Below are 57,671 nucleotides of genomic sequence, written 5' to 3'. Positions count from 1 at the left end.
AGGCTGACGGCCGCTGGGGCATCGTCAACCGCGAAGGCCAATGGATCGTGCGTCCCACGCACGAAAGCGCCTACAGGATGGATTACCTGGGCAACGGCATCACGCTGGTGGACGACCCCGAGGCCAAGGCCAGCGCCAACCGTTACTCGGACAGCCCATACCGAATGGTCAACCTGCGCACGGGCAAGGCCAGCGACACCATCTACGGCAAACCCGCCAAGATCAAGGACGGACGCTATATCGGCGAAGTGGCCGACGGCAGCGCCGTGCTGTTCGACGCGCAAGGCCACGCCACCCGCCTGTCGGACGGCAAGCCCGAGAGCAAAGAGCAATACGGCGACTGGATCATCGTGCGCCATGACGAACGGGAGGGCGCGATCGATGCCCGCGGCAACATGGCGATTCCCGCCTTGTATGGCGAATTCAATCCGTTCTTCGTGCAGCCCGAAGGCCTGGCGCGCGTCAACCTGGCAACGGGCTACCGCGTGATCGACCAAAGCGGCAAGACGGTGCTGGAAAAGCGCGGCGACGGCATCCCGTTGGCATCGATGCAACGCCTGCTGTTCTCGGACGATTCGGAATCCAGCGCCATCATGACCGACCTGCAGGGCCGCGAAATCACGCGCTTTGCGGGCCGTTATTCCGTGGAGTACAGCCGCGCCAACGAAGGCGTGGTGCCCTACAGCGACGGCGGCGGCAAGCAGGGCTTCGTGAACGCGGACGGCAAGCGCGTCGTGGGCACGCATTTCAGCGAACTGGGCCCGATGAAAGACGGCCTGGCGCGCGCACGGCGGCTGGAACGCACCGGCAAGCTGTACGGCTATATCGACCTTACCGGGCGCTATGCGATCCCGCCCGCGTTCACGTGGGCCGGTGATTTCCAGGACGGGCGCGCCATGGTCCGCCGCGACGGGCTGGTGGAATTCATCGATACGCGCGGCAAGGCGGCCGCCACGTTCGGCGTGCTGTGCGACAAGGTGGTGATCTTCGACGCGGAGGAAAAGCAGACCTGGCCCCCCGAAGCGCTGACCTGCCTTGAAGCCACGGACCCGCCGCCCCCCGCCCTCGACAACGCCAAAGCAGAATAACCATGACGTCACGCGTGATCCGCACCACCCGACTCGCCTGCGCCATTGCCGCGCTGGGCGCCTCCCTGTCCGCGCATGCGCAGACCGGCCACATGTATTGCCTGGACGAAGACAGCTACCGCTCCGACGCCTACGCCGACGACATCGCCGGCGTCAGTCCCTACGCCAACGGCTGCATCCGCGCCCTGTCTGACGGGCGCGCCGCCGTACTGCTGCCCTCGGCCCTGGAGAACATCAACCGCGTTCCCATGGACCAGTCGCTGCGTCGTCATGCCTGGGGCTTTCTGGACCAGAACGGCCGACTGGCCATTCGCCCGCTCTTTGAAGATGTGCGCGATTTCCGCCACGGCCTGGCCGCCGTGCAGTGGAAAGGCAAATGGGGGTTTATCGATACGCGAGGCCGCATGGCGGTGCCGCCGCGGTATGACAGCGTCCAGGACTACGCCGAGATCGGCCTGGCGGTCGCCACGCTGGACGGACGCCAGCAACTGATCGACCGCCAGGGCGAACCCGTGGGCGAGCCGCTGGACGCCGGCATCCAGGACCTGTTCCTGGCCGACGGCGTGCCGGCGCGGGCCGCCGTGCAGTACAAACAGGAATTCCGCGGCATCAACGGCGAACGCCGCTTCGCCAAGCCCGGCGTCACCATCACGCAAGCCTACGGCCAGGGGCTGTACATCGCGATCAACGACGAACGCCGTTACGGCGTGGTGGACGGCGATTGGAACTGGGTAGTCGAACCCACCTACGAAGACATCCTGACGCAACGCGACGGCAGACCCGCCGTGGCCTTCGGCCGCGATGGCGCCGTGCTGATCGGCGCCGACGGCAAGGTAAGCGGACTGGACCAGGGCTACGGCAGCATGCAGCCTGTGGGCCGTGCGTTCTGGAGCGCCGAACTGGACCGCCGCAAAGGCTATGCCGTGCTGGACGCGACGGGCACGCTAGTCACGACCATGAAGCCCGACGAAGCGCAAGCCTCCCAGCGCTTCCAAGACACCATCGTCTACCCCTCCGGCGAGACGCTCATGGCCCTGGTTCCGGGTCAGCCCGCCCCCATCAAGCTGGGCCCCGCGTTGTCACCCGCCAGGGACGAAGACGGCTTCGTGCTGTTCTCCGATCAAACCGGCACGCCCGCCGGCCTCTTGACGCCCAAGGGCGTCTGGCTCAATGGCGCCACGGCGCCCGCCTGGCTGCGCGAGGCCGGGTCGATGGAAGTGCGCGAGGGCAGGCTGTGGGTCAAGAAGCGAGAAGGCAGATTGCTCAATGTGGTGGATGCCGACGGCCACGTACTGCTCAATCCCGAGGCGGTTGAAGCGGCGCAGTACGGGGAACTGAGGGCCGTGCCGTTGAACATGCCGGGCGGGCCGCTGGCCATGCTGGGCCAGTCACATTGCCAATGCGGCCCGTCGGGCGCCGGCCTGTTGCTGGCCGACGGCACGCTGGTAAGCGACCCATCGTGGACGGACCTGATTGCACTGGACGACGCCGACGACCGCGAGAGCGACCCCGAACCCGAGGCCGGCGACGATGTCCTGAAACCTGATCAGTTGCGCTTTGCCGCCGAGACCGACCGCGGCCTGCAGCTGCTGGACGCCCAAGGCCGGCCGATGAGCCTGCCGGTGCAGCAGCATATCGGCAATTTCCGCCACGGCTATGCACTGGTTTACGCCGATGGCGTCAACCGGATGATCGACCGCGACGGCAAGACCTACGACCTGCCCGACGTTTTCCAGACGGAAATCGTGGCACCGGGCGTGGTCCGATACCTGAAGACCGCCGGCGCCGATGCCCTGTGGGGCCTGTACGACTTTGTGGCCAAGAAGGAACTGGCCGCGCCCGCCTTCCGCAAGATCGGCCATTTCCAGAACGGCCAGGCGGTGGCGTCACTGGGCGCGGATCGCGTGGGCGTGATCGACCAGCAGGGGCAATGGGTCTTGCCGGCAAGCCATTACGGCATCGCGCGCGTCAATGACAAGCTGTGGCGGGTGATGCAGGCCGGCGGGCAGGGTGAAGACTACGAACGCCCCGCCGCCGTCTTCAATGCCCAGGGCCGCGCGCTGACGTCGTTCCAACGCCTTCTGCAGGTATCCGCCGAGGAGGGAGGCTCCATTACCGCCGCGGGCGAAAACCACCGCTGGATCGTAGCGGCCGACGGCTCCGGCGTGCAGGACCTGCAAGACGCCACCTATTCCCGCATTGGCGACTGGCTGGAGATCCGCCGGGCCGTGCGCTATGGCTATCTGGATGCCCAGGGCGCGTGGCAGATCGGCCCCATGGCGGCGGTCGGCTCGGTCTTCCAAGGCTCGCCCGGCCGCGCGCTGGCCGCGGACGACGCAAGCACGCGTCTGATCGACACTACGGGCAAGACCGTCGCCACCCTGCCCGCCGGCGACTGGCGCTGGCCGCAGGGCTCGGCCTTGCTGCTTCGCCACTATGTTGCCAACGGCAAGGCCATGACGGATTACGTGGGCCTGGACGGCAAGGCGCGCATCAAGGTGGAAGGCACGGGATCCGCCTATTCGGAAGGCCGCGCGGTGACGCAACTGTCCACCAGCGCAGTGCGTGCCGTCGACGGCAAGGGCGCGTTGAACGGCCCCGCGTTCGACGCGCTGGGCGCCTTGCATGACGGCCTGGCGCCCGCCCGCACGGAGCGCAACTTCGGCTACGTGGACGGCGCGGGCAAGTTCGTCATCCCGACCGACTACAACGCAGTCACGCCGTTTGCGGACCAGCGTGCGGTGGTCTCCACGATGGAGCTGTCGAAGATCATCGACACCGCCGGCAACGCGCTGGCGCGCGTCGAAATGGTGTGCGGCATGCGCACGCTGTACGGTAGCGCCGGCCAGCGCCTGTGGCCGCTGTCCTTGCCGGCGCGCTGCCGCCGCTAAGCCGTCTTGCCGCTGGACGCCTATTGCGCGTCCAGCGCCAGGTAGCGCTGGGTCTGCACGATGGCTTCGCGTTCCTTGAAGCTCGTCAGGCGATCGGCCAGCGCGCTGCTGTCGCCGGTCTGCTTGATGGCGGCCAGCGTGGCCTGCATGGCATGGATGGCGGCGCGCTGCAGGTCCGACGGAATGATGGCCAGGCGATAGCCCATCGCGGCCAGGTCGGGCAGCGGCACCAGCGGCGTCTTGCCGCCATAGAACATGTTGATGAGCTTCAGGCCCGGCAGGCGCTCGGCGATGGCGCGGATCTGCTCCAGCGTTTCGGGCGCTTCCACGAACACCATGTCCGCGCCCGCTTTCACGTAGCGTTCGGCACGCGCAATCGCCGCATCAAACCCTTCCACCGCAATCGCATCCGTGCGCGCGATGACCAGTGCGTCGGCGTCCGACAGCGTCTGGCGCGCGATGTGCACCTTGCGGCACATCTCGTCCGTGTCCACCAGGCTCTTGTCGTCCAGATGGCCGCAGCGCTTGGGAAAAGACTGGTCTTCGATATGGAAGGCGGCGACACCCGCGCGCTCCATGATGCGCACGGTGCGTTCCACGTTGGCCGATCCGCCGAAACCGGTGTCCGCGTCCGCCACCACCGGCAGGCCGCTGGCGTCGACGATCTTCTCGACCCGGTCCATCACTTCGGTGAAGCTCAAGAGGCCGATATCCGGATAGCCTGCCGCACGCGCGATGGCGCCGCCGCTGGCGTAGACGGCGTTGAAACCCGCGGCGGCCACCAGCCGGGCCGACATGCCGTCATAGGCGCCTGGCGCCACGACGATGTCGCGGGCCAGGTGCTGGCGCAACAGGGTGCTGGGTTTGACGGGAGCATTCATGGCGGTTCCTTGATGAAGATGCGTCGATGTATGCATCATCGGCTGGCCGCAATAGAATGTCCAATATATGGAAAATTGATAATCAGTATTTTTAAGGTATCAATATGGAACTGCGCCATTTGCGCTATTTCGTCGTGACCGCCGAGGCGCAGCATTTCACGCGTGCGGCCGAACTGCTGGGCATGGCGCAGCCCCCGCTCAGCCAGCAGATCCGCCAGCTGGAGCAAGAGGTCGGCACGCCGCTGTTTGACCGCACGGGCCGCGGCGTCGCGCTGAACGACGCCGGCCGCGCATTCCTGGTGTGCGCGCAAGACATCCTGCAACGCGCGCAGGCCGCCGTGCAGACGGCGCAACGCGCCGCGCGTGGCGAGGTCGGGGAACTGACCTTGGGTTTCACCGAATCCGCGTCATTCAACGGTGTCGTGACGGAGCTGATCCGCCAATACCGGCAACAGTATCCCGATGTGGAAATGACGCTGTCGCAAGGCGATAGCGAGACGCTGGTGGCGCAGCTGCGCGAAGGCGCGATCGACGCCGCCTTCGTGCGCCCGCCCTTTGCGCTGGACGGCGGGTTGACGTTCACGCAGTTGGTGGAAGAACCGCTGGTGGTGGCCCTGCCGCTGGGCCATGCGCTGGCGCGAAAGAAGCGGCTGGCGCCCGCGGACCTGACGCAGGAACGCTTCATCCTGTATTCGCGCAAGTCGGGGTACGGGCTCAGCGCGGACATCATGGCGGCGTGCCGGCAGCACGGCCTGAATCCGTTGATCGGCCAACGCGCGCCGCAACTGTCGTCGGCGGTGAACCTGGTGGCGGCAGGCATGGGCGTGGCGGTGGTGCCGGCGTCATTGCGCCACCTGCGCCCCGACGGCGTGGTCTACCGCCCTTTCGCGCTTGACTGGCCGCGCGCGGTGTTGGGGCTGGCGGTGCGTCAGGACAGGCCGGGCGGCAAGGTGGAAAACCTGCTTCGGCTGGCTGGCGGCCGGGCCTAGAACCGGCGCCCCGCGGCGCTTAGTCTTCGTGAGACTCGTGCACGGCCACGGCGCCGCGCTTCCAATAGCTGGCTGCGCGGATGCGGGCCTTGTCGGTGCCGTGCTGCGACACCATGATTTCACGCACGGCCTTGGCCACGGCGGATTCGGCCGCCACCCACACATAGCCTTCGCCGGGCGGCAAGGTCAGTTCCCGCGCCGCTTCCAGCAACAAGGTGCTGTAGCCCGGCGCCGTGCCATCGCGATGCAGCCGGCGCACGGACGTCTGCGCAGCCGAGGGCAGCGGGATCTGGTTGGCGGCGGACGGCACCTCGATCAGGACGAACGCCTGCGCGGCGGCGGGCAGTTCCTCAAGGCGGCGGGCAATGGCCGGCAGCGCGGTTTCGTCGCCGATCAGCACATGCCAATCAAACCCCGTGGGCACCACGAAAGAACCGCGCGGGCCGCCGATGCCCAGCGTCTGGCCGGGCGCGGCCTGCTCGGCCCAGGTGGACGCAGGGCCATCGCCGTGCAGCACGAATTCAATGACAAGCTCACGGCGTGCCGCATCGAAACTGCGGGGGGTGTAGTCGCGCGCGGCGGGCTTGGGCGCGCCTTCAGGGAACTTGACGCCATCCGGGCCGACGGTGGGCAATGCCAGCGGCTGCGTCGGGTCGGCGGAAAAAAAGAGCTTCACATGGTCGTCAAACGACGCGGACACGAAGTCCGCGAGGTCGTCGCCGGTGAAGGTGATGCGGGCCAGCAGGCCGGCAACGCGCTCGATGCGCGCAACGGTCAGCACGCGCATCTTCAGGTTGTGGCGCACGCGCTCCACGTTCAAATCGCTACGGGTCATTAAAACTCCAGTGTCAGGGGAACGGATCAAGCACAGGGCTTGCCGTTGATCTCGTCGGTGGCACGCGCCAGGATGCCGGCAATGCGCCGTTGCTCGGCGGGCGACGCATCGGTGCGGTCCAGCAGCGCCTGCCGGATGGCCTGGCGCGCCTCGACGAACTCCGGCAGCCAGCCGGTACGCACGTCTTCGCCTTCGGGGCCCAGGCTGCGGGGCTCGCCGCTCCAGGCCTGGCGCATCCAGTCCATCTTGCGGGCGATGTGCTTGAAGCGGTTGAACATCAGGGTCAGGCGGCTGCGGTTCGCGTCCAGATGCACCTTGCCCGGCTCCGCCAGGTGGTAGCGCTTCTTGGTGCCCTCTTGTTCCACCGTGGCGTAGCCCAGCTCTTCCAGATAGGTCAACGCGGGGTAGACCATGCCCGGGCTGGGGGTATAGAAGCCGTTGCTGAGCGTGCCCAGCGCCTTGATGAGTTCATAGCCGTGGCTCGGACTTTGCTCAAGCAGGCCCAGCAGCATCAGCTGCAGGTCGTCGGCCGACACGCGGCGTCCCCGCGTGAACCCGCGCCCGTCGCCGCCGAAACCGTCAGCGTCGCCCCGGCCGTCGGGCGGACCCGAGAACCAGTCGCCGCTAGAGGCGGCATGGCGCGGGTGATGGGGATGGTGGGCGTGATGCCCATGGTGGCCGTGGTGGCCGTGATGCTCTTGGTGGAAATGGGAATGGCGCATGATTTCGCTCTTACGATGTATCTTTAGATATATATCTTACGATACACCCGCAAAAAACCAGACGTCAAGCACGGCGTTCCACCCGCCCCGCATCGGGCGTCATCCCAACCCGATCCGTCTGGCGCCCTCTCTGAACAAGGCCTGCACCTCGGGCGTCAGGCGGAACGCAGCCAAGAAGTCATCCACGCGGTAGGCGGGATGCGACTTGCGGATCAAAGGCAGGAAGCCCAGCGCTTCATCCACCCGGTCAGCGATGGCCAGGCAATGGGCGGCGATCGCCAGGATGTGCACGTGAGCATTGGGACGCATCGCGGCCTTGAGCGCCCAGTCGGCAGCCTCCTCGATCCGTCCCAACCGGACCAGCGCCAGCGCGCGGACGGCCAGCATGCCGAACATCAGGGGGTCGAAGGGACTCAGATGGCGCGAATGGTCCGCCGAACCAATGGCCGCCAGGGCGTCCCCCGATTGGCAATGGACAAACCCCAACGAGTAATGCCCCAGGGCGAAATTGGGGCTCAGATCGACGGCGCGCTGCAATTCCGCCAGCGACGGGTCCTGACTGCCGCGCAGCCATAACGCCCGGCCCATGGCCCAATGTGCCGCGGGGTCGCGGTCGTCGGCGATCAGGCCCTGGCCTGCGGTCTTGAACGCCAGGTCCATCGCGGGCTGCGGCTCACCCCAACGCTGGAACGCGTCCTGCCAGTGGGTAAACGACAGCCCCGCGTAGGCCCGGGAATACGTGGGGTCCAGCCGCACCGCCATCTGGAAAAAATGCCGCGCCAGCGCGTTGTCCGCCTGGTTGAACCGATACATGTGCCACAGGCCGCGGTGATGGGCCGACCACGCGTCCAACGAATTCGGCGGCGTGAGAATGGCCCGGTTGCGTTCGGCGGATTCGACTTCGATTTCGATCGACGCGACGATCCGGTTGCCGATCTCGTCCAGTGCGACGAATGCGTCGTCCAGCGCATGGTCGAAGGTCTCTGCCCACACGATGCGCGCCGTCCGCGATTCAACGAGCGTCACGTCCACGATGATCCGCTTGGCGTGCCGGCGCAGCGAGCCGCTCACCACGAAGTCCACATTCAGCGTCCGACCAGCCTCTTCCGGCCCCACGCTGCGCTGGTCCAGGGCGAATACCGTCCCCTGCGCGATGACGAACAGGCTGCGCAGCTTGGCCAACCGGGTGATGATGTCGTAGGCCAACCCGTCCCCCAACCCGCCCCGCACGCCGCTGCGCGCCGCGGCGTTCGTAAATGGCATGACCGCGATCGAGGCCCGTCCGGTTCTTTCCCTGCCCCCGTCGGACGAGTCGGCAATCGGCGCCTTCGCGGCGTCAGCCGCCGGTTCCGGCGGGCCGCCGGGCGATAGCCGAAGCTGACGCCAGGCATCGCGCAGGGGCCGCCAATCCAGCCCCTCGTCCTCGAAGGCGCGTATCGCGGCAGCCAGGTGTTCTTCTCCCTCGCGAAGCCGCCCCCGGTCGCTTAGCGACTGCAGCATCAACGCGTGTGCGCGCCGGTCGTACGGGGCCAACCGCAACCAATTGTCCAGGCAGCCGTAGCGCTCGTCGGACTCGGTTGGCAGGCACGCGGCCAGGTGCTCCAGCACTACCGCCTGGCAGGCTCTCAATCGCCGCCGTTGCGCCACCATCCAGCTGTCAAAGACCGGGCACGCCCTGAGCTGCAGGCCATCCAGGAACTCGCCCGCGAATAGCGCCGCCAGCCGGCGCAGCCTATCCACGCCCACGCTGCTGATGCCCTGCCGCGTCGCCTGCTCGATATCCAGGACGTCGACAAGGCAGTCGTGCAAATCGAGCGTCACCGTCTCTGGCGTTGCCTGAATTCGTCGGCGGTCGGGCTCGTCAAGCAAGCTTCTTGCCTTGCTGAGACACCAGCGCAGTTCGGCGCGGGGATCGTTCGGAACGTCCCAAAGCAGCTCGCACAGATGCGTGCGCGTCACGGCATGCGGGGCAAGCGCAAGATAGGCGATCAACGCGCGGAGCTTGCGCGAGGGTGGCAACGCCAAGGCGGCGTCCCCCCGCAAGATCGCCATCGACCCAAGCATGTGGATACGAATGGCGGCGGCATCCTGGGGAAAATCCGGATGCCTTGCCGCCGCAGATTCCACGCCGGCTACCACGGTCCGCTCCACGCACGGGAACTACGGTTGACTCCGGATCGCACGACACGCACCTGCCTTTGCGCACTTGTCTGCGATGCCGCTCGGCGCCGGCGATGTCCGCCGACGCTTCCCCCCCGTACTAATGGAGACAGACCATGTCCATATCCGCCACCGCCGTTGCGCAACCTCAAGCCGCCGCGCAGCCCGATCTGGCCGCCCTGAAGACCCGCCAGCAAGCCACCTGGTCTTCCGGAGACTATGCCGTCGTCGGCACCACGCTGCAGATCGTCGGCGAGCAGCTGTGCGAATCCCTCGACGTCCGCGCCGGACAGAAAGTGCTTGATGTCGCAGCCGGCAACGGCAATGCCTCGCTGGCCGCGGCCCGCCGCTGGTGCGAGGTGGTCGCCACCGACTACGTGCCCGCGCTGCTGGGACGCGCCCGTGAACGCGCCGCGGCCGAACGACTGAAGATCGAATTCCAGGAAGCCGATGCCGAGGCCCTGCCCTTTGCACCCGCCAGCTTCGACGCCGTCGTTTCCACCTTCGGCGTAATGTTCACGGCCGATCACAACAAGGCCGCCGCCGAACTGGTCCGCGTCTGCCGCCCCGGTGGCAAGATCGGCATGGCCAACTGGACGCCCGAGGGCTTCATCGGCCAAATCTTCAAGACCATCGGCAAGCACCTGCCCCCGCCGGCCGGCGTCAAATCGCCCGCGCTGTGGGGCACCCGGGCGCGCATCGACGAGATGTTCGGAAGCCACGCCTCCGCCATCCAGGCCGAACCCCGCCACTTCGTGTTCCGCTATCGTTCGCCCGAACATTGGCTGCAGGTCTTCAAGACCTATTACGGGCCGCTTCTTAAAGCGTTTGCTGCGTTGGAACCTGCGGCGCAAGCCGCCCTGGAAAGCGATCTGATAGCGCAAATAGACCGGTTCAATCGCTCTGGCGACGCCGGGATGGTGGTGCCCAGTGAATACCTTGAGATCGTGATCACGCGGCAATAACCGGGCAGCGATCCCCGCCCCCTTACCGCCGGGGTCATTCGGGCAGGCAGCAAGCAGTAGATGGTCCATGGCGCGACGCCTTTACGCCCTTCCGCGCGCGGAGCGGGACGAACGACGCGAAGCAGTGACATGCAAAGCTGGCACGCGGGCTGCGGCCCGGGCCAGGCCGGGACTGATCCTCTGCCTGAAATCATACGCCTGACGGCGGCGGCTGGCACAAGCCTGCTGCCGTCAGGCGCCGCGTTCGAATCCCCCTGCCGTGATCCGGCGCAATGTCTCATTATTCAGGCCGATTTGTCTCGCCTCGCCCGGTAATGCGGCTTCTGCCATGAGGCCCAGTGTAAATTCGCCAACGATTTCACTCGAGGCGACTCGGGCGGCTCGAGCGTTCGCAGGTTGCCGCGCCGGGCCATCTCCTGAAGGCAAAGATCGTAGGTGCATCCCGGAATGCGTAGCGGCTTCGGAAAGGGCGGAGCCTACGTGAAGCCGGGGTATGAAGTCACCTTCAATCGATCAAGAGGCCTACATGTCATTTTCATCCGTGTCCCGCATCGTCGCCCTGACGCTCGCAACGTTTGGCACTGCGCATGCGCAATCCCCCGATGCGACGACACCGGTTGGCGTCGACAACTTTGTCCGTGCCGAGTCCGATCTCTACATGGGAAAAATGGTGGCGGATGGAGGTGTCGGACGCTTTATCCACAGCCGCGCACCGGTTGCCATCGACGCACAGAACGTCATCCGCATGAATCGCGACACGCTCTACTCCGAAGCCGTGTTCGATCTGGATGCAGGCCCCGTCACGATCACGCTACCCGAAGCCGGTGCACGATTCATGTCGATGCAGATCGTCGATGAAGACCATTACGTACCCGCCGTTTTCTACGGTGCCGGCGCCCATACCCTGAGCAAGGCGGACATCGGCACGCGCTATGTCTTTGTCGCGATCCGCACGCTGGTCGACCCCGCAGACAAGAAGGATCTTGAGCAGGTGCACGCCCTGCAGGATGCCATCAAGGTCAGCCAGGCCAAGGCGGGAGAATTCGTCGTGCCTAAGTGGGATCAGGCCAGCCAGAAAAAGATACGCGACGCCCTGCTGGTGCTGGGCGAGACGGTCCCCAACTACAACCAGGCCTTTGGCCCGAAGGGCACGGTCGACCCCATCCAGCACTTGATTGGCACCGCCACGGGTTGGGGCGGAAATCCCGCCAAGGACGCCATCTACCTTACCGGCGTGGCGCCCAAGAACGATGGAAAAACCGTTTATCGGTTGAACGTAAAGGAAGTCCCGGTGAAGAGCTTCTGGTCGGTCAGCGTGTACAACGCGGACGGCTACTTCCAGAAGAACCCGTACGACGCCTATTCGTTGAACAACCTCACCGCGCAAAAAAAGGCTGACGGATCGATCGACATCCAGTTCGGCGGATGCGACGGGAAGATCGCCAATTGCCTGCCCACCACGCCGGGTTGGAACTATACGGTCAGGCTGTATCAGCCCAGCGATGAAATCCTGAACGGCAAGTGGCACTTTCCGGACCCCAAGCCGCAGCCCTAACCCTCAGTTCGGTCGCGCAGCCCATGCCGGCACCCGAGTTTGTGCAACATGGACGCGGGTACACTGGCCCTTGGGCCGGCCACGGGCTTGCGACTTAAGGCGAGACGTCAACATGACATGCTCAGAAACGTTCATCTCCACCGACGCAATAGAGCATTCTCTTCGTGACGAATACTGGCGTGAAGTCACGCGCCCGTTCTGCGATACGACGCTCGATCCGACAACCGGCGCGGCAACGTTGGAAGGCACCATGCGGATTCGCCACCTGGGCGGGTTGACGCTGGGCTCAACGACCTTCAATGCGCAGCGCTACAAGCGGGACAAGGCCACGATTGCCCGCACCGGACTTGATCATTACCTTGTTCATGTCGTGGCGGCGGGTTCCATCCACGGCGACTTTGACGGCCGCGACGTCGTGGCGCCCCCCGGGGGGATCTGCATCATCGACCTGGCCCGCCCTTATGCCTGCAGCGTGGACGCCGGCGAACGGTTGGCGACGACCATCCCCCGCGCCGGCATCGATAAGCTGCTGGGGCCCCGCGACGTGCACGGATTCGTCCTTGACCCCGGGCTTCCGATGACGCGCCTGCTTGCGGACTACCTTCGCGGTTTCCACGCGGTGGCAGGCCAGTTGTCCACCAGTGAGGACGGCGCGGCACAAGAAGCCCTTACCACGCTGCTCTCGGCAGGCCTGTCGAACACGGCGCCCCTCGACGATGGCCCGCAATCCGTGCTGGGTCAGGCAATGCGGGCGCGAGCCCTTGCCTATATTGATCGCCACCTTGCGGATCCCGAGCTGGGCCCGGACCTGCTCGTGCAACGATTCAGAGTCTCGCGCGCCCATCTGTATCGCGTATTTTCCGACCTGGGCGGCATCGCCCAGGTGATCAAGACACGGCGCCTGGACGCGGCCTACGCCTTCCTCGTCGATCCACGGCGCCCCGCGCGACCGATGAGCCAGATCGCCGCTGACTTCGGCTTTCGCAATACCGGGCGCTTTCGCCAGGCATTTCTTGCGCGCTTTGGCTTGGCCCCTGAAGACGCCAGCGGCCAAGGCCCCCACGCGGCGTCGCCGCTCGACAGCGACAATTTTCTATCGACCCATTTCGCGGCGCACAGCCATCGGCCCGACGTCGCGTAAGGCGCCTGCGCTTCAGAACTGGTAAGCCAGGCCCACGATGGGCCCCTGCTGAACGACGTTGTAGACGAAGCCGTTCCGATTGAAATTGACGCCCAGCGCGCGGTAGCCCAGCACTGCCGACCAATTGGACTTGAACTGATAGCCAATCGCGGCCGTGGCGTCCCAGTCCAGCCGGGCTTGTCCCGCGCCGATGACGCCCCAGCCGGTCAGATACCAGTGATCGTTCAAGGCGTATTGGCCGCGCACGCCGGCAACCGCATCAATCCACGTCGCGCTGTCGCTTCGACGGTTGCCGCCAAGCACCCCACCCTTCAGGGAAATCGTGGTGCTAGCGTGCCAGAGCCGCCCGCCGCCAATCACGTCAAGGTGCCCTCGGTCGCTTTCAAGCACGCTGTAACCCGCGCCCAAGAACCCGCTGAACGTCTTCGAGGAAATGTCGACCTTTCGACTCAGCACGCCGTACTGGGTGTTGCCGCCGCCGGAGAGCTGCCCGTACATGACGTCTGCCACCAGGCTGAATCGCTGGTAACGCGCCTCAGCAGCGCCCATGAAGGCCAGATCCGTCTCGCTCACAATGTCGCTGAAACTGGAATTCAGCTTTGCCGGCGGCTGCCCGAACTGGCCGACCTTGCCCTTGATGCCAGACGCCCAGACATAGGGGCTCACGCTGACCCGCCACGTATCCGCGGCATTGCCAGAATCCTTCTGCAGAAGCGGGCTGATCGGCAGCGTGCTGTCAGCAAAGGATACGTTGCAGGTCCCGACCAGTGCGCTCAACAGGATAAGCGGCGTAAAACACAGTTTCATGGTGACTCTATGATGCGGCGTCTTTGGAATTCGTAAGCAGATCGAAGGCGGCGTCACTGCTCGGACAGCGCGGCTTCCTCTGCCTTGCATTCGACGCTGGGCGCCGGGTGCTTGGCCTTGGCGGCTTCCACTTCCTTGCGAGCCGCAGCCAGATCGGCACGAAACTCGTCATCGTTATGCAACAGGGCAACCGTGGCCGCGCCCATCGTGCGGCCGGCGTCCACATCGCTTTGCCAATGCGCATTGCAGACGACCCGGTTTTGCCCGAACGCCAGGCCGCGCTTGAATATTGTGTTGGCGCGACCAGGATTGATTTCGGCCAGGACCAAGGCCCAAGCCCAGCCCGCCGCCGTATGGCCAGACGGGTATGAGCCATCCGTGCGCAGCAGCGTTTCCTGCTCGGGGAAACACGTTCCTTCGTTGTGGACGACAAACGGGCGAACCCGGTTATAGGTATTCTTGACGCCATAGGTAGACAGGCCTGCATCGGTCAGCACCTTCTGCATCAAGCGATACAGGTGCGGCGTTTGCGCCTCGGTGATGTCCACGCCCATCGCGCACGAGAAATTCTTGGCCGGCTGCGGAAACTGCAGGTCTGCGTCCAGGCGGGCTTGCGCGGCGCGCGCGCCACCGCGCAGCGGGATGGTTGCTTTCCGTGCCTCTTCGTCACGCGCGAACGCGGCGCTGTCCGCAGCAGGTGGCGGTCCAAGCAAATCAAGGCTGTTGGGCAGGTTCTCTTTGGGGATATAGCCCGGCGCCAACTCGAAGTGGGGGTCCGTAACCGCCGGGTCTGCTGCGCCCTCTGCCGCGTACGACATCGCGTGGGTCATGCCCAAGAGAGCAAGAGAAACGCGGGCTGCCTTACTGCGTATTGTGCGAAGCATATACATCGATACCGTCAGTGAAATTGCTGGACATTCCCTCGCAGGGCGCTTGGTTTACCCAGGCGTCGTACGAAGGAAATCGTGGGCGAATTTACACTGCGGGGATGGACGAGAAACGTCAAATGCGCCGAGGTGAGACGGATGGGCGTGAATAATGAGACATTGCGCCGCGTGGGGAATTTTCCTGCCGGCCGGGGCAGCGCTCTACGCACCCGTCGACTGCCCGGTATCTTCTTTCCAGCCCCCTCCCAGGGCCTTGTACAGATCGATAAGATTGTTCAGCCGCGTCAGGCGCGTCCGCACCAGGGCCTGCTCCGTGCGATATAGGGAGCGGTGGGCTTCGAGCAGCGTCAGGTAGTCATCCACCCCTTCTTCGAAGCGCTGCGCCGCCAGTTGGTAGGCGTCGCGGCTGGCGGCCACCGAGAGTTGTTCGGAGTGAATCTGCGCCTCGAGCGTGCGCTTGCCCGCCAGCCCGTCGGCCACCTCGCGAAAGGCGGTCTGCACCGCCTTTTCGTAGTTGGCGATCTCGATGCGTTTTTGCACATGCGCCACGTCCAGGTTCGCCTTCAAGGCACCGCCGCGGAAGATGGGCACCGTAATCTGCGGCAAAAAACTCCAGGTATCCGAGCCCGATCCAAAGAGTCCGTCCAGTGAAGCGCTTGCCGTCCCCGCCGACCCCGTCAGGCTGATCGTGGGGAAGAAGGCAGCGCGCGCGGCGCCGATATTGGCGTTTGCGCCGCGCAGCCTCTGCTCCGCCGCGCGAATGTCGGGACGACGCGCGAGTAGTTCCGATGGCAACCCGCCAGGCAGGTCGGTCGGCACGATGCCATCGGGTAGCGTGGTGGCCTCGTCAAGTTGTCGCGATAGCTCGGGCGTCAGCGGTTGCCCCATCAACAGCACGAGCGCATTGCGGTCCCTGGCTGCCTGCCGCGTGTAGGCGGCATGATTGGTCTCGGCATTGCGCAGCGTAATCTCCGCAAGGCGCAGGTCCAGTTGCGTGGAGTGGCCGGCCTGGACCAGCCGGGCCGTCAGTTCGTAAGAACGCTTCTGCGTGGCCAGCGTGTCGTTCGTCAGGCGCAGCAACTCCTGATCGGCACGTAGCGTGAGGTAGGCATTGGCCACTTCGGACACCAGGCTCATTTGCGTGGCGATGCGGATGTCGGCCAGGGCCAGATAGGAGGCCAGGGCCTGGTCGCTGAGGCTGCGGATGCGGCCCCAGAGGTCCAGCTCCCAGGCGGCACTTACGCCCGCCACTTCGTAGCGCCGGCTGACGCGGGCAGCACCCATGGCATCAAGGTCGGCCGGCACGCGTTCGGATGCGGCGCTGGCGGACGCGTCCAGGTCAGGCAGCATCTCGGCGCGCTGGATGCGGTACATCGCCTGCGCCGCTTCGACGTTGAGCGCGGCTTTGCGCAGATCCTGGTTGTTGCTCAACGAGATACCGATCAATTGCTGCAATAGCGGATCGAGGAAAAAATCCCGCCACCCGATGTCAGCGACGACCACATCGCCAGGCTTTGCGGAGGCGGCAGCGTCGTAAGCGGCTCCCGATGGATAGGCCGCTTCGATCGGCGCCGCCGGGCGCTCATGCGTGGGCGCCAGCGAACATCCGGCGAGAGCGGCTGCAAAGGCGAGCGGTGCCAGCGGCCGGGCCTGGCGGGAGCGTGTGAAAAATGTCTTCATGTCAGTATTTCCTAGCCATCAGGCGCGCTGGTCGCTTGCCCCGGTGCGGGTTTCAGGGGCGGCGCGGCGCAGGGCGAGCTTGCGCACGACGACATAGAACACAGGCGTGAGCAGCAGGCCGAACAGCGTCACGCCCAGCATGCCGGCGAACACCGCGATGCCCATGGCGTGGCGCATCTCGGCGCCAGCGCCGGTGGCCAGCACCAGCGGCACCACGCCGGCGATGAAGGCGAACGAGGTCATCAGGATGGGACGCAGCCGCAACCGCGCCGCTTCGAGAACCGCCGCCAGCGGGTCAGCGCCTTCGATTTCCTTGGCGCGGGCGAACTCGACGATCAAGATCGCGTTCTTGGCAGCCAGCCCGACCAGCACCACGAATCCGATTTGCGTGAAGATGTTGTTGTCGCCACCGGAAACCCAGACGCCGGCAATCGCCGAAAGCAGCGCCATGGGTGCAATCAACAGCACCGAGAACGGCAGTGACCAACTGTTGTATTGGGCCGCCAGGATCAGGAAGGCCAGCAGCACTGCAAGCGGGAAGATGTACAGCGCCGAATTGCCAGCCTGCTTTTCCTGGAAGACCAGATCCGTCCACTCGTGCGCCATCCCTTCCGGCAGGGTCTCGCTTACGATCTTCTCGATCGCGTCCGTGGCCTGGCCCGATGAATAGCCCGGCGCCGGCCCCCCGCTGATGTCCGCAGAGGGAAAGCCGTTGTAGTGGACGATTCGATCGGGGCCTGACCCGCGCGTTATCGTCACGAAGGCACTCAGCGGAATCATGTCGCCAGCCGCGTTGCGCACCTTGAGCAGGCCGATATCCTCGGCCTGCATGCGAAACGGCGCGTCAGCCTGGGCCATGACCCGATAGGTGCGCCCGAAGCGATTGAAGTCGTTGACGTAGAGCGACCCCAAATTGATCTGCAGCGTCTCGAATACGTCGGTCAGCGACACGCCCAAGGACTTGGCCTTCACGCGGTCGACTTCCACCCCCAGCTGCGGGGCATTGGTCTGGAAGCTGGCAAGCATGTTCGCCAGTTCGGGCGCCTGCATGGCCTTGCCCATGATCTCGCCCTGCGCCTGCGCCAGCGCTTCGAAGCCCAATCCCGCCCGATCCTCTATCTGCAGCTTGAAGCCGCCCATGGCGCCCAGGCCCGGCACCGGCGGCGGCGGGAAGATGCCGACGAAGCCGTCAGGGATCTGGCTGAACTTGCCCATCAGTTTTCCTGCGATGGCGTTGGCCGTCAGCGAGGCGTCTCGGCGCTCGTCGAACGGCTTGAGCATGGCGAACATCAGCGCCGAGTTCGGCACATTCACCGGGCCATTCACCGACAGGCCCGGGAAGGCCACTACGCTTTCCACCCCGGGCTCGGCCAGCGCGATCCGGGACATCTCTTTCACGACGGCCTCCGTGCGGTCCAGCGATGCGCCGCTTGGCAACTGGGCGATGCCGACCAGGAAGTACTTGTCCTGGGCCGGCACGAAGCCATTGGGCACTTGATTGAAGCCCAGCCAGGTCAGGCCCACGAAGCCGGCATACAGCAGCAGGACGATGGCGCTGCCGCGCACCGCGCGCCGCACGGCCCCGACGTAGGAGTTCGACGCCTTGTCGAAGAAGCGGTTGAAACGCCGGAAGAATCCGCCAAACACGCTTCCCATCAGGCGCGTGAGCCAATCGGATTTGGCGGCCTCGTGATGCGGCTTGAGCAGAATGGCGGCCAGCGCCGGCGACAGCGTGAGCGAATTGATGGCCGACAGCACGGTCGAGATGGCGATCGTCAGGGCGAACTGGCGATAGAACTCGCCTTGCAGGCCAGAGAGGAACGCCGAGGGGATGAACACGGCCGCCAGCACGGAAGTAATGGCCAGAATCGGCCCGGTCACCTCATCCATGGCTTTGCGCGCGGCTTCCTTTGGCGGCTCGCCCAGCGCCATATGGCGTTCCACGTTCTCGACCACCACGATGGCGTCGTCCACCACGATGCCTATCGATAGCACAAGGCCGAAGAGAGACAGCGTGTTCAGCGAGAAGCCAAACATGTGCATCACGGCGAAGGTGCCCACCAGCGACACCGGCACGGCCACCAGCGGAATGATCGAGGCGCGCCAGGTCTGCAGGAACAGCACGACGACGATGACGACCAGGGCGATGGCCTCCAGCAGCGTGACGGCCACGGACTGCAGCGAAGCGCGCACGAAGACCGTGGGGTCATAGGCGATCCGGTACGCGATGTCCTGCGGGAAGCCCTGCTGAAGCGTTTCCATCTTGGCGCGGACGGCATTGGAAACATCGATGGCGTTGGCGCCAGGGCTCTGGATGATCTGCAACGCAGGGGCCGATTCGCCATCGATCAGGCTGCGCAGGGTATAGGCGTCGGCGCCCAGGGACACGCGGGCGACGTCGCGAAGGCGGGTGACTTGGCCATCCGCGCCGGTTTTCACGACGATTTCACCGAACTGTTCCACGCTGGCCAGGCGGCCAAGCGTATTGACGGTCACCTGGAAAGCGGCCGACGTATCGGGTTGCTGCCCCACGGATCCGGCGGCGACCTGCACATTCTGCTCGCGCAGGGCTGCGACCACGTCGCTGGCAGTCAACCCCCGCGTGGCGACCTTGGACGGATCCAGCCACACCCGCATGGAGTATTCTCCGGCGCCCCAGACCAGGACATCGCCGACGCCAGGCAGGCGCGCGAGTTCGTCGCGCACCTGCCGGATGGCGAAGTTGGACAGATAAAGCGGGTCGTACCGCTTGTCTGGCGAGACGATGTGCACGACCATCAACACGTCCGGAGACGTCTTCTGCGTGACGACCCCGATGCGCTGCACTTCCTCGGGCAGGCGCGGCAAAGCGCGCGAGACCCGGTTCTGCACCTGGATCTGCGCCATGTCGGGATCCGTGCCCTGCTTGAACGCGATGGTGAGCACCATCCGGCCATCGGTTGCCATCTGGGAATTCATGTAGAGCATTCCCTCGACGCCGTTGATCACTTGTTCAAGCGGAGCGGCAACGGTGTCGGCGATCACCTCAGGGTTGGCGCCGGGGTAGCTTGCCGTCACCTGCACCGTGGGCGGCGTGACGGCGGGGTATTCGCTCAGCGGCAATTGCCAGAAGGCGATGGCGCCGGCCAGCAGCATGAGCAGGGACAGGACGATGGCGAAGATCGGCCGCGCGATGAAGAAGTGAGGGAACTTCATTGGCGCGCCTCCGAGGCGGCAGCCTGCTGCATGGGAACCACGCGGGGCGTGACCGCCATGCCGGGGCGCACCAGGCCCTTGATGACGATCCGGTCGCCGCCTTGCAAGCCGGTATTGATGACACGCAGCCCTTCCTCCATCTGGCCCAGCTCTACCGCGCGGTATTGGGCCAAATTGTCCTTGCCGACGACCAGCACATAATTCTTCCCTTGGTCCGTGCCAACGGCCTGGTCGTCCACCAGGATGGCTGGGCGCTCGCCGCCGGTCGCCAGCCTGGCTCGGGCGAACAGGCCCGGCGCCAATTGGCCATCGGGGTTCGGGATCACGGCGCGGGCGCGGATGGTGCCGGTGCTGCGATCGATCTGGTTGGCGACGAAGTCGAGCGTGCCCGAATACGGAAAGCCCCGATCCGTGGTCAGCCCCACGGCGACTGGCAGCGCCGGCTTGCCGCCGCCGGCGTCGGGCCGGGCGTGCCTGACCGCGTTGAGGTAGGTTGCCTCGTCGATGTCGAAGTAGACGTGCACGGGGTCGATCGACACGATCGTGGTCAGCAGCGTGGCAGCCCCCGCCGCGCCGCCGCTGACCAGATTGCCTTCGGTCACTAGCACCCGGTCGACGCGCCCGGATATCGGCGCGGTGATGCGCGCGTACGAGAGATCAAGCCGCGCCGCGGCGATGGCCGCCTTGGCCACCTGCACCTGGGCTTGGCTGGCGTTGCGCGCCGACACGGCATCGTCGTAGCTTTTGCGCGAGACCGCGCCGGTGGACACCAGCCGATGGGCCCGGTCGAAGTCGGCTTGGGCTTGCCCGGCCAGCGCCTCCGCCTGGCGCAATTGTGCCGTGGCGGTATCCAGCGCGACCTGAAAGGGACGCGGGTCGATCTGGAACAGCTGCTGTCCCTTTCGTACCAGGCTGCCTTCAGGAACGCTGACCGCATCGACGGCCCCGCCAACACGTGAGCGCAGCTCGACAGACTTGGGAGCCGCCAGGAATCCCGTGAAATCAGTCGACGGCGCGATCGTGCGCACGATGACCTCCGCGACAGGCACCTGCGGCGCCGCGGGCGCCGACGCCTTACCTTCGTTACCTGAGACCTCCCTGGGAACAAACGCGATGGTGCCGGCCGCCGCGATGACACCCGCCAATACGGCAATCTTGAATTTTCGACGCATGAAAAAACCCCTTCAGCGCAGCAGGGCGTCGGCCTTTCCGAAGCGTCTCTGCAGCATTTTTCGGAAGGTTAGAGATTGCAGCGACTGGAAGGTCAAGGCTTTCGTATGCGTTTCTGCAGGGTATTGACATTACAACTGTTGGAGAGAATAGATTGATCCCGTCGATCCAAAGCGGCACATATCGCGCCGTCCTAATCGACTAAAGCACTCGGAGCCATCATGCAGAAAACACCCAGCGCAGATCCCCATTCCCACGAGTCGACTACCCCGTCTTCCCTTGGCAGTAGCGAGGCCTCTGAGGCCTACCGCAGCGTCAATGAACGTATGCACAAGGACATGATGATCGACGCCACAGGCGACGCCGACGTGGACTTCATGCGTGGCATGATCCCCCACCACCAAGGCGCCATAGACATGGCGAAAGTGGCGCTTCGGTATGGCAAGGACCCGATCGTTCGCGCACTTGCCGAAGACGTAATCCGCGCCCAGGAGGGCGAGATCACGATGATGCAGGAATGGCTCGCCACGCGAGGCCTGCGATGAAAATGTTCTAGAGCACGTTCCAAAGCCAGCAGCCTGAATGGATCACGGAGCTCGGCAACTCGCACGCGGCACTTGACCTGGATCGAGTTTCCCCAGTTAATGTCGCTGCCTACGTCCTAGCATTACCAATGTAGGAGTCTCTCCCTCCCTCTCCTCGTTTCCATTTATGGTTGCCTCCACGCTCGTCGCCATGCTGTGTGCACACCTGTTGTGCTTTTCGGTCATGTTTTTGCTTATCAGTCGTCGCTTGCCCGGCAACCGGATGGGGATGGATTTTTTTGCGGTAGGCAATCTTCTGCTGGCGTTGGCCTACATCCTGCAACTGCTTGAGGGGGGACCGGCCTGGAGCGTGATGAGCGTCATCAACCACGCCCTCACGCTGGCTGCCCCCATCGCCTACTGGCTTGGCGCCATGCGCTTTTTTGGGCGTCAAGTTCCATTGTGGCGTCCATTGATCATTTTTTCCGTGGCCTATGGCATTGCGCAATTATTGGTGCAATGGAACGCAGGGCCTACAGCGCGTTACGCAATGCTTGCGGCGACGGCGAGCCTGCTTTTCTTTGCAATGACCATCACCGTGATCTACGGTGTGCGCACTTTCGCAAAAGACTTGTACGGAGAGATGGTTTTCTTTGCGCTTCTGATTGGCGGGATCTGTGTTCTCAATGCGCTGAAGTTCTTGAAAATCGTAGATGACGGTTTGGATGCGCTGCACATGGACAGCCGCTTTCAAATGATCTTCTACATCTACATGTCGACTCTGGCTACCATCGTGCCGCCCTCCATTGTCTGGCTGGTACTGCGGCGACTGACGGATAGCCTGCGCAACATAGCGGCGCGCGATCCCATGACGGACCTGCTCAATCGCAGAGGGCTTCTGGATGCGCTTAAACGGTATTTCGATTCTCGGCATTCCGCGCCCGTTCGCTTGCTGCTGTTGGATGTCGACCATTTCAAGCGGATCAATGACACCTACGGCCACCAGGCCGGGGATGAAGTCATATGCCAAGTGGCGGAACTACTTCGCTCCACCGTTCGTCGTGGCGACTTGACGGGTCGTATCGGGGGAGAGGAATTCGTGGCAATCTTCCTGGAGGCGGACGGTGACACGGTAATCACCTTGGCAGAGCGCCTACGTACCCGCATTGAAAGCCAAGGCATCAACGTGACGGGTTCTAGTAGTTCCCTGCGCTGTACGATCACCATTGGAATTTCGCCCCCCTTCCATGGCGCCCATGGCCTGGAGGATGCGCTTCGACACGCCGACGCGGCGCTCTACAGAGGAAAGGCGGCGGGACGCAATCGGGTCGAATTCTCCGACCTGACGTTGTCAGACTGCAATTCATGACGCTGTACGCAGTCTGATACCTTAACGAAGCACGCCTTCTCAGGAGACTCCCCATGCCAAAGTTCGTGACGATCGGATATGGAGACCAAGCGGGTTACGACCGTACGGCAGCCCCCCTCCGCGATGCTGCGCATGCGCACGACGCGCGGTTGAAACAAGACGGCGTGTTGATGGGCATCGCAGGCGCCCCGGTGCAGGTACGCAATCATGACGCTGCCGGCGTCGAAACGACGAACGCGCCTTATATGCGCGCGCCCTTGCCAGTGGCTGGCTTTTCCATCATCGAGGCGGCTGACCTGGCCGAGGCGATTGACATGGTGTCACGCACCCCCTGCGCGGTTGCGCATGGTGTCGTTGAGGTATGGCCATTGGAACAGCCTTAAAGGAGGACAGCCGATGAACCGACCGAATTTCATCAAGCATTGGACTGAACTTGAAGAACCCGATGCGCATTCCTATCAGGGCGATACCGAGCCGATGGCGCTGGATGCGCCGCTTGCGGTAGCACTTGGGATTACCCGTATCGGCATTCATCACGTCAGGCTGTTGCCTGGCCGGCGGACGTCTTATCCGCACGCGGAAAGTACCGAACAGGAGTTTGTGTACGTGCTTGAGGGCAAGCCCGACGTGTGGATCGATGGTGTGCTGCATCCCCTTGCGGAAGGGGACTCCGTCGCGTTTCCTGCGGGAACCGGCATCTGCCACACCTTCATCAACAATACGCAGGACGCTGTGCGGCTGATGGTCATCGGCGAACCTACCCGCGATGACAATCGCGTGCGTTTCCCGCTTAATGACGCGTACGAGCGTACGCGCGCTAATCGCTGGGTGGATTGGCCGGCCCGGCCGCTAGGAGACCATGACGGGAAGCCTGACTGACTGCGGCACGGATCCCGGCAATGCATGGCACTGCCTGTTCCGGCGTCAGTTGCTGTTGATCCACTCCTGCGTATCCCGGACGAACCACGGAAGATTCAGTTTTTCGCCTTCGCCGGACTGTATGGTCAAGCGCTGATCCGAAGACCCGGGCGGGGTGTTTGCGCGCTGCGTCGTGGAAGATGGCCGGCTGCGATAGTCCATATCGGTTTGCCGGGGCGGATTGTTCGCGCAGGCGGCAATCGACGCGCACGCGACCGCGGCAAGGACGGGTCTTACGGTTGAGCGAAGGATCTTCATGATGGACGGGTTCCCGCTGGTGGCACAGGCCGACGTGCCGGCAATCAAAGGCCTCTACTGCGTACCTTACTCGCAATGCGCGGTCTCTGTTGGCGTCGTACGCCTCTGCACCCACCGCGCAAAATCCTCTGCCCGCGGTTCGTCAGGCGCCGGCGCGTACACCACCAGCCGCAAATGGCGGCTTTCGTCCACGGACAAGGTCGCGTGCTCGAAGGCCACCTCTCCCAGCGGTTCGATATGCAGCTTGCGCACACCCATGCACGCGCCGTGCACGTCGTGTTCGCGCCACCAAGCCTTGAAATCCGGCGACACACGTTCCAGTTCGTCGACCAGTTCGGCGATGTCGGGCACGCCCGCCGCGCTGGCGAAATCGCGCCGGAAGGTGGACAGCATGGCGGGCGCTTGCGCTTGCCAGTCGACGAACACCTGCCGCATCGCGGGCGCCACAAACAGCATCCACAGTAGGTTACGGCGGCCGGGCGCTTGCGCCGAGAAGCCGAAGACGTGGTCGGCGGCGGCGTTCCACACCACCACGTCCCAACGCAGGTTCAGGATGTAGGCCGGCCGGGCGGGCAAGTCGTCCATCAGTCGGCGCACCTGTGGCGGCACGGTGCACACGGTGCGGCCCGGCTCGGCAGGCGGGCGTTGATGGGCCAGCAGATACAGGTGGCGGCGTTCGGCGGGATCCAGTCTCAGTACGCGCGCCAGGTTTTCCAGGAAGGTGGCCGACACGCTGATGTTGCGGCCCTGTTCGAACCACGTGTACCAGGCCAGGCCCACGCCCGCCAACGCGGCAACTTCCTCGCGGCGCAGTCCGGGCGTTCGGCGGCGGCCGCCGGCGGGCAGGCCCAGCGCCGTCGGGCTGAGGCGTTCACGACGCAGGCGCAGGAATTCGGACAGGTCCGCCCGCGTGCGGTCCAGGCGCTGGGGGATGGGAGCGTCAGTCATCACGAGAATAGGCATCCTGGCGGGCAGGCTATTGCAAGCAGTAATAGCATAAACAGCTAAATTGTATAAGGCTGAAGGTCCACCCAGAATACCGCCAATCCTGTTTCCGATGGCGTATTCATGACCTCGACCACCCTGCCTTCCCCTTGCGCCCCCCGCGCCCCCGACGCCCCTGCGCTCAGCGCGCTGGGCCTGGCCGTGCTGCTGTCGGGCGGCTTCATCACGATCTTCGACCTGTTCGTGGTGAACGTCGCCATCCCAAGCATGCAGACCACGTTGTCGGCCAGCTTTGCGCAGATCAACTTCATCATCGTCGCCTACGAATTGGCGTATGGCGTGCTGCTGATCGCCGGCAGCCGCTTGGGCGACCGCCACGGGCGCCGCCGCTTGTTCATGCTGGGCATGGCCGGCTTTGCGTTGGCGTCCGCGCTTTGCGGGCTGGCTCCCACGGCCGATACGCTGATCGGCGCGCGCATCTTGCAAGGGATCGCGGCCGCCATGTTGTTCCCGCAGGTGTATGCGCTGATCCGCGTCAGCTACGAAGGCCATGCGCGGCGGCGCGCGTTCGGTTTGATGGGCATGACGCTGGGGCTGGCGGCCATCGCCGGGCAGGTGCTGGGCGGCTGGATCGTGCATGCGGACGTGTTCGGCCTGGCGTGGCGCACCATTTTCCTGATCAACGTGCCGCTGGGCCTGTTGGCGTGGCGCTTGGCTCGCCACATTCCCGAGTCCCGCGAGGCGTCGGCCGCGGCAATGGACTGGCCCGGCGCGGCAATGGTGGGCACGGGGTTGGCCTTGCTGTTGCTGGCATTGATCGAAGGACCGGCGCAGCAGTGGCCGATCTGGACAATCGCTTGCGGTGGCGCATCGGCCGTATTGCTGGCGCTGTTCGTGCGCATGCAGCGCCGCGTGCGGGCCAACGGCGGCGCGCCGCTGGTCGACATGGCTTTGCTGGCGCAACCGCGCTTTGCGGCCGGCTGCCTGCTGGTGATGTTCGTCTTCTCGACCGCCAGTGCGATGTTCCTGTGCTATGCCCTGCTGGTGCAGACCGGCTTCGGCCTGGATGCGCTGACCGCTGGCCTGATTTTCGCGCCGGCCAGCGTGGGCTTCGTGGCGGGGTCGATGGTCGCGCCACGTTTGGTGGCACGCTTTGGCACGGGTGCCATCGCGCTGGCGGCGTTGTTGTATGGCGGGGCCACGGCCGCGCTGATGGTGCACGTGGGCACGGCAGGCGCGGCCTTGGCGCCGTGGTCGCTGGTGCCGGCGCTGGTCTGGCTGGGCGCGGCGCAAGGCGCGGTCAATACGCCGCTGGTGAATCTGGTGCTGGGCCTGGTTGAAGACCGCCAGGCCGGCATGGCGGCAGGCGTGGTGTCGACCTTGCAGCAGGTGGGCGCCGCGTTAGGCGTGTCAGCGGCGGGCATGCTGTTCGGCGGCGCGCTGCACGCGCATGCCGACGCCAGTGCTCCCGAGCGTTATGCGCAGGCATTCGCGTCGGCCATGCAGTTCAACGTGGCGGCGATTGCGGCGTCGGTCATGCTGCTGGGGTGGCTGGGCCGCCGGCACTGAATCGACGCACAGCAGCGAAGCGCCGGCGCGCGGCCTGGACTATCCCGCCGACAGTTCGCGTGCGCGCTGTTCGGCCTTGTGCGCCGCCTGCGTGATCGCGTCTGCGACACCGGCCTCGCGCATATGCGACAACGCGGCGTAGGTAGTGCCGCCCTTGGAAGTGACACGGTCCTGCAGTTCCGTCAGCGGTACGTCCTCGCTGGCGGCCAACCCTGCCGCGCCGCGAAACGCGGACACGGCCAGCCGGCGCGCATCTGTCGCGGAAAAGCCAAGCTCCACCGCGCCTTTTTCCAAGGCGGCCATGAAGTAGAAGACGTAGCCGGGTCCGCTTCCCGTCACGGCGGTCACCGCGTCGATCATGGCTTCGCTGTCTACCCAGATACGTTCGCCCACCGCGGCGAACAAGGCATCCACCTGGCCGCGTTCGGCGTCGCTGCAGGCCGGCGTGGCGTAAAGCCCCGTCATGCCCAGCCCCACCTTGGCGGGTGTGTTCGGCATGGCGCGCACGATGCGCGCATGGCCGCCCAGCCATTCCGACAGCGATGCCAGTTCAACCCCTGCGGCGATGCTGACCACGGTGGCCGCTGCCGACAGATGCTGATGCACCTGGCCGCAAGCCTCGCGCAAAGCCTGCGGCTTGGTGGCCAGCACGCACAACGCCGCATCGGCGATTTCCGGACCGACGCTTTCGCGGCAGTTCAGGCCGCGCGCGAACAGCGCGTCGCGCGTCGGCGCATAGGGCTCGATCACGAGGAAGTCGGACAGTTCGCGGCCCTGGCGCAGCAGGCCGTCGATGATGGCGGAGGCCATGTTGCCGCCGCCGATGAAAACGATCTTTTCTCGCATGTTGCTGTGCTTCCAAAAAAAGGGTGGCAAGACGGGTTCAGCGCTTTCGCACCGCTGCGGCGTCCAGCGCGCCGACGCGGTTACGGCCCAGCAGCCTGAGGGTATTGTCGAGCTCGGTGCGCAGGATGGCCAGGACTTCGTTCGCCCCGGCCGGTCCGCGCCCCGCCAGGCCATACAGCGGCGCTCGGCCCAGCAGCACGGCGCGCGCACCCAGCGCCACCGCCTTGGCGATATCGCTGCCGCGGCGCACGCCGCCGTCCACCAGGATCTCTAGCGACTGCCCGAGTTCCGCGGCGACCTCGGGCAGCACTTCCAGCGGGCACGGCGCGCTTTCCAGCTGACGGCCGCCGTGGTTGGACAGCACGATGCCGTCCACGCCGTGCGCCTGGGCGCGCCGCGCGTCGGCCAGGCCCTGGATGCCTTTGATCACGATACGGCCGCGCCAGTGGCGGCGCAGCCAGGCCACGTCGTTCCAACTCAGCGCCAGGTCCATCTGCCGGCTTAGCGCAGAGGCCTGTTCAGTGATGTTCTCGCGCGCGTTGGAACTGACGGCCAGGTTCTTCAACTGCGGCCCGCCGTGGCGCAACATTTGCCAGCACCAGCCCGGATGCGCCGCCAGATCCAGCAGCAGTTGGCGCGACGGCCGCAGCGGCAGCTTGAATCCATTGCGCTTGTCGTGGTCGCGGTTGCCATGCACCGGCACGTCCACGGTCAAGAACAGCACGGTGTAGCCGTTCTGCCAGGCGCGGTCCATCAGGTGTTCAGCGATGCGGCGGTCGCGCTGCACATACAGCTGCAGCCACAATTCACCGGGCGTGGCGGCGCGTACGTCTTCCAGCAACGAGGTCGACGCGGTGGACAGCACGAACGGCAAACCCGCCTGATGCGCGGCGCGCGCCAGATGCACGTCGGCTTGCGGCCAGAAGAGCCCATTCAAGCCCGTCGGCCCCACGATGGCGGGCATGGCGGCTGACGCCCCCAGCACCGTGGCGTCCAGGCGGCAATCCGTCACGTCCACCAGCACGTCGGGGCGGAATTCCAGGTCGGCGTAGGCCGCCCGGTTGCGGGCAAGGGTCAGGCCGTCTTCCGCTCCGCCCTCCAGGTAATCAAACGCCAGCCGGGGCAGCCGCCTTTGCGCCTGCCGCCGGTAATCCATCACGCTGGGAAGCATGTCCTTCCTTGATTTGCGGGGGCCGAATAGAATTGCATTTCACACGATATGATTGTATTTCGATCATTTTAAAAACCGCAATCCGGGACAGCCACTAGGGGCGAATTCAGCGTGGCAAGGGGTGGACGCGCGACAAGCCTCGGCCAGCAAAGCTTGGCAGAATGCGGGTTTGCGGGGATCACAACAATCCGTCCGCCGCAAGGGACGCCCGTTATCGGACGGATTCACTCTTAGTACATACCCTAGAATCAATTGAAATACGATTATTCAAATCGAAAAGCGATTTAAGTAATCGTATGCTGTGCCTCAATGCGCTCGGACTTCCGTCGAACTCCGAGCCCCATTCGGGACCACAGACATGACCAACGGCATCACCCTGCTAGACGCGTTGACCCAGGCCCTGGGCGCGGACGCCATCCTTCATTCCGACGCCGACACCGCCGGCTACACCGAAGACTGGCGCGGCCGGTACAAGGGCCCGGCGCTGTGCGTCGCCCTGCCGGGCAACACGCAGCAGGTCGCCGACATTGTCCGGCTGTGCAACGCGCACGCCACACCGGTGCTGCCGCAGGGCGGCAATACCAGCCTGTGCGGCGGAGCCGTGCCCGACACCGCCGGCAAGCCGCCCGTCATCGTGAACCTGGCGCGCATGCGGCGGGTCCGCCGGGTCGATGCCGCCAACAACTCCATGGAAGTCGAAGCAGGCTGCGTGCTGGCCACGGTGCACGACGCGGCAGCCGCCGAAGGCCGCCTGTACCCCATCAGCCTGGGCGCCGAAGGCTCGTGCCAGATCGGCGGCACCATCGCCACCAACGCCGGCGGAACGGGCGTGCTGCGCTACGGCAACACGCGCGACAACATCCTGGGCCTGGAAGTGGTGCTGCCCGACGGCACCATCTGGAATGGCCTGACGGCGCTGCGCAAGAACAACACCGGTTTCGACCTTAAACACCTGTTCATCGGCGCCGAAGGCACGATGGGCATCGTCACCGCCGCCGTGCTGAAGCTGCACCCGCTGCCCACGGCGCACGCCGTGGCCTGGATGGCACCGGACAGCCCGCAGGCCGCACTCGAGATCCTGGGCCTGTTCCAACGCGCGTGCGGCTCGCGCCTGTCGGCCTTTGAAATGATCGACAGCAACCAGTTGGACATCGTGATGGCGCACGTGCCGGGCCGCAAGAATCCGCTGGCGGGCGCGCATCCCTGGCATGTGCTGGTGGAACTGTCCGACACCGGCAACGGCGCCGAACTGCAAGACCTGCTGCAGCAGATCCTGGAACAAGCGTCTGAGCTCGGCCTGCTGCACGATGCCGTCGTGGCCAGCAACGACACGCAGCGCGCCGCGCTCTGGGAAGTGCGCCACAGCGTGTCCGAAGGCAACAAGAAGGCGGGCGTGGGCCTGACCACCGACAGCGCGGTGCCAGTCTCCAGCGTGCCGCGTTTCATCGATGAGGCCACGGCGGCCGTGCGCCGCCTGGTGCCCGGCCTGCCCGTGCTGATCGTGGCCCACCTGGGCGACGGCAACGTGCACTTCATTCCGTTCTTCACGTTCGACGCCTGGAACGCCCTGCCCGACCGCGACACGATGGCGGCCGACATCCGGCGCGCCGTCAACGACGTGGCGGACGCGCTGGGCGGCACCTTCAGCGCCGAACATGGCGTGGGCCGCACGTCGCTGGCCGAAATGGCGCACTACAAGTCGCCCGTCGAACTGGCGATGATGCGCGCCCTGAAATCCACCTTCGATCCCGCCAACCTTTTCAACCCCGGCCGCTTGCTGCCTTGAGCCGTCGTTCTTGATCCGTAGTCCCTGACCCGACCCGCAGGAGTCTTCCATGAAATCGACCTCCCACAACGCTTCGCGCCGCAGCGCGCTGAAAACCGTTGCCGCCGGCGCCGCCGCGCTGGCCATGCCCATGATCTGGACGCCGTCGCGTGCGGCGTCCAAGCGCATCGTCGTGCGCGACGACGGCGGCATCTACAGCAAGGCGTATGGCGCCGTGTTCTACAAGCCGTTCACGGAAGCCACCGGCATCCAGGTCGTGGGCGTGCAGGCCAACGCCGAGCCCACCGCGCAGATCCGCAGCATGGTGGACACCGGCAACTACACCTGGGACATGGCCAAGATCAGCCAGCCCGCCATCCTGATGCTGACCGAAGGCGGCAAGGTGTACCTGGAAAAGCACGGCCTGGAATCCGATCCCGTCGTGGCCACCATTCCCAAGCAATACATGTCGCCGTACGGGGTGGGCAACAACGTCTACACCACCGTGCTGGCCTACCGCACCGACGCGTTCAAGGGCCGCCGCGCCCCGGCGTCGTGGGCCGACTTCTGGAACGTGAAAGACATCCCCGGCCGCCGCGGCCTGCGCAAGCACCCCTTCGACACCATCGAAGAAGCGCTGATGGCCGACGGCGTGCCGACGGATAAGGTCTACCCGTGCGACATCGACCGCGCGCTGGCCAGCCTGGACAAGGTCAAGCCGTCGGTGGACGTGTGGTGGAACACGGGCGCCCAGGTCGAACAGATGCTGGGCTCGGGCGAAGTCGACATGATCGCCACCTGGGTGTCGCGTGCGCAATCGGCGATTGCCAACGGCGCGCCGGTGCAGATCGTCTGGGACCAAAACATCTGGGGCTGCGACAACTGGTCCATCCTGAAAGGCACGCCCAACGCCGACGCCTGCCGCGAATTCATCAAGTTCGCGTCCGACCCCAAGCGGCAGGCTGCATTGGTTGAATTCTTTGCCGCCGGCGTGACGCAACCCGCTGCCTTCGACTACATCAAGGCCGACGTGGCGCGCAATTGCCCGACCCACCCCGACAACATCAAGACCGGCCTGCACATCAACGCGGCGTACTGGCTGGACAAGCAGCGCGACGTGCTCGAGCGCTTCAACGGCTGGGTCCTGAAGTAATTCTTTTCTGAATGAACACCATGTCTTCTTCCAATCTGCAAATCTCGGGCCTGGGCAAACGCTACGGCGACTTCGTCGCCCTGGCGCCCACGCACCTGGACGTCGCCCGCGGCGAATTCCTGACCCTGCTGGGTCCGTCCGGCTCCGGCAAGACCACCCTGCTGAGCCTGATCGCCGGCCTGGCGCAGCCCGACGAGGGCCGCGTGCTGATCGACGGCGCCGATGTCACCTACGGCGCGCCGTATGAACGGGATATCGGCATGGTGTTCCAGAACTATGCGCTGTTCCCGCACATGAGCATCGAGGAGAACATCGCGTTCCCCTTGAAGATGCGCAAGGTGCCGGCGGCCGAAGCGCGCCGCCGCGCGCACGAAGCGCTGGAGATGGTGCGCCTGCCGCATGTGGCGACGCGCCTGCCGCGCGAACTCTCCGGCGGCCAGCAGCAGCGCATTGCGCTCGCGCGCTGCATGGTCTACCGCCCGGCCATCATCCTGATGGATGAACCGCTTGGCGCGCTGGACAAGAAGCTGCGCGACCAGATGCAGCTTGAGATCAAACGTATCCACCGCGAACTGGGCACCACCATCGTGTACGTGACGCACGACCAGGAAGAAGCCATGACCATGTCCGACCGCATCTGCCTGATGAATGGCGGCGCGATCGAACAGCTGGGCACGCCGGCTGATCTGTACTTCCGCCCCCGCACGCTGTTCGTCGCCGATTTCCTGGGCGAGTCGAACCTGCTGCAGGGCGAAGTCGCGTCGGTGGACGGCGAGACGCTGACGGTCAAGCTGGCCCATCAGGGCGTGACCGGGCAGGCGCTGTCCAACGGCGCCCCCATCAAGGCCGGCCAAAAAGTCACGGTGATGCTGCGCCCGCAGAACTTGCGCGTGGGCACCACCGGCCCGGGCCTGACCGGCAAGCTGCTGGACGTGATGGTGACGGGCAGCCTGACCAAGCTGTACCTGGATTCCGGCGTGGCGGATGCCGCGCCGATCGTCGTGGCTTACCCCACGCAGCGCGAGGCCGAGCAGTACGCGATCGGCCAGCCGCTGACGGTCAGTTGGCAAGCCGCAGACGCGGTGGCCATTGCGGAGTGAACGCATGACAACCCTTGCCAATCCCCGCAAGCGCATGAGCCCGGGCCGCCGCCATTTTCTGATGGCGGCCCCGCTGGTCGTGCTGCTGCTGGTGCTGCTGATCTACCCGGTCGGCCAGTTGCTGCTGTTGAGCTTCGTCGGCGACCAGGGTTTTACCCTGACGCAATACCACCGGCTGTTCGAATCGTCGGTCTACGTGAACGTGCTGCTGATCACGTTGAAGATTTCGTTGTGGACGACGTTCTTCTCGGTAGTGGCGGGCTACCCCGTGGCCTACCTGATCTCCAGCCTGTCGGCCAAGCGCAAGACCTCGCTGCTGTTCTGGGTGCTGCTGTCGTTCTGGACCAGCTTCCTGGTGCGCACCTTCGCCTGGGTCGTGCTGCTGGGCCGCAACGGCGTGGTCAACCAGCTGCTGCAGGCGCTTGGCATCCTGGATGCGCCGGCCAATCTGCTCTACAACTTCGGCAGCGTGCTGGTGGGCATGGTGCATGCGCTGATGCCGCTGGCGGTGCTGACGATGCTGTCCGTCATGGAGAACATCGACCGCAACCTGCCGCGCGCCGCGTCCACGCTGGGCGCGCGCCCCGGCACGGCCTTCTGGAAGATCTATTTCCCGCTGTCGATGCCCGGCGTGGCGGCCGCCGCCATCATGGTGTTCGTGACGGCCATCGGCTTCTTCATCACGCCCGCGCTGCTGGGCGGACGCAAGGAAACGATGATCACGCAGATCATCATCGACCAGGTCCAGCAAACCATGAACTGGGAGTTCGCCGGCGCGGTGTCGGTGCTGCTGCTGGTGGTGGTGCTGGTGGTCTTCGCCATCTACGACAAGGTGCTGGGCCTGTCGACCATGACGGGCGGCGCGTCCACCCGCGTACGCACTTCCGGCCGCGAAAGCCTGTCGCGCCGCGCGGGCGATGCGGTACTGACCGTGCTGGCCAACGTGTCCGACGCGCTGTTCGCGCTGCTGCCCAAGCGTCTGCGCCGTTCGGTGTCGGGTACCGGCCAGTCGCGCACCTTGTGGTGGATCGTGCTGGGCATACTGGCCTTTCTGAGCGCCCCCGCGTTCCTGATGATCCCGTTGTCGTTCGATTCGGGCTCCGGCCTGACGTGGCCGCCCAAGGGCTTTTCGCTGCAGTGGTACGAACAGATGTTCACCTCGCCCGTGTGGATGCAGGCGATCACCCGTTCGTTGATCGTGGGCGTGGGCACCGGCCTGCTGGCCATGCTGATCGGCACGCCCGCCGCCTTCCTGCTGGTGCGCGCCAACATGCGCGGCAAGTCGGCGATGCTGGCTTTCGTGCTGTCGCCGATTGTCGTGCCACGCATGATCATCGCGGTGGGCATGTTCTATTTCTTCGCCCGCGTGGGCCTGGTGGGTTCCACCATCGGCCTGATCCTCGCGCATACGGTCGTTGCCGTGCCGTACGTGGTGATCACCATGATGGCGGTGCTGCGCAACTACGACACGCGCCTGGACCTGGCCGCGCAAAGCCTGGGCGCGGGCCCCTGGGCCACGCTGCGCTTCGTGACCTTCCCCATCCTGGGGGCCGGCCTGATGTCGTCGTTCCTGTTCGCATTCGCGACCTCGTTCGATGAACTGACGATTGCGCTGTTCGCCTCGGGCGGCCTGAACGCCACCTTGCCCAAGCAGTTCTGGGACGAAGTGACGCTGCAGATTTCCCCGGTGATCGCCGCCGTCTCCACTTGCCTCTTCATCTTCATTGCCGCGCTGATCTGGCTGGCCGACCGGCTGCGCCGCCGCAGCCTGGCCAACTGATCCATGCGCGCTTGTTTTACCTCTTAGGATTCGCAACATGCTGAACGCAACCCATCTTCGCGGTGTCTTCCCCGCCATCCCGACCCCGGTCAACGCGGACGACACCATCAACGTCCCGGCGGCCCGCGCGCTGATCGCCTACCTGCTCAAGCAAGGTATCGACGGCATCGTGCCGTTGGGCGGCACGGGCGAATACGGCGCACTGCCCCGCGCCGAACGCATCCGCATGTGCAAGCTGACGGTGGAAGCCATCGAAGGCCGCGTGCCGGTGATCCCCGGCGTACTGGACCCCGGCTTTCACGACGCCCTGCAGGCCGGCCAGGAATTCGCCGACGCCGGCGCCGACGCGCTGATGGTGTTGACCCCCTACTACACGACCCCGACGCAAGCCGGCATCCGCGACTACTTCCTGCGCTACGCAGACGCCTCGCCGCTGCCCGTGATGATCTACGAGATCCCGTACCGCACGCGCATCGCGATCGCCCCGGAAGTGCTGCACGAACTGTCGCGCCACGAGAACATCATCGGGATGAAGGCATGCAACACCGACATGTACCATTTCTTGCGTACGGTGGCGGGCGTGGACGAATCGTTTGCGGTGTTCAGCGGCGAAGACACGCTGCTGCCGGTACATCTGGCTGCCGGCGCGCGCGGCGGCATCGTGGTGACGGCAAGCCTGTTGCCGACGGCGTGGCGGAAGGTTTACGCGTTGGCGGCCGAAGGACGCACGCGGGAGTCGATGGCGTTGCATCGCCGTTTGATTCCGCTGATGAATCTGGCGTTTGCGGAAACGAATCCGGGTCCGATGAAGTCGGTCATGGATTTGATCGGCGTGAATGCGCCTGAAGTCCTGGATCCCTTGGTGGCGCCGGCAGACAACTTACAGGCGGCTTTGCGGGCGGAGTTGGCGCCGTTGCTGGCGGAGTTTGAGGGGGTGGTTTAGGGCTAGGTTTTTGGTTTTTGGTTTTTGGTTTTTGGTTTTTGGTTTTTGGGGAAGGATCGCTGTTTTGCGGTCCTTTTTCTTTTTTGGTTGGTGGTTCTTTAGACGCCCGTCGTGGTGGTCCCCTGGGGGGTGCGGGTCAACGATTGCGGTCCGGAGCCTTCGCTCCGGACTCGCCTCGGCGGCCCCCCCCATCGTCATCTTCGTCACTGCCTGCGGCAGTTCCTTCAGATTCCCTCGGGCTTATCGACTCCCCGCACCCCCCAGGGGACCATCACGACGGGCTCTGGCAATGGCAATCTCACGTCGGCTGGGTAGGACGGTGTGCTTAGGGTTCTCTCCACCCGTGTTGGGTGGTGGAGAATCTTGCGGTGCCCGCTCCCGGCCGGCCGCGCGGGCGGCCTTTGGGAGCTTACGCAGTGTCTTGCGTCGTGTTGGGTGTCGCTTCGCGTGTGGGTGGTGTTGTTTGTCTTCGTACGATGCGTCGCGTTGATTGTCTTCGTACGATGCGTCGCGTTGTTATCTACGTAGGATGGGTGGAGTGCGTTCCGGTGGGCCAAAGCACACGAACGTTTGTCGCACGTAACCCATCGTCTTCGCATGCCACCAGATGGGTTGCGCGCGATGAACATGTGCGTTCTAACATCGGCTTTGCCGCGCTCCACCCATCCTACGAACGCGAGTCCAGGTAGGCACAAGCGAGTCCAGGTAGACACAAACATAAGGCCCCAAACGTAGCCGATCGTCGTCACGTGCCGCCAGATGAGTTGCGCGCGGCGGACGTCGCCGTCCTAGCGTCAAGTTTGCCGCGCCCCCATCGAATACGAAAAAACAAATACCACTCGGCTCGTCAGACAAGCGACAGTGTGAAGCGCACGGCGGTCGTCCTGTTAGACGGGTGGCGCGCGTACGGGTCTCGATCAGCACGCCGCTGTTTGCCGCGCGCCACCCGTCGCTCCACCCCTCCCCCAGTGACTGCGAGACCCTTAGCAAGCCCCTCCCCACCCGCGCGCAAGCGACCACCGCCACGACGCACCAGTGACGCGTAAGCCGATTGCGCGCCGCCCGCGCGGCCGCAATCGGCGGGCCACGCACATCTCGTCAGTAAGTAGCAATCTAGCAGCGCGGAAACCAAGACAGCGCCAGCCCGTCGGCGGGGTCGGGCTGATGGCGCGCAACCTTGATGCGCCCGAGGGAATCCGAAGGGAGCCGCAGGCGGACGAGGATGACAACGGGGAAGTCCGGAGCGAAGGCTCCGGACCGCAATCGTGGGCGCGCGCCATCCGCCCGACCCCGCCGACGGGCGACCCACGAAGCCCCATCAAGACGCACCAACGAAGCTCCATCCAGACGTACCGACGAAACTCCATCGAGACACACTGACGAACCTTCGACCAGCCCCCCCGCCCCTACCTCGAATAAGCAGAAAACTTGGACTTAGAAATCGAAGTTGCCGCCACCTGCACATGCGGCGCCAGTTCTGCTTCTACCCTCGCCACGGTCCACCGCGTTGTCGGCACGGAAATATTGATTGCCGCCACGGCCAATCCACGATGATCGATAACCGGCGCAGCCACCGAAATATCCCCCAACACGGTCTCGTTCACGATGATCGCGTAGCCTTTCTCGGCCACGCGTTGCACGCGGTCCAGCAGCTTCTCGGGGTTCACTTCGGTATACGGCGTAATCGCTTCCAGCCGCGTCTGCGCCAGGATCTCGCGCCGGTGTTCGTCTGACAGCCGGGACAGAATCGCCGTCCCCGACGCCGTGAAGAATGCCGGCAGGCGGCTGCCCACGGCGATGTCCACATTCACCAGATGGTGGCCTGGAAAGCGTGCCACGAAAACGATCTCGTGGCCGTCCAGTTCCTGCAGGTTCGTCGTCTCGCCCAGCGTCCGGCTGATGTCCAGCAGATACGGCGACGCCTTGTCGATCAGCTCGTTCGCGCGCACGTAGTTGTACGAGAACTGCAGCACCTTCGGCGTCAGGCCGTAGTTGCGCGTTTCGGGGATGCGGCGCAGATAACCCAGCGTCTCCAGCGTGTAGACCAGGCGCTGCGTCGCGCTGCGGTCCAGGCCGGAAGCGCGTGCGATATCGGCCAGCGTCATGTGGCGTTTCGAACCGTCGAACGCGTGCAGCACCTGAAAGGCTTTTTCAGTGGAACCGACAAACAGCGAAGACCGGGTCTCGGTCGGCGCCTGCGGGTTTTCCGTGTCGTCGGGGGTGGATTTGCGCACAGGGAACAGCCTATTGAGTTCTAGGGATGCTGCGCAAGAATCATCGCGACGTAGGAATTTGCCGGCCCATCGTCGCGTAGTGCGCTTACTTTAATTGTAATTCAATTATTAATAGCAAATATCAATTACTTTAAGCGCTTTCGGCAACCGGTTTTCCCAAAGGCACGCCCGGCTGCGAGGCCGATCGCGTGCCCGGCAGCGGATGGCACGATTGCGGGTGATAGGTGTGCACCACCGACAGCTTCACGCGGTCGCTGCGATTGCCCTGCGCCGCGTGCAGCGTGCGGCAATGGAAGAACACCACGTCGCCGGCCTCGAGTTCCGGGCAGACCGCCTGTGCGATCCATTCGGCGTTTTGCGGCGCGTCGTCGCGGAAGAATTTCTTGTCGTCGAACTGATCGGGCGTGAATACCGCCGCATGCGAACCCGGGATGAAAGACAGCCCGCCGTTCTCGCGCTTTTCCGGCCCCAGGGCAAGCCAACAGGACACCAGGTCGGTATCGGAAAACGACCAATACCGGATGTCCTGATGCCAGCCCGTCAAGCTGCCGTAGGCCGGATGCTTGGTCATCACGCAGTTGTGGTGCACCGTGGACAGCACGGCGGGTTCGCCGAAGTAGCTGGCCAGCCATTGGCCGATGCGCGGGTCGGTCGCCCATTGGGCAAACAGCGGATCGCGCGCATAGGCGCTAAGCAGACGGCGCACCGTCAGCCCGCCTTCGGCGGCGCGCGACTCGGGCGAGCCGGGGTAGCGCAGGTCGGCTTCGTATTCGATGGGGGCCACGTGCTCATGCAAATGGCGTTCGGCCAGCGCGCGCAGCGCCGCCAACTGGTCCGCGCCAACGAATTGGCGCGCCACCACAAACCCCTGCTTGCGCAGGACGGCTATCTGATCATCAGGCAGTAACCCGGACATCTCGATCCTCACACCCCGCGGCGGTTGCGAAGCGTCTGCGTGCGGGGCAGGCGCGTACCGGTCAAACGCCGGTATACGCGGGGATGGCTAGATTACCAAAGCGCCGGGCGCGCCGGCGTCAGGCGGTAGGTGTTTTTTCAACCGGCGGAACAATAGGGGGATGCAGGCGCGCGGCGTCGCGCTCTTGCACTTCGTGATGCACCCATTCGCGCCATACCGCCACCAGCAAGGCCATCAGCACGGGGCCGACGAACAACCCCACAATGCCCATGGTCTTCACGCCGCCCACCAGGCCAAAGAAGGTCGGCAGGAACGGCAGCTTGACCGGGCCGCCCACCAGGCGCGGACGCAGGGTCTTGTCGACGATGAAGAGTTCGACGCTGCCCCAGACCATCAGCGCAATACCCGCGACCAAGTGGCCGGAGCCCACCAGGTACAGCGACACCAAGGTGAACGACAGCGGCGCGCCGCCGGGGATCAGTGCCATGAAGCCTGTGACCACGCCCAGCAGCACGGGCGACGGCACGCCCGCCACCCAGTACGCGATGCCCAGCACCAGGCCCTCGCCCAAGGCGATCAGGCCCATGCCCGTGACGGTGGAGTTGATGGTGGCCGGCACCACGCGCGAAAAGCGCTGCCAGCGCGCCGGCAGGATGCGTTCGCCCAGCACGTCCAGCTGGGCCACCATGCGGATGCCGTCCTTATAGACGAAGAACAACGTGATCAGCATGAACAGCACGGTCAGCAGCAGCTGGAACACGTTGCCCGTGGCCGCCAGCACCATGCGGTAGATATTGCCCAGATGTTCGCCGCTGACGGCTTCGACCAGCGCGCCCAGCGCATGGGGCTGGCCGATATACGATTCCCAGTATTGCCCCAGCCGTTCGCCCACCGCCGGCATCGACGTGATCCAGTTGGGCACGGCCACACCGTGGCGGTTGGCCGCGATGGCCCAGGCGAAAAAGGTACTGGCTTCCTTGATCGCGTACGACAGCGCCAGGCTCATCGGCACGATCAGCACGACGATCACCATCAGCAGCGCCAGCGACGCGGCCACTGCCGTGCGGCCGCCGCAACGCACGACCAGGCGCTGGTACAAAGGCCAGCTGGCCAAGCCGATGATGAGTGCCGCAAGCGCGGGGACGAGGAAGCCGCTAAGGAAGTAAACCCCTGCCAACAAGACAAGCAGCAGCAGCCAACGGGCGATCAGGTAAGCGGGTAGAACAGGCTGCATAGAGCGGATCGACAGTAAGGGCGTTGTAGGCTTTGACTGTCGGACTATACAGACGTTTCATGAAATACGAGGGACGCAAGCCCTGTATTTACTACGGGGTTTCCCGTGGTTTCCCGGCGTGGCGGGCCGGCTGGCCCGCCCCCTCCTACGCTTACAGCGCGTATTCGGCCGCCTCTTCGCGCGCGCTGCGACGGCGCGGCGGCGCCGTCTGGAGCAAGGCGGGTTCCATGCCTGGCTGGGGCTGGGGCTGGGGTTGACCCAGGGTCATCGCGCTGGGCATGCCCAACTGGCGCTGATACACGCCGCAGCTGCCGATGGCGGGATCGGTTTCGTCGCGGCCGCTCAGCAACGGGCAGCCGGCGAACAATTCCGCCACCCAGTCGGTGAAGGCGCGCACCTTGGGCGACAACTGGCGGCTTTGCGGATACAGCACCGAGATTGCCGTGGAGCTGGGCTTCCATTGCGGCAGGATTTCGATCAGTTCGCCGGATTGCAGGTGCGGCAAGGCCATATAGCGGGCGACTTGTATCAGGCCGAACCCTTTCAGGCCGCAATCCAGGTACGCGCCGGCTTCGTTCACGGCCACCGTCCCCTTCATGTCCACTTCCTGGTGCTTGCCGTCTACCTTGAAGTCCCAGGCGCAGTTGCGGCCCGTGCGGCTCATGAAGTAATGCACCGCGTGGTGATCGCGCAACGATTCGATCGTTTGCGGCATGCCGTGGCGGGCAATATAGGTGGGCGAAGCGCAGGTGACCGTCTGCAGGGTGCCGATGCGGCGCGCGACCAGGCTGGAATCTTCCAGTTCGCCAGCGCGGATCACGCAGTCCACGGCCTCTTGCACCATATCCACAGGGCGGTCGCCCAGGCCAAGCACCAGCTCGACGTCGGGGTATTTGTCGTGGAAATCACACAATGAGGGGATCAGGATCAGCCGCCCGATGCAGGTCGGGACGTCGATGCGCAGCCGCCCCTTCAGGCGCAGCGCCGCTTCCTGGAAACAGGCCTCGGTCTCTTCGACGTCCGCCAGGATGCGCACGCAATGCTGGTAATAGCCCGCGCCATCCGGCGTCAGGCCGATACGGCGCGTGGTGCGGTTGAGCAGGCGCACGCCCAGAAGGCGTTCGAGGTTCTGGATGATGGTGGTGACGGTGGTGCGCGGAAGCGAAAGGCTGTCGGCCGCCCGGGTGAAGCTATTGGCGTCCACGACGCGCACAAACACCTGCATAGCCTGAAAACGGTCCATGGCGACGGTGTCCTTTTGGGCAAATAAGTCGGGGTGAACGGAGCATAACCCGATTTCGCCGCCGATTAGTCATTTCTGTCGAACAGTGTTGCCGGAATAGAAAGGTTTATCCGGCCCCGCAAAACACTCAGAATGCAAACCATCTTGAAGTGCCCTTGCCTCCCGGCGCCTCCACAGGGCATGTCAATCCTCAGCTTCCGACACCGCAGTGATCCCGCCCCGCCAAGGCGCCCTGCCTAGGAAACGCAACCCTGTTGCATGTTGCATTGCAGCATATGCATATATCCAGCGGACGCTAAGGACTGCCATGCCCCGGACTGCCGGAGCCGCCTCCGCCCCAGGCTCAAACAAGCGCGCTTTCGCCCCTATATCACTCAAGGAAACATCATGGTTTCGCGCAATCGTATCGCTATGCTCGTCGTCTTTGCAGCCGTACTCGCGGCCGGAGGCGGCTATGCCCTGACCCGGGGACCTGCCGGCGGCAATGTCGCCATGGCCCAAGGCGCCCCCGCCGCCACGCCCGTCGAGGTGGCTGAAGTCGTCAGCAAGACCATCGTGGACTGGCAGCGCTATTCCGGCCGCCTGGAGGCCATCGACCGCGTCGACATCCGCCCGCTGGTGTCCGGCACTCTGACGGCCGTGCACTTCCAGGACGGCAGCATCGTCAAGAAGGGCGACGTGCTCTTCACCATCGACCCGCGCCCGTACGCGGCCGAAGTGGACCGCGCCGCCGCCGCCCTGACGGCCGCCAAGGCCCGCGCGTCGTACACCGCCACGGAACTGGCCCGCGGCCAGCGCCTGCTGACGGACAACGCCATCGCCCGCCGCGACTTCGAGGAAAAGCAGAACGCCTCGCGCGAAGCCGCCGCCAACCTGCAGGGCGCGCAAGCCGCCCTGGACTACGCCAAGCTGAATCTGGGCTACACGCGCATTGAAGCGCCGGTGGCTGGCCGCGTGTCGCGCGCCGAAGTCACCGTGGGCAACGTGGTCGCCGCCGGCGCCACGTCGGTGCCGCTGACGACGCTGGTGTCGGTGTCGAAGATGTACGCATCGTTCGACGTGGACGAACAAACCTTCCTCAAGTACGTGAACCCGGCCCGCAACGGCAAGGCAGGCTCGGTCCCGGTCGAACTGGGTCTGGCCAACGAGGACGGCTATTCGCGCACCGGTTACGTGCAGTCGGTCGACAACCGCCTGGACGCCACCTCCGGCACGATCCGCGTGCGCGCCGAGTTCGACAACGCCGACGGTTCGCTCCTGCCCGGCCTGTATGCCCGCGTGCGCCTGGGCGGCAGCGACCCGCGTTCGGCCGTGCTGATCGACGAACGCGCCATCGGCACCGACCAGGACAAGCGCTACGTGCTGGTGCTGGACGACAAGAACCACGCCATCTACCGCCAAGTGAAGCTGGGCGCCAACCAGGAAGGCCTGCGCGTCGTGGACTCGGGGCTTGCCGCCGGTGAGCGCATCGTCGTCAACGGCCTGCAACGCATCCGCCCCGGCGACGCCGTGGCTCCGACCGTCGTGCCCATGGTTGCCGCCAAGGCCGCTCCGGTCAAGACCGCCGCAGCCGACCTGAAGTAAGGCCTGCGCGTCTACAGAGAACGTTCATGAATATCTCAAAGTTCTTCATCGACCGGCCGATTTTCGCCGGCGTGTTGTCCATCCTGGTGCTGCTGGCGGGCCTGTTGGCCATGTTCCAGCTGCCCATTTCCGAATACCCGGAAGTCGTGCCGCCGTCGGTGGTGGTGCGCGCGCAGTATCCGGGCGCCAACCCCAAGGTCATCGCCGAAACCGTCGCCTCGCCGCTGGAAGAATCCATCAACGGCGTGGAAGACATGCTGTACATGCAGTCGCAGGCCAACAGCGACGGCAACCTGACGCTGACGGTCAACTTCAAGCTGGGCGTGGACCCGGACAAGGCGCAGCAGCTGGTGCAGAACCGCGTGTCGCAAGCGCTGCCGCGCCTGCCACCGGACGTGCAGCGCCTGGGCGTGACCACCGCCAAGAGCTCGCCCACGCTGACGCTGGTCGTGCACTTGATCTCGCCCAATGACCGCTACGACATCACCTACCTGCGCAACTACGCGATCCTGAACGTCAAGGACCGCCTGGCCCGCATCACGGGCGTGGGCGAAGTGACGGTATGGGGTTCGGGCAACTACTCGATGCGCGTCTGGCTGGACCCGCAAAAGGTCGCCCAGCGCGGCATGACCGCGTCCGAAGTGGTCGCCGCCATCCGCGAACAGAACGTGCAGGTCGCCGCCGGCGTGATCGGCGCATCGCCCACGCAAGGCGACGTGCCGCTGCAGCTGAACGTGAATGCGCGCGGCCGCCTGCAAAGCGAAGAAGAGTTCCGCGACATCATCCTGAAGACCTCGCCCGACGGCGCCGTGACACACTTGTCCGACGTCGCCCGCGTGGAGCTGGACGCGCAGGAATACGGTCTGCGTTCGCTCCTGGACAACAAGCAGGCGGTGGGCATGGGCATCATGCAATCGCCGGGCGCCAACGCGCTGGACGTCTCGAGCAAGGTGCGCGCCGCGATGGCCGAACTGGAGCAGGACTTCCCGCCGGGCGTGGAATACCGCATCGAATACGACCCCACGCAGTTCGTGCGGTCCAGCATCGAAGCCGTGGTGCACACGCTGCTGGAAGCCATTGCGCTGGTGGTGCTGGTGGTGATCCTGTTCCTGCAAACCTGGCGCGCGTCCATCATCCCGCTGCTGGCGGTGCCGGTTTCCATCGTGGGCACGTTCGCGCTGCTGCTGGTGTTCGGCTATTCCATCAACGCCCTGTCGCTGTTCGGGATGGTGCTTGCCATCGGGATCGTGGTGGATGACGCGATCGTGGTGGTGGAGAACGTCGAGCGCAACATCGCGGCGGGCTTGAGTCCACGCGACGCGACCTACCGCGCCATGCGTGAAGTGAGCGGCCCCATCATCGCCATCGCGCTGACGCTGTGCGCCGTGTTCGTGCCGCTGGCCTTCATGACGGGCCTGACCGGCCAGTTCTACAAGCAGTTCGCCATGACCATCGCCATTTCGACGGTGATCTCGGCCTTCAACTCGCTGACCCTGTCGCCCGCCCTGTCGGCCCTGCTGCTCAAGAGCCATCACGACAAGCAGGACTGGCTGACCCGTGGCATGAACCGCGTCTTCGGCCGCTTCTTCAACTGGTTCAACAACATGTTCGGCCGCGCCTCCGAGTCCTACGGCTCGGGCGTGTCTGGCGTGATCCGCCGCAAGGCCGGCGCGATGGGCGTGTACGCGGTGCTGGTGGCCGCGACCATCGGGGTGTCGTACCTGGTGCCTGGCGGCTTCGTGCCGGCGCAGGACAAGCAGTACCTGATCGGCTTCACGCAGTTGCCCAACGGCGCCTCGCTGGACCGCACGGAAGCCGTGATCCGCCGCATGAGCGACATCGCCCTGAAGGAACCCGGCGTGCAATCCGCCATCGCGTTCCCGGGCCTGTCGATCAACGGCTTCACCAACAGCTCCAGCGCCGGCATCGTGTTCGTGACGCTCAAGCCCTTTGATGAACGCAAGGGCGCCGCGCTCTCGGGTAACGCCATCGCCGCGTCGCTGAACCAGAAGTTCGCAACGATCCAGGACTCGTTCATCGCCGTGTTCCCGCCCCCGCCCGTGATGGGCCTGGGCACGCTGGGCGGCTTCAAGCTGCAACTGGAAGACCGTGCCGCACTCGGCTATGCCGAACTGGACAAGGCCAAGCAGGCCTTCCTGGAAAAAGCGCGCCAGACGCCTGAACTGGGCCCGTCGTTCTCCAGCTACGAGATCAACGTGCCGCAGCTGGATGTGGACCTGGACCGCGTGAAGGCCAAGCAGTTGGGCGTGCCGGTGACGGAAGTCTTCGACACCATGCAGATCTACCTGGGTTCGATGTATGTGAACGACTTCAACCGCTTCGGCCGGGTGTTCCAGGTGCGCGCACAAGCCGATGCGCCGTTCCGAGCGCACGCCGACGACATCCTGCAGCTGAAGACCCGCAATGCCGCGGGCGACATGGTGCCGTTGTCGTCGCTGGTGACCGTCAAGCAGACCTTCGGGCCTGAAATGGTGGTGCGTTACAACGGCTACACCGCTGCCGACATCAACGGCGGCCCGGCTCCCGGCTTCTCGTCCGACCAGGCGCAAGCCGCGGCCGAACGCGTCGCCGCCGAAACGCTGCCGCGCGGGGTGAAGTTCGAATGGACCGACCTGACGTATCAGCAGATCCTGGCGGGCAATGCCGGCTTGTGGGTGTTCCCCATCAGCGTGCTGCTGGTGTTCCTGGTGCTGGCCGCGCTGTATGAAAGCCTGACGCTGCCGCTGGCCGTGATCCTGATCGTGCCGATGAGCATCCTGGCCGCGCTGACGGGCGTCTACCTGACGGGCAACGACAACAACATCTTCACGCAGATCGGCTTGATGGTGCTGGTGGGCTTGTCGGCGAAGAACGCGATTCTGATCGTGGAATTCGCCCGCGAACTTGAGATGAGCGGCCGCACGCCGCTGGAAGCCGCCATCGAAGCCAGCCGCCTGCGTCTGCGCCCGATTCTGATGACGTCCATCGCGTTCATCATGGGTGTGGTGCCGCTGGTGCTGTCGTCTGGCGCCGGTTCCGAAATGCGCCATGCCATGGGGGTGGCCGTGTTCTTCGGGATGTTGGGCGTGACCTTGTTCGGCCTGTTCCTGACGCCGGTGTTCTACGTGCTGCTGCGTTCGCTGGGCGGCAAGCCGCTGCACTCGGCGGCCCCGCATGAAGCGCCGGAGTGCGCGCCGCACATCGACCCGCACGCACCGCCTGCCACGCAGACTCACGCGTAAAGCCGGCAGACGAAAGAGAAGCCAGCGCGTCCCGCCCAAGCAGGCGGGGCGCGCGCCAAAGAGAATTCATCATGATCCAAAGACTGACCCGCGGTTCCGCCTTGCTTGCCGTCCTGCTCGTGCTGGCCGGCTGCGCGGTGGGCCCCACTTACGAAAAACCGTCTGCCGCCGCGCCGGCGGCATTCAAGGAAGCCGCCCTGCCCGCTTCCGAAGCCGGCACCTGGAAGCCCGCCGAGCCGTCGGAAGACGCGCTGCGCGGCGCCTGGTGGAAGGTATTCGGCGATGAAGGCCTGAACCAGCTGGAAGACGAAGCGCAACACGCCAACCAGAACCTGCAGGCCGCTGCGGCCCGTCTGGCGCAGTCGCGTGCCCTGCAGCGCGAGGCCCGCGCCGGCTTCTTCCCCTCGCTGGATGCGGCCTTCGGCCCCAACCGCCAACGCCCGTCGGCCGTCTCGCAAGGCCTGCCCGACGGCACGTCCACCAGCCCGGTGACGACGTGGCGCGCCCAAGGCGCGGTGTCGTATGAAGCGGACCTGTTCGGCCGCGTGGCATCCACCGCCGACGCCGCCACCGCCGACGCCCAGCAAAGCGAAGCGCTGTACCGTTCGGTGCTGCTGGCCTTGCAGGCCGACGTGGCCACCACGTACTTCCTGGTGCGCGAACAGGACGCCGAATCGCAGCTGTACAACCAGACGGTCAAGCTGCGCACGGACACCCTGCAACTGATCCAGCGCCGCTACGACGCCGGCGACATCAGCGAACTGGACCTGGCGCGCGCCAAGGCCGAACTTGCCTCCGCGCAATCGGAAGCACTCGGCATCGACCGCCGCCGCGCCACGACCGAACACGCGCTGGCCGTGCTGCTGGGCCGCGCCCCGTCCGACTTCACGATGCCGCCGCAGCCCATCCAGAAGGTCGCGCTGTCGATTCCGGCCGGCCTGCCGTCCACGCTGCTGGAACGCCGCCCCGACATCGCCGCCGCCGAACGCGCCATGGCCGCCGCCAACTCGCGCGTCGGCGCCGCCAAGTCCGCGTTCTTCCCGCGCCTGGACATCACCGGTGCCTTTGGTTATGAGTCGTCCGACCTGGGCAACCTCTTCCAGTGGTCCAGCCGCACGTTCCTGCTGGGCCCGCTGGTCGGCGCCGCGCTGTCCATGCCCATCTTCGACGGCGGCCGCCGCCAAGCCGGCCTGGACCGCGCCCGCGCCGTCTACGAGGAAGACGTCGCCGTCTACCGCCAAACCGTGCTGAACGCCTTCCGCGAAGTCGAAGACAACCTGGCCAACCTGCGCATCCTGGCAGACCAGACCAAGGCCCAAGACGCCGCCGTCGAAGCCTCGGCCCGCGCCGCCAAGCTGTCGCACACGCAATACCGCGAAGGCTCGATCAGCTATCTGGACGTGATCGAAGCCGACCGCAGCGTCCTGCTGCAACAACGCGTGGCCGTGCAGCTGAGCGGCGAGCAGGCAAGATCCGCCGTGGAACTGATCCGCGCCATCGGCGGCGGCTGGGAAAACCCCGTCCCGCCGGAAACGGTAGCAGCCAAGTAGGATGGGTGTAGCGCGCAATGCGCTACACCGGTGCGCGACTGCCCATCGCGCGTAACCCATCGTCGAAGTGCCGGCGTCGCCATGCATCGACGATGGGTTACGTGCGAAGCATGCATCGATGATGGGTTACGTGCGGCATGCATCCGTGTTCGTAGGCAGACAGGTGCGCACTCCACCCATCCTACGAACGCGCAGCGAAGTGCACCCACACGCGCAGCATCACCCGTCGACGCAAGACACCGCGTAAGCCCCCGCAGGCCACCGCCGCGCCGGGCGCCTCAAGAACCCAAAACCTACCTCCGAAGATCCAGATACCGCCGCGCCACCCGATACCCCACAAACACAAAAAACCCCCCACTATTGGCCACCAACCAGGCCCCTAACCCCCCCAGCAACGCCACGGCAGGCCCCACTGCCCTCACATCCCCCTGCGTCCAGGCAATCACGCCGAGGCCGCCCACGGTCACCAACCCGATCGCCAGCCACTTCACGATCACCAGCCCCGCCGACCGTCCCGCCATCAGCATCACCACCGCGATCGACAACGCCAGCGCCGTCCCCGCGCACACCGCCACCAGCGCGAACGCCGCCCAGGCCGAGCCCACGGCGCGCAGCACCAGGCTAAGCACTTCGATGCCGACGCCCAACCCGCCCGTCATCACCAGTACCGACAACGCCAACGGCGACCACATCCCCGGCGGGATCCGACGGGCGTCCATGTCGGCCACGAACCGATGCATGGCCACGGACGCGGACGGGTCCGGGCTTCCGGCCAGCGCAGCCTCCACCCGGCGGCACTGCGCGATCAACGCATTCAGGCCCGCGCCGGAGGATGGCATCACAGCCTCGTCACGCCCGGCGCATGTTCCGCCACCGTATTGCGCAAGGCCGCCATCGCTTCCTGCACCGCCAGTGGCCTGAAGGCGTCTTCGCGCCAATACATCGCCACCGAGCCGAAACCGGACAAGCGCACCGGGATGATCCGCATCGCCCGCATCTGCGAAAACCGCAGCGCCGCGCGGTGCGAGGCCACGCCGATCATGTCGCTGTTGTTGATCAGCGTCAGGTTGATCGTCACCGAGTTCGACTCCACATGGTCCGGCGGCGGCGCCTGCCCGGCGGCCGCCAACGCGGCGTCCACCGCATTGCGGATGGGCGTGCCCTTGGGCCACAGGATCCAGCGGTAAGACAGCAGGTCCTGCCAGCTGGGCTGCTCGATCGAGAAGAGCGGATGGCGCGGGCGCGCCACCAGATGGATGGGTTCCAGGTACAGCGCCTCGAAGCGGATCGCCGGGTCGTGATGCTCGGGCGCCGAGCGGCCCACCACGATGTCCAGGTCGCCTTGGGCCAGTTGCGCCAGGAGGCGGTCCGTCGTGCCCTCCACCAGCTTCACGCGCGCCTGCGGCATGCGTTCCAGCAGCTTCATCACCGCCAGCGGCACCGTATCTGACGCCGACGCGCCGGACGCGCCGATCACCACCCGGCCGCCGCCGCCTTCACGCAACGCGGCCATGTCGGCGCTGGCGCGGTCCAGCTGCGATTCCACGCGCTGGGCGTGGGCGATCAGCACGTCGCCGTGCGGGGTGGGCCGCAGGCCGCGCGCATGGCGCTCGAACAGCGGCAGGCCTATATCGTCTTCCAGGTCTTTCAGCCACTTCGACAAACCGGGCTGCGTGGTGTTGAGCATCGCGGCCGAATGGCTGATGTTGCGGGTCTGCGCCAGGCTCAGCAGCATCTTCAGATTGCGCAGCCGCAGGCGGTGGGTCCAGTCCATGCGGGTCCTCGCCGAGAGGAGGTTGTCTCGTATGTATATTGTTATTCGTATGGATAATAAGATAATTTCATTATTAAACACATAGCTGCTTACGCATAATCGTCTCCATATCCGGACCAGCCGCGAACCACGCGGCGGCCACCCGTAGAAGCCGGCATCAGCCGGACATACTGGAGACAACCATGCCCGACGGCCACCCCGCCGGCGCCGATCATGCCGCCGACCGTGCCGCAGATCGCGCCGCCTATTACGCGCGCATCGCCAAAAAGCACATGGCTCCCCTGTGGGAGTCGCTGCACAACCTGGTGCCCCGCCAGCCTGCCCCGCGCTGCGTGCCTGCCCTCTGGAAATACGACGACGTGCGCGACGACGTCATGGCGTCGGGATCTCTGATCACGGCCGAAGAAGCCGTGCGCCGCGTCCTGATCCTGGAGAACCCCGGCCTGCCGGGACAAGCCAGCATCACCCAAAGCCTGTATGCCGGCCTGCAACTGATCCTGCCCGGCGAAATCGCGCCCAGCCACCGCCACACGCAGTCCGCGCTGCGCTTCATCGTGGAAGGACGCGGCGCCTATACGGCCGTCAATGGCGAGCGCACCACCATGCACCCCGGCGACTTCATCATCACGCCGTCCTGGACCTGGCACGACCACGGCAACGCCGAAACCACCGAGGGCGGGGAACCCGTGGTGTGGCTGGACGGCCTGGACATTCCGCTGCTGCGCTTCCTGGACGCCGGCTTTGCCGAGAACTACCCGCAAGCCACCCAGCCCGTCACGCGGCCCGAAGGCGACAGCATGGCCCGCTTCGGCCACAACATGGCGCCGGTGCGCCATCAGGCCGCGAGCGGCACGTCGCCCATCTTCAACTACCCGTACGAACGCAGCCGCGAAGCGCTGGACGCGCTGTACCGCCACGGTGAACTGGACCCCTGGGACGGCGTGAAGCTGCGCTACCTGAATCCGGCCACGGGCGGCTACCCGATGCCGACGATGGCGACCTTCATGCAGCTGCTGCCCGCCGGCTTCCAGGGCAAGACCCACCGCAGCACCGACTCCACCGTCTACAGCGTGGTGGAAGGCCGCGGCACGGCGCGCATCGGCGACCAGGAATTCCACTTCGGTCCACGCGACGTCTTCGTGGCCCCCTCTTGGCTGCCCGTGCAACTGGCCGCGCTGGAAGACGCCACGCTCTTCAGCTATTCCGACCGCCCGGTGCAGGACGCGCTGGGCCTGTGGCGCGAAGAACGCGTCGCCTGAGCCCGCGACCCCCGCCACTTTCCGCTTTCCCTCCCTCTTTCAAGGGTGATTCATGCCTTTCGTGTTTGCTCCCGCCGCCCCCGTCGCCGTGCCCATCGCCGGCAGCCAGGACGCCTTCCCGGTTCGCCGCGTTTACTGCGTGGGCCGCAACTACGCCGCCCATGCCCGGGAAATGGGCTTCGATCCCGACCGCGAACCGCCGTTCTTCTTCTGCAAGCCCGCCGACGCCGTCGTTCCGGTGGCCGACGGCCAGACGCTGGACCTGCCCTACCCGCCCGAGACCGCCAACCTGCATTACGAGATTGAACTGGTCGCGGCCATCGGCAAGGGCGGCGCCAACATCACGGTGGATAACGCGTTGCAGCACGTCTGGGGCTACGCCGTGGGCCTGGACATGACGCGGCGCGACCTGCAGATGAAAATGCGCGAAGCCGGCCGCCCGTGGGAACTGGGCAAGGCTTTCGACCAGAGCGCGCCCATCGGGCCGCTGCACCCGGCCGCGTCGGTCGACGGCATCGGCCAGGCCGCCATCTGGCTACAGGTCAATGGCGCGGACAAGCAACGCAGCGACATCGGCAAGCTGATCTGGTCCGTCGCCGAGACCATCGCCTACCTGTCCAAGTACTTCCGCCTGGAAGCGGGCGACCTGATCTACACCGGCACGCCGGAAGGCGTGGGCCCCGTCGTGCGCGGCGACACGATGGTCGGCGGCGTCGACGGCCTGGGCACGCTCAGCGTACGCATGGTCTGACCTTCCAGGAACCCGCATGCAACTCCACAGCTTCTTCAATAGCTCCACGTCCTACCGCGTGCGCATCGCGCTGGCGCTCAAGGGCCTGCCTTACGAATACCTGCCCGTGAACCTGCGCAAGCAGGAGCAGCGCGCCGCCGATTATGTGGCCAAGAACCCGTCGGCGGGCGTGCCGCTGCTGATCGATGGCGACACGCAGTTGTCGCAATCGCTCGCCATCGTCGACTACCTGGATGCCACGCATCCCGAGCCCCGCCTGATCCCGGCCGATACGCTGGCGCGCGCCCGCGTGCTGGAACTGTCCGACGCCATTTCCTGCGACATCCATCCCGTGAACAACATGCGCATCCTGCGTTATTTGCAGGACGTGCTGGGCGCCACGGATGAGCAGAAGACCGCCTGGTACCACCACTGGATCCGCGAAGGCCTGACCGCCGTCGAGGCACTGCTGGCGCGCCACGGACACGGCGCGTACTGCTTTGGCGACGCGCCCACGCTTGCCGATTGCTGCCTGGTGCCGCAAGTGGCCAACGCGCAGCGCATGGGCTGCGACTTGTCTGCCTACCCCCGCATCCTGCGGATCTTCGACCACTGCAACGCGCAGCCCGCGTTCCAGGCCGCCGCGCCCGCGCGCCAGCCCGACTACACCCAATGACGACGCCCATGCAAGAACCCGACACCCACGGCGCGCCGCTGCGCGAATACACCGATCCGGCCTATCTGCCCCTGTGCGCCAACCTGGCCGACGTGCGCGCCAACATCGACCGGCTGGACGACGAGATCGTGCGCCTGATTGCCGAGCGCGCCATGTACGTCAAGGACGCGGCGCGGTTCAAGCGCGACGCCTTCCAGGTCAGCGCGCCCGCGCGCCAGGCCCAGGTGTTCGACAAGGCCCGCGCGCTGGCCGAACGCCACAACCGCGGTTTCGCCAATCTTGAGCAGGTGGTGGACGCCACCTACCGGGCGATGGTCGCCGCCTTCATCGCCAACGAGCAAACCTATTTCGCCACCATGAAAGACGTGGGAGACACGCATGAATAAGTCCCGTCCGCTGACGCTGGCCCGCCACGCGGCGGCGCGCGCCCTGATGCTGGCGCTGGCCGCGGCCGCGCCGCTGGCGGCAGCCCAGGCCGCCGACGCCTGGCCCACGCAACCGCTCAAGGCTATCGTGCCCTTCGGCCCCGGATCCAGCCCCGACCAGGTCGCCCGCATCGTCGGCGAAAAGGCCGGCGCCATCCTGGGCCAGACCATCGTCATTGAAAACAAGCCCGGCGCCAGCGGCAATATCGGCACTTTCGCCATCGCCAACGCCAAGCCCGACGGCTACACCTTCGGCGTGTCCATCACCGGCCCGCTGGTGAACAACACGCTGCTGTTCGACAAGCTGCCGTACGCGCCGGCGACCGACCTGTCGCCCCTGACGCTGGCCGTGCACCAGCCCAACGTGCTGGTCGTACCCGCCTCCGCCGGCATCGGCAACGTCAGCCAATTACTGGATGCGCTGAAGCAGAACCCGGACAAGTACAACTTCCCCTCGCCGGGCGCGGGCACGGTGTCCCACCTGGCCGTCGAATTGCTGCTGCAGCAGATCGGCGCGCGCGCCACGCATGTGCCTTACCCCTCATCGCCCGCCGCCCTGACCTCGTTGCTGTCGGGCGACACGCAATTCGCGGCGCTGCCGCCCATTGCCGTCATGCCGATGGTGAAAGACGGCCGGCTGAAGGCCTTGGCAGTCACCTCGTCCAAACGCTCGGCGCTGCTGCCCGATATCCCGACCTTGGCCGAAGTAGGCGTGCCGGGCATCGAGGGATCCGCGTGGATCGGCTTCGTGGTGTCGTCCAAGGTACCGGCCGACATCCAGAAGAAACTGTCCGACGCGCTGATCCAGGCGATCCGCGACCCCGAGGTGGCCAAGCGCCTGCAAGCGCAGTTCATGGACCCCGTCGGCAGCACGCCTGCCGAGTTCCGTGCCTACATGGATGACGAGCTCAAGCGCTGGGAACCCCTGATCAAGAAGCTGGGGATCAAAGGCCAGTGACACGCACGACAAGCAAGGAGAATCAGATGCTGATCAACGAACCCGCCCGCCAGGTCCCGCTCTACGGCGAATACGACGTCGTGGTGCTGGGCGGCGGCCCGGCCGGCGTGCTGGCCGCCACCAGCGCCGCCCGCAATGGCGCCAGCGTATTGCTGGTGGAGCGCTACGGCTTCCTGGGCGGCATGGGCACGGCGGCAGGCGTGTCGAACTTCTGCGGGCTGCATGCCAACATCCACGGCGACATCCGCCAGGTCGTGCACGGCATGACCGACGACCTGCTGGACCGCATGCGCGCCATGGACGGGCTGAATGATCCGCATCTGATCCTGGGCAAGATCCACGCCCAGGCCTACGACATCTCGGCCTTCAAGTGCGCGGCCGACGGCCTGGTGCAGGACAGCGGGGCCCACGTGCTGTTCCATGCCTTGGCCACCGGCCTTGCACGCGCCGAGGACGGCCGCGTGGACGCCTTGTTCCTGGAGACCAAGTCGGGCCGCTGCGCCGTGCGCGCCCGCGTGTTCATCGACTGCTCGGGCGATGCCGACATCGCGCAATGGGGCGGGTTGCCGTTCGAAAAAGGCGACGAACACGGCCACATGCTCTACCCCACCCTCATGTTCAAGGTGGGCAACGTGGACGGCGCGCGCGCTCAGGAAGCCTGGAAGACCATCCCCCTCCTGATGGACCAGGCCGCGGCCAGCGGCGAATTCACCTTCCCCCGCCGGGGCGCCATCGTGCGTCCGCAAAAGCACGATTACGAATGGCGCGTGAACGTCACGCAACTGGCCAACGCCGACGGCAGCGCGGCCGATGGCACCAATGCCGGGTCGCTGTCCGCCGGAGAGCTGGAAGGCCGCCGACAGATCATGCAATACCTGGGCTTCCTGCGCGCCAAGGTGCCGGGCTTCGAGAACGCGTATGTACTGGACATCGCCCCGCAACTCGGCATCCGTGAAACGCGCCGCATCGTGGGCGAAGCGGTATTGACCAAGGAACACGTGCTGGGCTGCGCCGATTTCGAAGACAGCATCGGCGTGAATGGCTGGCCCTTGGAAATGCACACGGCGGGTGACGTGCAATGGATGTGGCCACCCATTCCCGAATCGCGGGGCTACAACCAGCTGCCGTTCCGGATGATGGTCCCCAAGCGCGGCCCCGGCGTGGCCGACAACGTGCTGGTGGCCGGCCGCTGCGCCTCGATGACGCACGAGGGCCAGTCGGCCGCGCGCGTCAGCGGCAGCTGCTTCGTGATGGGCGAAGCCGCAGGCACGGCTGCGGCCATGGCGCTGCGCGCCGGCATCGCGCCTGCCGATGTGCCCGTTTCCGCCTTGCAGGCCCAGTTGACGCGCCAAGGCGCCTTCCTTGGCGGCCAGGAATGACGCGGCGCGGACAACAATCATGAACACGTCCAAGACAAGCACTCAACCGGCCCGGTCCGTCATCGTGGTGGGCGGCGGCATCGGCGGCCTGGCCGCCGCGCTGGCCCTGACCCGCCAAGGCATCGCGGTGCAACTGCTGGAACAGGCCGCGCATATTGGCGAGATCGGCGCGGGGATCCAATTGGGCCCGAACGCCTTCGCCGCACTGGACGCCCTGGGCGTGGGCCAGACGGCGCGCACCCGCGCGGTCTTCACCGATCACATCATCATGATGGACGCGGTGGATGCCCGGGAAGTGGTGCGCATCGACACGGGCGACGCGTTCCGCGCGCGCTTCGGCGGCCCATATGCCGTGATCCATCGCGCTGACATCCACCTGTCCATCCTGGAAGCCGTGCAGCAGAACCCGCTGATCCGCTTTCGCACGTCTACCCAGATCGCCGGCATGTCGCAAGACGGCAACGGCGTCGAGGTCGTGGACACGGACGGCAACCGCTACCGGGCGGACGCCATCGTGGGCGCGGACGGCGTCAAGTCGGTGATCCGTGAACGCACGGTCGGCGACCCCGCACGCGTGACCGGCCACGTCGTCTACCGGGCGGTGGTCGAACGCGACAACATGCCCGAAGAACTGCGCATCAACGCACCCGTGCTGTGGGCCGGCCCGCACTGCCACCTGGTGCACTACCCCTTGCGCGGCGGCCAGCAATACAACCTGGTCGTCACGTTTCACAGCCGCGAACAAGAAGAATGGGGCGTGCGCGAAGGCAGCAAGGACGAGGTGCTGTCGTACTTCCAGGGCATCCATCCGCGCCCGCACCAGATGCTGGACCGCCCCACGTCGTGGAAGCGCTGGGCTACCGCCGACCGCGAACCCGTCGAGCAGTGGGGCCAGGGCTGCGTGACGCTGGTGGGCGACGCCGCCCACCCCATGACGCAATACATGGCCCAGGGCGCCTGTATGGCGCTGGAAGACGCCGTGACGCTGGGCGAAGCCGTGCGCCACTGCGGCCACGATCTGGAGGAAGCCTTCCGCCTGTATGAATCGGTCCGCATCCCGCGCAGTGCGCGCGTGGTCTGGTCCACCCGGGAGATGGGCCGCCTGTATCACGCGCGGGGCGTGGAACGCACCGTGCGCAACCAACTGTGGACCGGCCGCGGCCAGTCCCAGTTCTACGACGCGTTGCAGTGGCTGTACGGTTGGAAAGTGGAGAACTGCCTCGCGGCGACATAACAAGAGCACAAGAGGAGACAACATGAAGAAGACCCCCATCCGCGGCACTGCCGCCCTCCTGCTGGCGTTGGCGGCCTCCGCGGCCGCCGCGCAGCAAAAGCCGGTGGACATCGGTTTCATCGGCACGCTTTCCACCCCCGCCGGCTACATCGGCGAGGACGAGCGCGACGCTTTCATGCTGGCCGTGAAAGAAGGCGGCGGCAAGCTGGGCGGCGTGCCCGTCAACGTGCGCGTCGAAGACGATGCGCTCAAGCCCGCCAACGCCAAGCAGATCGCCGACAAGATGGTGCAGGACGGCGTGCGGCTCTTCACGGGCGTCAACTTCTCGAACGTCATGGCCGCCGTCGGCCCCACGGTGCTGAACGCCGGCGGCTTCTACGTGAGCCTGAATGCGGGCCCCTCGAACTATGCCGGCCGCGCCTGCAACCCCAACTACTTTGCCGTCGCCTTCCAGAACGACTCCTATGCGGACACCGCCGGTATGGCGGCCAACGAACTGGGCGTCAAGCGCGTCGTCGTCATGGCCCCCAACTACCAGGCCGGCCGCGACGCCGTCGCCGGCTTCAAGCGCGCCTACAAGGGCGAAATCGCCGAAGAGATCTATACCAAGCTGGACCAGTCCGACTTCTCGGTGGAACTCGCCCGCATCCGCTCGCTGAACCCCGACGCCATCTTCCAATTCCATCCCGGCGGCGCCGGCATCAACCTGACCAAGCAGTTCGCCAACTCGGGGCTGTCCGAGAAGATTCGCATGATCACGCCCATCTACTCGATGGACGACCGCATGCTGGCCGCGACCGGCACCGCAAGCAAGGGCTTCTATCTGAGCTCACTGTGGAGCGCCGACCTGGATAACGCGCAGAACAAGCACTTTGTCGAGGCCTTCACCAACGCCTACAAACGCCCGCCCACCGCCTACGCCGCCCAGGCCTACGACACCGCCAACCTGATCGCCTCGGCGCTCAAAGCCGTCAACGGCGACGTCACCGGCCGCGCCGACGACTTCCGCACCGCCCTGCGCCGCGCCGACTTCCCCTCCGTGCGCGGCAAATTCAAGTTCGGCCCCAACCAGCACCCGATCCAGGACTGGTACCTGCTGCACATCGAAACCGGCCCCGACGGCAAGCTCGTCTACAAGAACCAAAAGGTACTCGCCCGCGACCACACTGACGTGCACGCGGCGGAATGCAAGATGTAGGAAAAAGGGGCAGTAAAACCCAGTACAACAGGACTGGCGCGTAAGCGCCTAGTCCTGGCTTTCGCAAAAGCTCAGCCGGTTGCCGAACGGATCAATAACCGCCAGCACCCGCCCCCAGGGCGCCTCTTCCACGCCCGGCCGCATATAACCGTACTGCGTCGCGGTGAGCTCCGCGTGATACGCATCCACCCCCTGCATCCGCACAAACACCGCCGACCCCGGCGTCGCATCCCCATGGTGTTCACTCAAATGCAGGACCAAGTCGCCGCGATGCACCTGCGCATACAAGGGAAACCCGGCCTCGAATCGATGCTCCCAGTCCCACGAGAACCCCAGATAATCCAGATAGAACTCGCGCGCCTTCTCGACCGAGAAGATGCGCAGAATGGGGATAGCGGCGGAAAATTGCATGATAAAAGCCCGGATGAGAAGCGTGAATACCACAGCATAATCCGGCCACGCCTTCGCAAGCGACGATGGGTTACGCGCGGCAAGCACCCGCGCACAAGTGACCACCCCACGCGCTCCACCCATCCTACAAATGCACGTAGCGCGAAACGACCAACGCCCCGGCGCAAGACACCGCACGCCCCCAACTACCTAACCGACCGCCACCAACACCGCGAAGCGACCAGCCCCCGACGCAAGACACCGCGTAAGCCCCACAAGGCCGCCCGCGCGGCCGGCATGGGGCGGGCCCCGCAAGATCCTCCGCACCCAACCACCGG

47 protein-coding genes (1 of these 47 running past the window's edge) are annotated in these 57,671 nt (G+C 65.5%); 27 read left to right on the top strand and 20 right to left on the bottom strand.

All coding sequences use genetic code 11. The annotated features are described in order from the left end of the window. Both AC27VE_RS03435 and AC27VE_RS03430 read left to right on the top strand, forming a co-directional pair. A protein-coding gene (locus tag AC27VE_RS03435; RefSeq protein WP_488703038.1) for a WG repeat-containing protein crosses the window boundary here: on the top strand, nucleotides 1–1,088 show its end. 2,023 nt of this gene lie to the left of the window's left edge; only the last 1,088 of its 3,111 coding nucleotides appear in the window; its start codon lies off the left edge, out of view; the stop codon is at nucleotides 1,086–1,088. 2 nt (nucleotides 1,089–1,090) lie between these two features. Beyond that, nucleotides 1,091–3,979, top strand: coding sequence for a WG repeat-containing protein (locus tag AC27VE_RS03430; RefSeq protein ID WP_488703037.1), 2,889 nt, complete (start codon nucleotides 1,091–1,093; stop codon nucleotides 3,977–3,979). A gap of 20 nt (nucleotides 3,980–3,999) precedes the next feature. On the opposite strand, the gene AC27VE_RS03425 is transcribed toward AC27VE_RS03430, so the two are convergent. Further along, nucleotides 4,000–4,860 (bottom strand): isocitrate lyase/PEP mutase family protein, encoded by an 861-nt coding sequence (locus AC27VE_RS03425; RefSeq protein WP_006222460.1) that lies wholly within the window; start codon nucleotides 4,858–4,860, stop codon nucleotides 4,000–4,002. A gap of 104 nt (nucleotides 4,861–4,964) precedes the next feature. On the opposite strand from AC27VE_RS03425, the gene AC27VE_RS03420 reads away from it, so the two are divergent. Then, the gene (locus AC27VE_RS03420; RefSeq protein ID WP_488703036.1) at nucleotides 4,965–5,849 is read left to right on the top strand and encodes a LysR family transcriptional regulator; all 885 of its coding nucleotides are present in this window, start codon (nucleotides 4,965–4,967) and stop codon (nucleotides 5,847–5,849) included. A 19-nt stretch (nucleotides 5,850–5,868) separates the two neighbouring features. On the opposite strand, the gene AC27VE_RS03415 is transcribed toward AC27VE_RS03420, so the two are convergent. From AC27VE_RS03415 to AC27VE_RS03405, 3 genes are all read right to left on the bottom strand, one after another. Further along, nucleotides 5,869–6,684: a siderophore-interacting protein gene (locus AC27VE_RS03415; RefSeq protein WP_488703035.1), complete on the bottom strand. Its 816-nt coding sequence runs from the start codon at nucleotides 6,682–6,684 to the stop codon at nucleotides 5,869–5,871. Between the two features lie 26 nt (nucleotides 6,685–6,710). Then, complete coding sequence (locus tag AC27VE_RS03410; RefSeq protein ID WP_488703034.1) at nucleotides 6,711–7,406, bottom strand: PadR family transcriptional regulator; 696 nt, start codon at nucleotides 7,404–7,406, stop codon at nucleotides 6,711–6,713. 99 nt (nucleotides 7,407–7,505) lie between these two features. Further along, nucleotides 7,506–9,545: a transcriptional regulator gene (locus tag AC27VE_RS03405; RefSeq protein ID WP_488703033.1), complete on the bottom strand. Its 2,040-nt coding sequence runs from the start codon at nucleotides 9,543–9,545 to the stop codon at nucleotides 7,506–7,508. Between the two features lie 137 nt (nucleotides 9,546–9,682). Between AC27VE_RS03405 and AC27VE_RS03400 the strand changes: the two genes are divergently transcribed. The 3 genes from AC27VE_RS03400 to AC27VE_RS03390 all read left to right on the top strand — a co-directional run bounded on the left by AC27VE_RS03400 (nucleotide 9,683) and on the right by AC27VE_RS03390 (nucleotide 13,227). Next, entirely contained in the window at nucleotides 9,683–10,531 is an 849-nt protein-coding gene (locus AC27VE_RS03400; protein WP_488703032.1) for a class I SAM-dependent methyltransferase, read from the top strand. 526 nt (nucleotides 10,532–11,057) lie between these two features. Further along, the gene (locus AC27VE_RS03395; protein ID WP_488703031.1) at nucleotides 11,058–12,086 is read left to right on the top strand and encodes a DUF1254 domain-containing protein; all 1,029 of its coding nucleotides are present in this window, start codon (nucleotides 11,058–11,060) and stop codon (nucleotides 12,084–12,086) included. A 112-nt stretch (nucleotides 12,087–12,198) separates the two neighbouring features. Then, a complete protein-coding gene (locus AC27VE_RS03390; protein WP_488703030.1) occupies nucleotides 12,199–13,227 on the top strand; it encodes an AraC-like ligand-binding domain-containing protein in 1,029 nt (342 codons plus the stop codon). Between the two features lie 12 nt (nucleotides 13,228–13,239). Here AC27VE_RS03390 and AC27VE_RS03385 read toward each other — a convergent pair whose 3' ends face one another. The 5 genes from AC27VE_RS03385 to AC27VE_RS03365 form a co-directional block, all read right to left on the bottom strand. Next, the gene (locus AC27VE_RS03385; RefSeq protein WP_488703029.1) at nucleotides 13,240–14,034 is read right to left on the bottom strand and encodes a hypothetical protein; all 795 of its coding nucleotides are present in this window, start codon (nucleotides 14,032–14,034) and stop codon (nucleotides 13,240–13,242) included. 53 nt (nucleotides 14,035–14,087) lie between these two features. Continuing rightward, on the bottom strand, nucleotides 14,088–14,864 hold the full coding sequence (locus AC27VE_RS03380; RefSeq protein WP_488703028.1) for an acid phosphatase: 777 nt from the start codon (nucleotides 14,862–14,864) through the stop codon (nucleotides 14,088–14,090). A gap of 258 nt (nucleotides 14,865–15,122) precedes the next feature. Continuing rightward, complete coding sequence (locus AC27VE_RS03375; RefSeq protein WP_488703027.1) at nucleotides 15,123–16,601, bottom strand: efflux transporter outer membrane subunit; 1,479 nt, start codon at nucleotides 16,599–16,601, stop codon at nucleotides 15,123–15,125. 18 nt (nucleotides 16,602–16,619) lie between these two features. Next, nucleotides 16,620–19,796: an efflux RND transporter permease subunit gene (locus tag AC27VE_RS03370; RefSeq protein ID WP_488703026.1), complete on the bottom strand. Its 3,177-nt coding sequence runs from the start codon at nucleotides 19,794–19,796 to the stop codon at nucleotides 16,620–16,622. Beyond that, nucleotides 19,793–20,968, bottom strand: coding sequence for an efflux RND transporter periplasmic adaptor subunit (locus AC27VE_RS03365; RefSeq protein ID WP_488703025.1), 1,176 nt, complete (start codon nucleotides 20,966–20,968; stop codon nucleotides 19,793–19,795). Before AC27VE_RS03365 ends, AC27VE_RS03370 begins: the two co-directional genes overlap by 4 nt. 219 nt (nucleotides 20,969–21,187) lie before the next feature. On the opposite strand from AC27VE_RS03365, the gene copM reads away from it, so the two are divergent. The 4 genes from copM to AC27VE_RS03345 all read left to right on the top strand — a co-directional run bounded on the left by copM (nucleotide 21,188) and on the right by AC27VE_RS03345 (nucleotide 23,738). Next, nucleotides 21,188–21,511, top strand: coding sequence for a CopM family metallochaperone (copM, locus tag AC27VE_RS03360; RefSeq protein WP_488703024.1), 324 nt, complete (start codon nucleotides 21,188–21,190; stop codon nucleotides 21,509–21,511). Between the two features lie 166 nt (nucleotides 21,512–21,677). Continuing rightward, a complete protein-coding gene (locus tag AC27VE_RS03355) occupies nucleotides 21,678–22,859 on the top strand; it encodes a GGDEF domain-containing protein (protein WP_488703023.1) in 1,182 nt (393 codons plus the stop codon). Nucleotides 22,860–22,912: 53 nt separating this feature from the next. Next, a complete protein-coding gene (locus AC27VE_RS03350; RefSeq protein WP_427960852.1) occupies nucleotides 22,913–23,242 on the top strand; it encodes a YciI family protein in 330 nt (109 codons plus the stop codon). Between the two features lie 13 nt (nucleotides 23,243–23,255). Continuing rightward, entirely contained in the window at nucleotides 23,256–23,738 is a 483-nt protein-coding gene (locus AC27VE_RS03345; protein ID WP_488703022.1) for a cupin domain-containing protein, read from the top strand. A 45-nt stretch (nucleotides 23,739–23,783) separates the two neighbouring features. Here AC27VE_RS03345 and AC27VE_RS03340 read toward each other — a convergent pair whose 3' ends face one another. After that, nucleotides 23,784–24,035, bottom strand: a complete 252-nt coding sequence (locus tag AC27VE_RS03340; protein WP_081534002.1) for a hypothetical protein — start codon at nucleotides 24,033–24,035, stop codon at nucleotides 23,784–23,786. A gap of 66 nt (nucleotides 24,036–24,101) precedes the next feature. Next, on the bottom strand, nucleotides 24,102–24,983 hold the full coding sequence (locus tag AC27VE_RS03335) for a helix-turn-helix transcriptional regulator (protein WP_488703021.1): 882 nt from the start codon (nucleotides 24,981–24,983) through the stop codon (nucleotides 24,102–24,104). Nucleotides 24,984–25,103: 120 nt separating this feature from the next. Here AC27VE_RS03335 and AC27VE_RS03330 point away from each other — a divergent pair, with 120 nt between their 5' ends. Beyond that, complete coding sequence (locus AC27VE_RS03330) at nucleotides 25,104–26,549, top strand: MFS transporter (RefSeq protein WP_488703020.1); 1,446 nt, start codon at nucleotides 25,104–25,106, stop codon at nucleotides 26,547–26,549. Between the two features lie 39 nt (nucleotides 26,550–26,588). Here the strand turns inward: AC27VE_RS03330 and proC are convergent, their stop codons facing one another. Next, complete coding sequence (proC, locus tag AC27VE_RS03325) at nucleotides 26,589–27,395, bottom strand: pyrroline-5-carboxylate reductase (RefSeq protein WP_006222478.1); 807 nt, start codon at nucleotides 27,393–27,395, stop codon at nucleotides 26,589–26,591. A 37-nt stretch (nucleotides 27,396–27,432) separates the two neighbouring features. After that, nucleotides 27,433–28,566, bottom strand: a complete 1,134-nt coding sequence (locus AC27VE_RS03320) for an alpha-hydroxy acid oxidase (protein ID WP_488703019.1) — start codon at nucleotides 28,564–28,566, stop codon at nucleotides 27,433–27,435. A 358-nt stretch (nucleotides 28,567–28,924) separates the two neighbouring features. Here AC27VE_RS03320 and AC27VE_RS03315 point away from each other — a divergent pair, with 358 nt between their 5' ends. Genes AC27VE_RS03315 through dapA form a run of 5 tightly spaced genes read left to right on the top strand, consistent with a single transcriptional unit; the run spans nucleotide 28,925 to nucleotide 35,307 of the window. Beyond that, on the top strand, nucleotides 28,925–30,352 hold the full coding sequence (locus AC27VE_RS03315; protein ID WP_488703018.1) for an FAD-binding oxidoreductase: 1,428 nt from the start codon (nucleotides 28,925–28,927) through the stop codon (nucleotides 30,350–30,352). Between the two features lie 49 nt (nucleotides 30,353–30,401). Next, nucleotides 30,402–31,484 carry an ABC transporter substrate-binding protein gene (locus AC27VE_RS03310; protein WP_006222481.1) on the top strand — a complete coding sequence of 361 codons (1,083 nt, stop codon included), beginning with the start codon at nucleotides 30,402–30,404 and terminating at the stop codon, nucleotides 31,482–31,484. 20 nt (nucleotides 31,485–31,504) lie between these two features. Then, a complete protein-coding gene (locus AC27VE_RS03305) occupies nucleotides 31,505–32,584 on the top strand; it encodes an ABC transporter ATP-binding protein (RefSeq protein WP_488703017.1) in 1,080 nt (359 codons plus the stop codon). A gap of 4 nt (nucleotides 32,585–32,588) precedes the next feature. Continuing rightward, nucleotides 32,589–34,364: an ABC transporter permease subunit gene (locus tag AC27VE_RS03300; RefSeq protein ID WP_488703016.1), complete on the top strand. Its 1,776-nt coding sequence runs from the start codon at nucleotides 32,589–32,591 to the stop codon at nucleotides 34,362–34,364. A gap of 37 nt (nucleotides 34,365–34,401) precedes the next feature. Then, entirely contained in the window at nucleotides 34,402–35,307 is a 906-nt protein-coding gene (dapA, locus tag AC27VE_RS03295; protein ID WP_088591372.1) for a 4-hydroxy-tetrahydrodipicolinate synthase, read from the top strand. A gap of 1,406 nt (nucleotides 35,308–36,713) precedes the next feature. Here the strand turns inward: dapA and AC27VE_RS03290 are convergent. From AC27VE_RS03290 to AC27VE_RS03275, 4 genes are all read right to left on the bottom strand, one after another. Further along, a complete protein-coding gene (locus AC27VE_RS03290) occupies nucleotides 36,714–37,541 on the bottom strand; it encodes an IclR family transcriptional regulator (RefSeq protein ID WP_006222485.1) in 828 nt (275 codons plus the stop codon). A gap of 130 nt (nucleotides 37,542–37,671) precedes the next feature. After that, nucleotides 37,672–38,457, bottom strand: a complete 786-nt coding sequence (locus AC27VE_RS03285; RefSeq protein ID WP_488703015.1) for a phytanoyl-CoA dioxygenase family protein — start codon at nucleotides 38,455–38,457, stop codon at nucleotides 37,672–37,674. 118 nt (nucleotides 38,458–38,575) lie between these two features. Next, the gene (locus AC27VE_RS03280; RefSeq protein WP_427957996.1) at nucleotides 38,576–39,691 is read right to left on the bottom strand and encodes an AI-2E family transporter; all 1,116 of its coding nucleotides are present in this window, start codon (nucleotides 39,689–39,691) and stop codon (nucleotides 38,576–38,578) included. A gap of 151 nt (nucleotides 39,692–39,842) precedes the next feature. Next, nucleotides 39,843–40,934, bottom strand: coding sequence for a LysR family transcriptional regulator (locus AC27VE_RS03275; RefSeq protein ID WP_427957505.1), 1,092 nt, complete (start codon nucleotides 40,932–40,934; stop codon nucleotides 39,843–39,845). Nucleotides 40,935–41,321: 387 nt separating this feature from the next. Between AC27VE_RS03275 and AC27VE_RS03270 the strand changes: the two genes are divergently transcribed. The 3 genes from AC27VE_RS03270 (at nucleotide 41,322) to AC27VE_RS03260 (ending at nucleotide 47,310) form a co-directional block, all read left to right on the top strand. After that, nucleotides 41,322–42,518 (top strand): efflux RND transporter periplasmic adaptor subunit, encoded by a 1,197-nt coding sequence (locus tag AC27VE_RS03270; protein WP_006222489.1) that lies wholly within the window; start codon nucleotides 41,322–41,324, stop codon nucleotides 42,516–42,518. Nucleotides 42,519–42,544: 26 nt separating this feature from the next. After that, complete coding sequence (locus AC27VE_RS03265) at nucleotides 42,545–45,760, top strand: efflux RND transporter permease subunit (protein WP_315140714.1); 3,216 nt, start codon at nucleotides 42,545–42,547, stop codon at nucleotides 45,758–45,760. A gap of 71 nt (nucleotides 45,761–45,831) precedes the next feature. Beyond that, nucleotides 45,832–47,310 carry an efflux transporter outer membrane subunit gene (locus AC27VE_RS03260; RefSeq protein WP_006222491.1) on the top strand — a complete coding sequence of 493 codons (1,479 nt, stop codon included), beginning with the start codon at nucleotides 45,832–45,834 and terminating at the stop codon, nucleotides 47,308–47,310. Between the two features lie 293 nt (nucleotides 47,311–47,603). Here AC27VE_RS03260 and AC27VE_RS03255 read toward each other — a convergent pair whose 3' ends face one another. Both AC27VE_RS03255 and AC27VE_RS03250 read right to left on the bottom strand, forming a co-directional pair. After that, nucleotides 47,604–48,149, bottom strand: a complete 546-nt coding sequence (locus AC27VE_RS03255) for a hypothetical protein (protein ID WP_488703014.1) — start codon at nucleotides 48,147–48,149, stop codon at nucleotides 47,604–47,606. Next, nucleotides 48,149–49,084 (bottom strand): LysR family transcriptional regulator, encoded by a 936-nt coding sequence (locus tag AC27VE_RS03250; RefSeq protein ID WP_006222493.1) that lies wholly within the window; start codon nucleotides 49,082–49,084, stop codon nucleotides 48,149–48,151. Before AC27VE_RS03250 ends, AC27VE_RS03255 begins: the two co-directional genes overlap by 1 nt. Nucleotides 49,085–49,266: 182 nt before the next feature. Between AC27VE_RS03250 and gtdA the strand changes: the two genes are divergently transcribed. Genes gtdA through AC27VE_RS03210 form a run of 8 tightly spaced genes read left to right on the top strand, consistent with a single transcriptional unit; the run spans nucleotide 49,267 to nucleotide 56,943 of the window. Next, the gene (gene gtdA, locus AC27VE_RS03245) at nucleotides 49,267–50,343 is read left to right on the top strand and encodes a gentisate 1,2-dioxygenase (protein ID WP_488703013.1); all 1,077 of its coding nucleotides are present in this window, start codon (nucleotides 49,267–49,269) and stop codon (nucleotides 50,341–50,343) included. A gap of 52 nt (nucleotides 50,344–50,395) precedes the next feature. Then, a complete protein-coding gene (locus tag AC27VE_RS03240) occupies nucleotides 50,396–51,094 on the top strand; it encodes a fumarylacetoacetate hydrolase family protein (protein ID WP_488703012.1) in 699 nt (232 codons plus the stop codon). Between the two features lie 16 nt (nucleotides 51,095–51,110). Next, nucleotides 51,111–51,749 carry a maleylacetoacetate isomerase gene (gene maiA / locus AC27VE_RS03235; protein ID WP_315140722.1) on the top strand — a complete coding sequence of 213 codons (639 nt, stop codon included), beginning with the start codon at nucleotides 51,111–51,113 and terminating at the stop codon, nucleotides 51,747–51,749. A gap of 8 nt (nucleotides 51,750–51,757) precedes the next feature. After that, complete coding sequence (locus tag AC27VE_RS03230) at nucleotides 51,758–52,135, top strand: chorismate mutase (protein WP_427958746.1); 378 nt, start codon at nucleotides 51,758–51,760, stop codon at nucleotides 52,133–52,135. Next, the gene (locus AC27VE_RS03225; RefSeq protein ID WP_424625516.1) at nucleotides 52,128–53,132 is read left to right on the top strand and encodes a Bug family tripartite tricarboxylate transporter substrate binding protein; all 1,005 of its coding nucleotides are present in this window, start codon (nucleotides 52,128–52,130) and stop codon (nucleotides 53,130–53,132) included. The genes AC27VE_RS03230 and AC27VE_RS03225 overlap by 8 nt, the downstream gene beginning before the upstream one ends. Nucleotides 53,133–53,158: 26 nt before the next feature. Then, complete coding sequence (locus tag AC27VE_RS03220) at nucleotides 53,159–54,511, top strand: FAD-dependent oxidoreductase (RefSeq protein WP_488703011.1); 1,353 nt, start codon at nucleotides 53,159–53,161, stop codon at nucleotides 54,509–54,511. Between the two features lie 19 nt (nucleotides 54,512–54,530). Continuing rightward, complete coding sequence (locus AC27VE_RS03215; protein ID WP_488703010.1) at nucleotides 54,531–55,745, top strand: 3-hydroxybenzoate 6-monooxygenase; 1,215 nt, start codon at nucleotides 54,531–54,533, stop codon at nucleotides 55,743–55,745. 22 nt (nucleotides 55,746–55,767) lie between these two features. After that, nucleotides 55,768–56,943: an ABC transporter substrate-binding protein gene (locus AC27VE_RS03210; protein ID WP_488703009.1), complete on the top strand. Its 1,176-nt coding sequence runs from the start codon at nucleotides 55,768–55,770 to the stop codon at nucleotides 56,941–56,943. A 48-nt stretch (nucleotides 56,944–56,991) separates the two neighbouring features. Here the strand turns inward: AC27VE_RS03210 and AC27VE_RS03205 are convergent, their stop codons facing one another. Continuing rightward, entirely contained in the window at nucleotides 56,992–57,354 is a 363-nt protein-coding gene (locus tag AC27VE_RS03205) for a glyoxalase superfamily protein (protein WP_006222502.1), read from the bottom strand. Nucleotides 57,355–57,671: the final 317 nt, after the last annotated feature.

This window comes from Achromobacter sp. 18P8.1.1, assembly GCF_057799415.1.
Note: the sequence above shows the minus strand (reverse complement) of the source record. Positions and strands in the feature narration are given on the sequence as shown.

Coding starts and splice junctions, on each gene's coding strand:
- AC27VE_RS03385 (WP_488703029.1), bottom strand. CDS start 14,034: ATGAAACTGTGTTTTACGCCGCTTATCCTGTTGAGCGCACTGGTCGGG.
- AC27VE_RS03280 (WP_427957996.1), bottom strand. CDS start 39,691: ATGCAGCCTGTTCTACCCGCTTACCTGATCGCCCGTTGGCTGCTGCTG.
- AC27VE_RS03330 (WP_488703020.1), top strand. CDS start 25,104: ATGACCTCGACCACCCTGCCTTCCCCTTGCGCCCCCCGCGCCCCCGAC.
- proC (WP_006222478.1), bottom strand. CDS start 27,395: ATGCGAGAAAAGATCGTTTTCATCGGCGGCGGCAACATGGCCTCCGCC.
- AC27VE_RS03430 (WP_488703037.1), top strand. CDS start 1,091: ATGACGTCACGCGTGATCCGCACCACCCGACTCGCCTGCGCCATTGCC.
- gtdA (WP_488703013.1), top strand. CDS start 49,267: ATGCCCGACGGCCACCCCGCCGGCGCCGATCATGCCGCCGACCGTGCC.
- AC27VE_RS03400 (WP_488703032.1), top strand. CDS start 9,683: ATGTCCATATCCGCCACCGCCGTTGCGCAACCTCAAGCCGCCGCGCAG.
- AC27VE_RS03220 (WP_488703011.1), top strand. CDS start 53,159: ATGCTGATCAACGAACCCGCCCGCCAGGTCCCGCTCTACGGCGAATAC.
- AC27VE_RS03395 (WP_488703031.1), top strand. CDS start 11,058: ATGTCATTTTCATCCGTGTCCCGCATCGTCGCCCTGACGCTCGCAACG.
- AC27VE_RS03260 (WP_006222491.1), top strand. CDS start 45,832: ATGATCCAAAGACTGACCCGCGGTTCCGCCTTGCTTGCCGTCCTGCTC.
- AC27VE_RS03230 (WP_427958746.1), top strand. CDS start 51,758: ATGCAAGAACCCGACACCCACGGCGCGCCGCTGCGCGAATACACCGAT.
- AC27VE_RS03415 (WP_488703035.1), bottom strand. CDS start 6,684: ATGACCCGTAGCGATTTGAACGTGGAGCGCGTGCGCCACAACCTGAAG.
- AC27VE_RS03250 (WP_006222493.1), bottom strand. CDS start 49,084: ATGGACTGGACCCACCGCCTGCGGCTGCGCAATCTGAAGATGCTGCTG.
- AC27VE_RS03310 (WP_006222481.1), top strand. CDS start 30,402: ATGAAATCGACCTCCCACAACGCTTCGCGCCGCAGCGCGCTGAAAACC.
- AC27VE_RS03225 (WP_424625516.1), top strand. CDS start 52,128: ATGAATAAGTCCCGTCCGCTGACGCTGGCCCGCCACGCGGCGGCGCGC.
- copM (WP_488703024.1), top strand. CDS start 21,188: ATGCAGAAAACACCCAGCGCAGATCCCCATTCCCACGAGTCGACTACC.
- AC27VE_RS03390 (WP_488703030.1), top strand. CDS start 12,199: ATGACATGCTCAGAAACGTTCATCTCCACCGACGCAATAGAGCATTCT.
- AC27VE_RS03300 (WP_488703016.1), top strand. CDS start 32,589: ATGACAACCCTTGCCAATCCCCGCAAGCGCATGAGCCCGGGCCGCCGC.
- AC27VE_RS03270 (WP_006222489.1), top strand. CDS start 41,322: ATGGTTTCGCGCAATCGTATCGCTATGCTCGTCGTCTTTGCAGCCGTA.
- AC27VE_RS03335 (WP_488703021.1), bottom strand. CDS start 24,983: ATGACTGACGCTCCCATCCCCCAGCGCCTGGACCGCACGCGGGCGGAC.
- AC27VE_RS03275 (WP_427957505.1), bottom strand. CDS start 40,934: ATGGACCGTTTTCAGGCTATGCAGGTGTTTGTGCGCGTCGTGGACGCC.
- AC27VE_RS03340 (WP_081534002.1), bottom strand. CDS start 24,035: ATGAAGATCCTTCGCTCAACCGTAAGACCCGTCCTTGCCGCGGTCGCG.
- dapA (WP_088591372.1), top strand. CDS start 34,402: ATGCTGAACGCAACCCATCTTCGCGGTGTCTTCCCCGCCATCCCGACC.
- AC27VE_RS03320 (WP_488703019.1), bottom strand. CDS start 28,566: ATGCTTCCCAGCGTGATGGATTACCGGCGGCAGGCGCAAAGGCGGCTG.
- AC27VE_RS03375 (WP_488703027.1), bottom strand. CDS start 16,601: ATGAAGACATTTTTCACACGCTCCCGCCAGGCCCGGCCGCTGGCACCG.
- AC27VE_RS03205 (WP_006222502.1), bottom strand. CDS start 57,354: ATGCAATTTTCCGCCGCTATCCCCATTCTGCGCATCTTCTCGGTCGAG.
- AC27VE_RS03410 (WP_488703034.1), bottom strand. CDS start 7,406: ATGCGCCATTCCCATTTCCACCAAGAGCATCACGGCCACCACGGCCAC.
- AC27VE_RS03210 (WP_488703009.1), top strand. CDS start 55,768: ATGAAGAAGACCCCCATCCGCGGCACTGCCGCCCTCCTGCTGGCGTTG.
- AC27VE_RS03305 (WP_488703017.1), top strand. CDS start 31,505: ATGTCTTCTTCCAATCTGCAAATCTCGGGCCTGGGCAAACGCTACGGC.
- maiA (WP_315140722.1), top strand. CDS start 51,111: ATGCAACTCCACAGCTTCTTCAATAGCTCCACGTCCTACCGCGTGCGC.
- AC27VE_RS03240 (WP_488703012.1), top strand. CDS start 50,396: ATGCCTTTCGTGTTTGCTCCCGCCGCCCCCGTCGCCGTGCCCATCGCC.
- AC27VE_RS03255 (WP_488703014.1), bottom strand. CDS start 48,149: ATGCCATCCTCCGGCGCGGGCCTGAATGCGTTGATCGCGCAGTGCCGC.
- AC27VE_RS03370 (WP_488703026.1), bottom strand. CDS start 19,796: ATGAAGTTCCCTCACTTCTTCATCGCGCGGCCGATCTTCGCCATCGTC.
- AC27VE_RS03345 (WP_488703022.1), top strand. CDS start 23,256: ATGAACCGACCGAATTTCATCAAGCATTGGACTGAACTTGAAGAACCC.
- AC27VE_RS03215 (WP_488703010.1), top strand. CDS start 54,531: ATGAACACGTCCAAGACAAGCACTCAACCGGCCCGGTCCGTCATCGTG.
- AC27VE_RS03425 (WP_006222460.1), bottom strand. CDS start 4,860: ATGAATGCTCCCGTCAAACCCAGCACCCTGTTGCGCCAGCACCTGGCC.
- AC27VE_RS03380 (WP_488703028.1), bottom strand. CDS start 14,864: ATGACCCACGCGATGTCGTACGCGGCAGAGGGCGCAGCAGACCCGGCG.
- AC27VE_RS03315 (WP_488703018.1), top strand. CDS start 28,925: ATGACCAACGGCATCACCCTGCTAGACGCGTTGACCCAGGCCCTGGGC.
- AC27VE_RS03420 (WP_488703036.1), top strand. CDS start 4,965: ATGGAACTGCGCCATTTGCGCTATTTCGTCGTGACCGCCGAGGCGCAG.
- AC27VE_RS03355 (WP_488703023.1), top strand. CDS start 21,678: ATGGTTGCCTCCACGCTCGTCGCCATGCTGTGTGCACACCTGTTGTGC.
- AC27VE_RS03285 (WP_488703015.1), bottom strand. CDS start 38,457: ATGTCCGGGTTACTGCCTGATGATCAGATAGCCGTCCTGCGCAAGCAG.
- AC27VE_RS03365 (WP_488703025.1), bottom strand. CDS start 20,968: ATGCGTCGAAAATTCAAGATTGCCGTATTGGCGGGTGTCATCGCGGCG.
- AC27VE_RS03265 (WP_315140714.1), top strand. CDS start 42,545: ATGAATATCTCAAAGTTCTTCATCGACCGGCCGATTTTCGCCGGCGTG.
- AC27VE_RS03350 (WP_427960852.1), top strand. CDS start 22,913: ATGCCAAAGTTCGTGACGATCGGATATGGAGACCAAGCGGGTTACGAC.